Below are 57,671 nucleotides of genomic sequence, written 5' to 3'. Positions count from 1 at the left end.
AATAGCATCTGCTGTTCCTGCACGCTCTACTGCTTCGTGTACCCAAACTTTATCTCCTGACATCCAAGTTGGATATGCAAAGAATAAGAAAGCACGTATTGTTAATGCTGGGTTTAGAATATTCATTCCTGTACCACCAAATACTTCTTTACCAATCACAACACCAAAAATTACTGCAACAGACAACATCCATAAAGGAATATCAACTGGTACAATTAATGGCACTAACATCCCGGTAACTAAATAACCTTCTTCTACTTCGTGACCTTTAATTACTGCAAAAATAAATTCTACAATAAGACCAACTCCATAGGATACAATTACCAATGGTAATACTGTCCATGCCCCAACAACAAAGTTATCCCAAGTCAAGAAGTTTGCAAATAAAGATGCTTCTCTTGTTAAACCTGCTGCAGCGTCAATAGCTGCATAATGTTGGTAACCTGCATTAAAAATACCAAAAATCAAACATGGCACTAAAGCCATAATTACGATGTTCATGGTACGTTTTAAATCATCTGCTGCCTTAATGTGCGTTCCACCATGAGTGGTTTCATTTGGCAAGTATAAAAAAGTATGAATCGCGTTAAACGCAGGAGCCATCTTGGTTCCTTTATACTTTTCTTTTAAATTATGTAAATTACTTTTTAAGCCCATTATCCTATCTCTTTAAGCATTAAGTCTAATCCTTCTCTAATTATCTTCTGGTGTGGTTGTTTAGAAACACAAACAAATTCTGTCAAAGCAAAATCTTCTGGTGCAACTTCATACATACCTAAAGCTTCCATTTCGTCTAAATCCTTATACATACAAGATTTTAAAATCTGCATTGGAAAGATATCTAAAGGAAATACTTCTTCATAATTACCTGTAATAACAAAAGCACGGTGCTCTCCATTAGTATTAGTATTTAAGTCAAACTTTTTGTTTGGTGTTAACCAAGAAAAAGTTAGTGCTCTTGAAGTTGATACTTTATTAAAAACTGGTTTATTCCATCCAAAAAACTCATAATCGTCTCCTTCAGGAATTACAGTAATTGTGTTACTATAATAATCTAAATAACCATCTGGCTTAACTTGTTTTCCTGATAATACATTACCAGAAATTACACGGTCGTTACCATCTTTGTCTACACCGTTATCATAAATCATGGTTGCTATTTCGCTTCCTAATTTAGTTTTAAAATAACGAGGCTTTTTAACTGAAGACCCAACTAAAGCAACTGTACGCTCTGCATTAAACTTACCAGTTAACAACAATTCTCCAATAATAACAAGGTCTTGAGCATTTATAGTCCAAACTACCTCACCTTTATTTACTGGATTAATTTTGTTAATCTGTGTTCCTACATTTCCTGATGGATGCGGTCCAGAAACTTTGTGTAAAGAAATATTTGAAAGTCCTGCTAATGGCGAATTACCATTTTTTGCAACACTAACATGTACTTTACCGTCTGTTAATTTACTTAAAGCAGTAACTGCAGCTTGTAACTCGGCTTCTTTACCTTGTAACACATAATCTAAATCTGCTACTAAAGGCGCACTAGCGTAAGCTGATATAAATATAGCTTTAGGCTGGTTTGCTGGATTTGCAATAACATCATACGGACGTTGTTTTACAAATGCCCAACATCCTGACTCTAATAAACGTGATTTAATATCTTCCGCTTTCGCTGAATTTAAATCTAACTTACCATAGTCATGAAACGATTGTTCCTTGTCTGCTTTGATTTTTACTGAAAGTATTTTTCTTTTTTCACCACGAGCTATCTCAATAATCTCTCCTGAAACAGGAGACACAAATTTTACAGCTTCATTTGACTTGTCGTAAAAAACAGGCTCGCCCGCTTTTACTTTTGCGCCTTCTTTAGCTGCTAATTTTGGTGTAACTTGATGAAAATCTTCCGGTCTTATTGAATAGAAATTGCTAACAATAGCATTTTCGGTAGCCTTTTCGGCTGCTCCGACTAATTTAATATCCAGACCTTTTTTAATCTTAATGTCGTTTGACATATTATAAATCTATTGGTTAATAGTTATACTGATTGTGATTTTTATAGGCTTAAAAATCCGTGCAAAAATACAAATTAATAACAAAATTTCTTTGAGTAGAAGACTGTAGTTGCTTTATTTATAATTATTCTAAATAACAAAAATAACTTAGGCATAGATTTTGTTTATCTTTGTTATTCAAAATAGCCTATAAATGCCTATAAATATTAAACACTTTGTCATTGCGTTTCTAATTTTTACAACGGGGTTTTCTCAAGTTGAAGAAATCATACCTCCCGACTATATCAAAACTATTTATTTTAACGGAGGCACTTCAGAAAGTCAACTACCAATAATACAATTAGGAGAGACATTACTATTAGAATTTGATGCGTTAAACGGAGACGAAGAAGATTATTATTATAAAATAGAACATTATAATTTTGATTGGACACCCTCTATTTTAGTAGAATCAGAGTACATTGATGGCTTTGATGAGCAACGCATCAGAGACTACGACAACTCATTTAATACGCTACAAACGTTTTCGCATTACAAATTATCTATTCCTAATCAATTTACTAAAAGCATAAAAATTACAGGTAACTACCTGCTTACTATTTATGACGATTATGACGATGTTATTTTTACTAGAAAATTCATGGTTTATCAATCTCAAGCCAATGTTGGTTTAGAAATTAAGCGCTCTAGAGATGTTTCTACCATTGCCGAAAAACAATCGGTAGACATTTCAATAAGCTCGGGACAATTACAATTTGTCAACCCAAAAGAAACCGTAAAAACGGTAATAATTCAGAATAACAACCTAACATCTGCTATTACAGACTTAAAACCGCAATACATACTTGGTAATGAATTAAGCTACAGATATAATGAAGCCTCAAGTTTTTTGGGTGGTAATGAGTTTTTAAGCTTTGAAAATAAAGAAATTAGAGCTGCAAATACTGGTGTACAATACATTAGATTAGAAGATTTATATCAAACCTATCTTTACACCAACACATCTCGTGCTGACTTAGAATACACTTATAATCCAGACCTTAACGGAAACTTTTTTATAAATGCTTTAAATTCTGATCAACCAGAAACTGAAGCAGATTATGCTTGGGTACACTTTGCTTTACAATACCCAAAACTAGAAGAAGGCCAAACCATACATGTCTATGGTAATTTTAATAATTATGCTATAGAACCTCAAACAGCTTTAGAATATTATGAGGGGGAAGACATTTACGCAACCGCTATACAATTAAAACAAGGGTATTACAATTACAAATATATAATAGTAGACCAAGACGGAACACTGCAAGAACATACTATTGGTGGCAGTTTTTGGCAAACCGAAAACAATTACAAAGTATTAGTCTATTACAGAGCACTAGGCGCTAGATATGACAAAATTATTGGCTTAGGCGAAGCTAACTCTGTTGGAATCACTAATTAATTGTTAAAAACAGCCTTACCTCTATAAATTATTACATTGTAACAAATAATTCATTATTTTTACAATAAGCAAATTGCTTAACACTATGGTTCAACAAGTTACAAGCGGGATTAAAATTACGGTAGAAACTAACTTTGAAGGCACATTTTATAAAAATTATAAAATCAACTTCGCTTTTGGTTACGTTGTTACTATCGAAAATCAAAGCAAAGACTCTGTGCAACTAAACGCTAGACACTGGATTATTTCTGATGCCTTAAATGATGAAGAAATAGTTTCTGGAGAAGGTGTTATTGGCCTAAAACCAGTATTACAACCTGGAGAATCCCACACCTATACGTCTGGATGCTTATTAACCTCTCCTTTTGGAGCAATGAAAGGATATTACAGTATGGTAAACTTTACTACTACCAAAAAGTTTAATGTTGCTATTCCTAGTTTTAAATTAAGTGCTCCTTTTGCACTCAATTAATAGCACGGATTACTCCTCTTATTAATCTACTCTGTTATACTAAAAATGTAAATATTAAATTCTAATATTTTACAATTTTGCTAACACATATAACCCAACAAAAAATCGTAACTTTGTGCTTTAAATTTTCAAACTAAAAACACAACACTTATCATGGGAAAAGGATTTTTCAATGTACCAATTGCTGTTAACGAACCAGTAAGAGAATATGCTCCAGGCTGTCAATATCGTGAAGCAATAGCTAAGACATACAAAACAATGTACAATAGCAACTTAGACGTGCCAATGTATATTAACGGAAAAGATGTAACAACTGGAAACACTAGAACAATGTCTCCTCCGCATGATCATAAACATGTTGTTGGTCAATATCATTTAGCTGAGAAATCTCACGTAGACGAAGCTATTTCTACTGCTTTAGAAGCAAGAAAAAGCTGGTCTCAAGTGCCTTGGCAAGATCGTGCTGCTATCTTTTTAAAAGCTGCCGAATTAATTGCAGGTCCTTACAGAGCTAAGATTAATGCGGCAACTATGATTGCACAATCAAAAACCATTCATCAAGCAGAAATTGATGCATCATGTGAGTTGATAGACTTTTTACGATTTAACGTACAGTTTATGACAGAAATGTATCATGAGCAACCACAAAGTACAAGTGGTGCTTGGAATAAAATAGAATACAGACCACTAGAAGGTTTTGTATACGCTGTATCTCCATTTAACTTTACTGCTATTGCTGGTAATTTACCTGCTTGTATGGCAATGATGGGGAATGTTGTTGTATGGAAGCCAAGTGATTCTCAAATATACTCTGCAAAAATAATTATGGATGTATTTGAAGAAGCTGGTGTACCTGCAGGTGTTATTAATGTTGTATTTGGTGACCCAGTAATGATTACAGATACTGTATTAGCTAGCCCTGATTTTTCTGGTTTACACTTTACAGGTTCTACTTATGTATTTAAAGAATTATGGAAACAAATTGGAAACAATATCCATAACTACAAAACATATCCAAAAATTGTTGGAGAAACAGGTGGTAAGGATTTTATCGTTGCACACAAAACTGCTAATCCAAAACAAGTAGCAACCGCTATTACAAGAGGTGCTTTTGAATTTCAAGGTCAAAAATGTAGTGCTGCTTCTCGTGCTTACGTTTCAAAAAGTATTTGGAACGAAGTAAAAGAGCAAGTAATTGCAGATGTCAAGTCATTTAAAATGGGATCTCCAGAAGATATGGGTAACTTCATTACTGCTGTAATCCATGAAGGATCATTTGACAAATTAGCTAAATACATAGATCAAGCAAAAGCAGACAAAGGTGCTGACATTATTGTTGGTGGTGGACACGACAAAAGCAAGGGTTACTTTATAGAGCCTACTGTTATTGTTGCAGAAGACCCTAAATACACAACAATGTGTGATGAGTTATTTGGTCCTGTTATTACTATTTATGTGTTTGAAGATGACAACTATTCTGAAACATTAAAATTAGTAGACGAGACTAGTGATTATGCATTAACTGGTGCTATTTTAGCAAAAGACAGATATGCTGTTATCGAAGCAACTAAAGCTTTAGAAAACTGTGCTGGAAACTTCTATATTAACGATAAGCCAACCGGTGCTGTTGTAGGACAACAACCATTTGGAGGCGCAAGAGGCTCTGGAACAAATGACAAAGCAGGAAGTATCTTAAACTTACAACGTTGGGTATCTCCAAGAATGATTAAAGAAACATTTGTAACTCCAGTAGATTACAGATATCCTTTCTTAGGAGAATAGTATAACAACTATTTATAAACTAAAAAACGCGAACCAATGGTTCGCGTTTTTTTTGCTTTATTGTAAACTATAAAAAATAAGTTTCTTACTTTTTAAGTTCTAATTTTTCGGCAAAATAGTCGCAAAAATCTTTCATTGTTGCCGTCATTTTCTCGTCTTGAGTTGCTCTATTAAAAGTATCACTCATCGCTACTAGGGTTTGATGAAAAAACACTTTCATTTCATCCACAGGCATATCTTTAGTCCATAAATCTATTCTTAAAGATTCTTGTGCTACATTATCCCAAACGGATAACATCATTGCTTTAGCTTCAGCATTTTTAATGCCTCCATCTTGTGCTGTCCAATTTAATTTTTCCGGCACTCTGTTTTCGTCTAACTCTACTTTTAAAGTTATTTCTGAGGTAATTTTAGCCATTACTGTCTTGGTTTATATTTAGATTTATTAAATACTGTTTGCGCTGGTGCATTAAGCAATTCTGCTAATGTCACACCGTTATTTTCCATGTATGCTTTTACAATTTGCCAACCTACAAACTGCCCTACTTTCCCCGGAGATTCGTTATCTATTTCTGCTAAGTAAAACTTAGAAAATGGTGCTGCATTAATAAAGCGATTAGGTAATTTAGAGTCCGTACTGTATAACAATTCTTTTTGTATAAAGTATTGCCACATTTGCTCTTGGTTAGCCGTAACCCAATCTACTTGAGCTTGTGTGTATCCTATTTTCTCTGCATCCGATTTAAAAGGAATAAGCTTGTCTTTGATATATAAAAGCTTTCCTGAGTACACCATTTCGTCTAATAGATTTTTTCTTTTTGCGTTGGACACATACTTTTTAGCATAAGCATCTGCTAAATCCACCACAATCTGTTCTGGTCGCATGTTAGCTACAATGTAATTTTGAAGTCCTTCGTAAAAAAAATGATCACTCCCTAAATAGGTGTCCAACTCAATAACAGCAATAGTATCTGTAACTATAACTTTGTTTCTGTAATCAACATCCGATGTTGTTGTTATTACGCGAGGGGTTTTAAATGTTGGGAAGTAATATTTTAAAGATTGAAATAATTGCTTAATTTCCTCTTCTTCTTTTTTTAAATCAGGAAACTGTTTTATAGTTTCTTCATTTAATTGAAGCTGTAAAGTATCGCTCATTTTTCCTACCCAAAAGGCATCATCAAACTGACTAGGAAACATAAATGGAAATTCTGTCTTTAACTGATCTAAATCACCAGGCCTTGCTTCCGCGAAAGCGACATCAAAACGCGCAATATTAAGATTTACATCAATATTTGCGATTTGATCTGCATCCTTGTTATTATCTTGACAAGAAAACACTAAGAAAAATAATGATATAATTAAAATGGATACTCTCATAAAACTTAAGCGCTCTTAATTTTTATTACTAAAGGGTTTACTTTATTTTTGTTAGGCAAAGGTACTATTCTTTGTTTAAAATTCTTTGATTATGCAAACAGAAAAAGTTGTTAAACATATTGTAAAATGGTTAAAAGATTATGCTACTAACGCAAAAGTTAATGGTTTTGTTGTTGGAATTTCTGGCGGAATTGATAGCGCAGTTACCTCAACGCTTTGCGCAGAAACAGGTTTAAAGGTTTTATGTGTAGAAATGCCTATACATCAGCCAGCTAGTCATGTCTCTAGAGGCCAAGAACATATTGAGCAACTTAAAAAACGATACCCTAACGTTAGCGGTATTATATCTGACCTAACACCTGTTTTTGAAGAGTTTAAAACCGAAGTGTCTTTAGACGGGAAACAAGAAATTGTAGATATGGCTCTTGCCAATACACGCGCACGTTTACGTATGACAACCCTTTATTACCATGCTGGATTACTAGGCTTACTAGTGGCAGGTACAGGGAACAAAGTAGAAGATTTTGGTGTTGGTTTTTACACAAAATATGGTGATGGCGGTGTGGATTTAAGTCCGATTGCAGATCTACTTAAAAGTGAAGTTTATACCCTTGCCGATTATTTAAAAGTACCAAGTTCTATAATCAATGCGGCACCTAGTGATGGGCTTTTTGGTGATGCTAGAAGTGACGAAGATCAAATTGGTGCATCTTACCCAGAATTAGAGTGGGCAATGAAAATGAAAGAAGCAGGCAAGTCCGAAACAGACTTTTCTGGAAGAGAAAAAGAAGTATTTAAAATTTTTAAAAGATACAATACCAACAACTTACATAAAATGAACCCAATTCCGGTTTGCGAGATACCTAAAGATTTAATCTAAAAGTCTAAGCTAATAAAATTTTACATACCTTTACCATGCTATTATTATTTCTATAACTCGTGCTTTCTTTGTTTAAAAGGAGCACCTTAAAAACTAATTGACCATGGTTAAACTAATGGTTGCGGATCAACACCCTATTGTCACAAAAGGGTTAGAATTGGTCTTCGCAAGTTCGCGTGATATAAAATTTATTGAAGCTGTTCCTGACGGCGAAGCTATTTTTGGCGCTCTAAAACAATACACTACAGATATTTTACTTTGTGAAATAGATTTACCAAAGCTTAATGGTATTAGTGTTTTAAGACGTATTAAAAAAGAACATCCCGAAGTAAAAGTTATTATCTACAGCGCACAACAAGAAGAAGTGTATGCGGTAAGTGCGATAAAAGCTGGTGCAGATGGTTATGTTCAAAAATCTACCGACTTATTAACACTAAAAGATGCCATCATGAAAGTACATTTGGGTGGCGTTTATATAAGCCCAAGTCTATCTAGAAAGATTGCACTTGATAAAAATTCTGGAAAAAGTAATTACTATAAAAAACTATCTACTAGAGAGGTTGAAGTCTTAAAACTTTTATCTAACGGAAGAAGAAATAAAGAAATTGCTGAAGAATTACAAATCAACGAGAAAACGGTAAGTACATACAGAGCGCGTTTAATGAAAAAACTAAACGTAACTAACTTAATAGATCTTGTAAATCAAGCAAAAAGCATAGATTTATAACGCTCGGTTTAATTTTCTAGCTAACAACATTTTCAAACCAGAGTAGTCCTTGACTTCTTCTAAGATGTCTCTATTTACTTCTGCTCTGTTTTGAAGCGTTTGTTGCTGGTAATTAAGTACTTTTTGATCAATTAAAAAGCATCTTAACGTTAAAATCGTTTCGCTTACTAACTGTGGCACAGAGTCTACTTTAGTTTTCGGAAATATATTGTTACGTTCCCAATCGGACAATTCATAACGCTCATCTTCCATTAATATAGACGTAATCTCTGAAGCTAAATCAGGATGAATTGTATTTATAATACTCTCTATTTTAAATTCAGGATTTTGATTTAAGGTCTCAATTATTGCAAAATAAATATCTTTAAACATTGGATTTAAAAACTCCATTTCGTCTTCTTGCAAATCTAAAAACACTTTTTCAAACACTTTAGATTGCTGCACAACTGGTTCTAACTCCAACTGTCCTTTTTCGTTTTCTTTTAAAATTAAATCTTCAAAATCCTCTGTTCTATCTCCATAAAGCAATAAAATTTCAATAATTTTTCGTTCTAATGTATATTGTACATCTACTTTTTTAACTGTCGGTGTGTTTTTAACAACCTCAAAAGCTTTAGGTGTTTCTGGACCTTTTGATCCACTATTTTGATCTTTGTTTGTAATTTGTGCCAAAGTAGAAAACAATACTTCCTCACTAATATCCATTATTCTAGCACACTCTTGAATATAGATTTCAGTTTTAATTCTATCCGGAATTTTAGCAATACTGTTTACAATATCTCTAATAGTTTCCGCCTTTTTTATTGGGTCATTTTTTGCGCCTTCGTATAACACAGAAGCTTTAAACTGTATAAAATCCTGAGCATTATCTTGTAAATACTTAGTTAACTCTTCTAAGGTATTAGATTTAGCAAAACTATCCGGATCTTCCCCTTCAGGAAATGTACAAACCTTAACATTCATACCTTGTTCAAGGATTAAATCAATTCCTCTTAAAGAGGCACGCATACCCGCAGCATCACCATCAAATAATACAGTAATATTTTTAGTTAAACGGTTAATTAATCTAATCTGATCACTTGTTAAAGCTGTTCCAGAACTGGATACAACATTTTTTATTCCTGTTTGATAAAATTGAATAACATCTGTATACCCTTCTACCAAATAGCAATTATCTTCTTTAGCTATACTTTGCTTGGCATTATAAATACCATACAACACTTTACTTTTATGGTACAGATCACTTTCTGGGCTGTTTAGATATTTAGCAGCTTTTTTATCGTTGGTTAAAATACGTCCTCCAAAACCTAAAACACGACCACTCATACTTTGTATAGGAAACAACACACGCCCTTTAAAACGGTCAAAACGTTTACTCTCCTTTACAATTGTTAATCCTGTAGCTTCTAAAAACTCTAATTTATATCCTTTTTTTAAAGCTTCGTCTGTAAATCCACTCCACTGATCTAAACTATATCCTAAATCAAATTTCTTTATGGTTTCTAGTGTAAAACCACGCTCTTTAAAATAGCTTAAACCAATTGCCTTTCCTTGATCTGTATTATGCAGTATATTTTGAAAATACTTACTTGCAAACTCGCTAACTAAGTATAAACTTTCACGTTTATCCTGTTCTTGTTTCTGCTCGTCAGATTGTATTGTTTCTTCAATTTCAATATTATACTTTTTAGCCAAATATTTAATAGCTTCTGGATAAGTAAAATGCTCATGCTCCATTAAAAAAGCAACGACATTACCCCCTTTACCACTAGAAAAATCTTTCCATATTTGTTTAACAGGAGACACCACAAAACTTGGCGATCTCTCGTCAGAAAAAGGACTTAAACCCTTAAAATTACTACCTGCTTTTTTAAGCTGAACAAAGTCACCAATAACCTCTTCAAGTCTGGAGACTTCATATACTTGGTCTATGGAAGATTTTGAAATCAAGATTTTTTTATTTTGAAGGATTAGACTGTAAAAGTAATATAAATAAGACGGTTTTCAATTACTAAACATATAGTTTTAAAACACACAAAACCCCTTTATATTGTAATAACCTATTCTCTAATAAGTAGTAAATAAAAAAAATGTTAAACAAGATAAATCGTAGTTCATGTCTTTTATCTCAAATTTGACTAATTTTGCAGCATGGTAAAAGATATTCAACTTCGTGTTTCGTTAAAAGAAGAAGAGATTCCAGATATTTTAATTAAAAAATCTGCGATATCCCTTTCCATGTCAAGAGATGACATTACAGGAATTAAGGTTTTAAGAAAATCTATTGATGCCAGAAAACCAAAAATCATCTTTAATTATAAGGTTTCGGTTTTTATTAAGGAACCTATGCCTGACACATCTGACTACACCTTTGACTATAAAGATGTATCAAAAGCAAAACCTATACATATTATAGGATTTGGTCCCGCTGGTATGTGGGCAGCCTTACGTTGTATAGAATTAGGGTTTAAACCTATAGTTTTAGAACGTGGGGCAAATGTAAAAGATAGACGACGCGATTTAAAAGCCATCAATCAAGACCATTTTGTAAACGAAGACTCTAATTACTGCTTCGGAGAAGGAGGTGCTGGAACTTATAGTGATGGTAAATTATACACCCGTAGTTTAAAACGTGGTGATGTACGTCGTATTTTTGAAAACCTTGTTTATCACGGCGCTACGGATCAAATTTTGGTTGATGCGCATCCACATATTGGAACCAACAAGCTACCAAAAGTTGTACAAAATATTAGAGAGAATATCCTTAAATATGGTGGAGAAGTCCATTTTAATACCCGTGTCACAGATTTTACAATTAAAAATAATAAGATCGAAGCTATCCAACTTAAAAATGGAGACGAATTAATAACCGATAAAGTGATACTAGCAACGGGACACTCTGCTAGAGATATTTTTAATCTACTACATAACAAAAATATTTCACTAGAAGCAAAGTCTTTTGCAATGGGTGTTAGAGCAGAACATCCACAATATATTATTGATAGCATTCAATACCATTGTGAAGGACCAAGACCTGAGTTATTACCCGCAGCCTCTTACAGCTTAGTGCAACAAGTCAATGGACGTGGTGTATACAGTTTTTGCATGTGTCCAGGTGGATTTATTGTTCCTGCAGCAACTGCTAATGGAGAAGTTGTTGTTAATGGAATGTCGCCTTCAAGGCGAAATAACAAATTTGCTAACTCAGGAATTGTTGTAGAAATTGATGCCAATCGCGATCTTAAAAAATACGAACATTTTGGCGCTTTAAAAGCATTAGAATTTCAGAAAGACTTAGAGAAGTTAGCATTTAATGCAGGTGGACGCAGCCAAGTAGCGCCCGCACAAAGAATGACTGATTTTGTTGAAGGTAAATTATCAAGTAGTTTAAATGAAACCTCTTACCAACCCGGTCTAAACAGTGCCCCTTTACATAGTTTATTTCCTAAATTAATAGGAGCCTCTTTAAGAAAAGGGTTTAAAGCATTTGGAGATAAAATGAAAGGATACTATACTGAAGAAGCTAATATTATTGGGGTTGAATCTCGTACTTCATCTCCGGTTAGTATTCCAAGAGGCGAAACGTTAGCGCATCCAGAAATCACAAACTTATATCCTTGCGGTGAAGGTGGTGGATATGCTGGTGGAATTATTAGCGCTGCCATGGATGGTGAACGTTGTGCAGAAGCTGCAACAGGCAAACTATAATAGGTCCTTTTAAAAGCGCTATTAATATAGACATAAATCCATTAAGACTTAACCTTTACGGTTATAAGTCTTAATATTAGTCGTGCTTCAAATAAAGATATTATTCTTATTTTTGCCTCTTAAATTAGAAATCAATGAAAGCATATATATTTCCAGGTCAAGGTGCCCAATTTACAGGAATGGGTCTTGATTTATACGAAAACTCACCAGAAGCACAGCATTTATTTGAAGATGCAAATGAAATTTTAGGTTTCAATATTACAGACATTATGTTTGAAGGTACTGCTGAGCAATTAAAAGAAACAAAGGTTACACAACCTGCTATTTTTTTACACTCCGTTATTTTAGCAAAAACTTTAAGAGACACTTTTAAACCTGAAATGGTTGCAGGACATAGTTTAGGTGAATTTTCTGCTTTAGTAGCAGCAGGCGCACTAAGCTTTGAAGATGGACTTAAATTAGTATCTCAGCGTGCACAAGCCATGCAAAAAGCTTGCGAAATACAACCAAGTACAATGGCTGCAGTATTAGGTCTTGAAGACAAAGTTGTTGAAGATATTTGTGCTAATATAGATGGTGTTGTTGTTGCAGCAAATTACAATTGTCCTGGACAATTAGTAATCTCTGGAGAAGTTAGTGCAGTAGAAAAAGCTTGTGAAGCAATGAAAGAAGCAGGAGCAAGACGTGCATTAATGCTTCCTGTTGGAGGCGCATTTCACTCGCCAATGATGGAGCCTGCAAGAGAAGAATTAGCAGCAGCTATTGAAAACACAACATTTAGCACACCACATTGCCCAATTTATCAAAATGTAACTGCAACTGCAATTACTGATGAAAACGAAATAAAAGCAAACTTAATCTCTCAATTAACTGCACCTGTGCGTTGGACACAATCTGTGCAACAAATGATAACAGATGGGGCAACTTTATTTACTGAAGTTGGACCTGGAAAAGTATTACAAGGGTTGGTAAAAAAGATTAACAGAGACGCACAGACAGCATCTGCAACCTTAGATCTAAAAAATGATGAGTAGTAGAAATATACTTATTCTAGGCTTAATTGTTTTAAATATAATTTTGGATCAAGTCTCTAAAATCATTGTTAGAGTTGATGTTATTGCAGGTACTGAAACTGAAATTTTTGGACAATATTTTACACTTCATAATGTAGAGAATAAAGGTGCCTTTTTAGGTATGGGTAGTGACTTTAGTCCTGCGCTGCGTATTGGGTTACTTTTAGTATTACCTATAATAGTTTTAGCTTTAGTTTTAAGACATATTATTAAAGACAAAACGATGAATACAATGACCTTAGTTGGGTTTTGTTGTATAATAGGTGGTGGAATAGCCAATGTATACGATCGTATTGTATATGGCTCTGTAACCGACTTTTTACACATTGATTTAGGTGGTGTATTTAGAACCGGAATTTTTAATCTAGCAGATGTCTCTGTAATGGTTGGAATGGGCTGCTTAATAGTAGGCAGTTTTAATACTAAAAAAGCATAAAAAAAAGCCTCGATATTTATCGAGGCTTTTTTTATTTATCTAGCTAAATTACATGCACTGCAATCTTTAACTTCTCCGTAATACGTTTCGCGATACTTGTGAAGCGTTTTAATTGGTATGCCAAGCACTTGTTTTTTAATGTACGTTACTTTGGCACTAAGTCTCCCCATTTTGGGAGCAAATCTGTTTTCCTGTCTTGTCTGACGTTTTACTGTGATCAATTTCATTGTTTTATCATTTGCATTAGTTGCAAAGGAATAAAGAATAATGACCAACAACGAATTTAAAAAACTAAAATAGTGTTAATCAGCTAATTAATACAAATGTGTTAACTATGTTCCGTTATAATTATAAGATTGACAACTAGAATAAGATCTGGCACCTAATATGTTAATTAGAGTGTAACACTTTTTGCCATTTCCAAGCAGATAGCATAGCATCTTCCAATGTATGCTCTGATTTCCATCCTAATTCTGCGTTAGCTTTTGACGTATCTGCATAAGCAGAAATAACATCACCTTGACGTCTGTCTACTATCTTATAATTAAGTTTTGTGTCTGAAACTTTTTCGAATGCTTTAATGACTTCTAAAACTGTACTACCTGTTCCTGTCCCTAAATTAAAGACCTCAAAATTAGTTTGATTATTCTTATTTAATAAGCGTTGTAATGCCACAACATGCGCTTTTGCTAAATCTACAACATGAATATAATCTCTAACACAAGTGCCGTCCGAAGTTGGGTAATCATCTCCAAACACAGATAATTGTGCTCTTTGTCCTATGGCAGTTTGCGTTATATATGGTATTAAATTTTGAGGCACACCAATTGGTAACTCGCCTATTTTTGCAGAATAGTGTGCGCCAATTGGATTAAAATAACGCAAAGCAATACTGTTTAATTTAGCATTGATATTACATGTGTCTTTTATTATTTCTTCTCCAATTTGTTTTGTGTTTCCGTAAGGCGATTCTGCTGGTTTTACTGGTGCAGTTTCTGCTATTGGCATTACGTCTGCCTGTCCATAAACGGTGCACGAAGAACTAAAGATAAAATTAGATACTTCTAATTTTGTTAGTTCTTGTAGTACATAAACTAAGGTATTGATATTATTCTCATAATACATTAAAGGATTGGTTACACTCTCTCCTACTGCTTTACTTGCTGCAAAATGGATAACTCCTTGAATGTCTTGATGTGCTTTAAAAAAGTTTTGAACTGCTGACTTATCTTTTAAATCTAGCTTTTCAAAAATAGGCGCCTGATTTGTAATTGAAACAATACCCTCCAAAACGTCTAATGAGGCATTGGAGAGATTATCTATTATTACAACTTGGTATCCTTTATTTTGAAGCTCGACAACGGTGTGTGACCCTATAAACCCTAAACCGCCTGTTACTAGTATTTTCATATGTGGTTATATGCGTTAGGGATAGAAGCGGTATCCTTTTTTTGCTGCCATATATGGCAAAAAAAGATTTTAGCGGATAGCCCGACCCTTGTGGTAACGCCCTAATGGTTTAGGCTAAAAAATTTTTAATTGTTGTTGTTATAAATTCGATTTGCTGGTCATCCAACTCGGTATGCATTGGTAATGATATTACTTGCTTAACTAATTGGTTTGTAACAGGAAAATCAGATTCGTTATAACGCTCATCTTTGTATGCTTTTTGTAAATGTAACGGGATTGGGTAGTACACACCACATGGAATTCCGTTATCATTTAAGTGCTTGACTAAGGCATCTCTGTCTGCGTTTTGGATTTTTAAAGTATATTGATGAAACACGTGACAGTCGCACGTATCACAAATACCTTCGCAATTATTTACCGTCTTTGGAGTTGTTATTTGCGGTACGCCTGCCAATGCTGCACTATATTTTCTTGCGGCATTACGACGTGCATTATTATAACTATCTAACTTAGGTAATTTTGCATCTAAAACTGCTGCTTGGATAGAATCTAATCGCGAGTTTACCCCGACCACATCATGGTGATAACGCTCGTACATTCCGTGATTTACTATTCCTCTTATAATATGTGCTAACGCATCATCGTTTGTAAAAATAGCGCCTCCATCTCCATAACATCCTAAATTTTTAGAAGGAAAGAAGGATGTAGAAGCCACATGACCTATGGTACCCGCTTTTGCTTTTGTCCCATTGCTATACTTATAGTTTGCGCCAATTGCTTGTGCATTATCTTCTATAACATACAAATTATGCTCTTCTGCTATTTGCATGATTGCTTCCATATTGGCACATTGCCCAAATAAATGTACAGGTACAATCGCTTTGGTTTTTGGTGTAATTGCCTTTTTAATGGCTTCAATACTGATATTAAAATCGTCAGGGTTTACATCTACTAAAACAGGTGTAAGTTTTAATAATGCGATAACCTCTACAGTTGCAGCAAAGGTAAAATCGGCTGTGATCACTTCATCTCCTTGCTCCAGACCTAATCCCATCATTGCAATTTGCAATGCATCTGTACCATTAGCACAAGGGATTACGTGTTTTACATCTAAGTAATCTTCAAGATTTTTTTGAAACTCATGCACCTTAGGCCCATTTACAAAACTGGTGTTGTCTATAATTTCTTGAATTGAAGAATCTACAACATTTTTTATAGCTGCGTATTGACCTTTAAGATCAACCATTTGTATTTTTTTCATCGCTGTATATGTGGTAAACTAATGTTAGAAACTTAGTTTTACTTTTAATTTATAATTATCGAATTTACAAAAATACCAAACGCTAAGCAATGAATTGTTTATTTTAGCAAAAATAGATACGTGAAAACACTTTATAACATAACCATTATAGTAGCTAATTTAGCTTTAAAAGGTCTAAGTTTATTTAATAACAAGCTTAAATTAGGGGTTATTGGGCGTGCTGAAACTTTTAAAAAACTACAACAAGCGTTAAATACTGGTGATAAAACACTATGGTTTCATTGTGCGTCTTTGGGAGAGTACGAGCAGGGTTTGCCAATTTTTAACCAATTACGCACAAACTATCCCGATCATAAAATTGTGTTATCGTTTTTCTCTCCTTCTGGTTTTGAAATAAGAAAAAACGCCCCTTTTGCAGATATCGTTGTTTACTTGCCTTTAGATAGTAAACAAAATGCAAAACATTTTATAACTATGATTAACCCAGAGTTAACTGTTTTTGTTAAATATGAAATTTGGCCTAATTACTTAAATGAAATAAAAAACAGAGGGCTGAAAGCTATATTAATATCAGCAGCTTTTAGAGAAGACCAATCCTTTTTTAAATGGTATGGTAAGGAAACTAAAAAAGCGCTATTTGCTTTTGACCATATTTTTACACAAAACGAAACTTCAAAAACACTTTTAGAAACTATTGGTTATAAGCATGCAACCATATCTGGAGATACTAGATTTGATCGCGTTTCTAACCAATTACTAATTGATAACAACTTACCATTTATAAAAGCCTTTAAAGACGACAAACTATGTATTGTAGTTGGTAGTTCTTGGCCGGAAGACGAATTGCTTTTAATTGATTTTATCAACAATTATGTAGGCCTACCAGTTAAGTTTATAATTGCACCACATAATATTAAATCCAAACAGATTGAAAACATACAGTCTGGATTAATTAAATCTTCCGTACTATTTTCAAAAAAAGAAGGACAGAATTTACAAGATTTTGATGTGTTTATTTTAGATACTATTGGGCTATTAAATAAAGCATATAGCTATGCAGATATTGCTTATGTTGGTGGCGCTATGGGTAACACTGGTCTGCACAACATTTTAGAGCCTGCTGTATTTGGTGTACCAATACTGATTGGAAAAAACTATAGTAAATTTCCTGAAGCTTTTGACATGATTGACAATGGTGGTGTGTTTTCTATTGCTAACATAGATTTACTTACCACTAATTTAAACCGTCTTATTAATGATACAGATTTTAGAAAAACGACGGGATTAAAAAACTTAGATTTTATAGCAAAAAACAAAGGTGCTACAACTACCGTGATGACCTATTTACAGCAATAAAAACAGTACTATTTTTTAGCAGCATACAAGGTGTTACTTATTAAAGCCGCTATTATTATAGCTATTCCTAATAATACCATAGCACTATAGGATTCTAAAAACCAGAATGTACTTACTATAATTGTAAAAATTACTTCAACGTATTTAAACGGTGCGACAACACTAGTTTTTCCTGTTTGAAAAGCTTTGGTCATATAGAGTTGTCCAACATAGCCAAAAACACCTAAACTAAGCAGTATTAGCCACTCTATTTGATTTGGCGTCTTCCAGTCTCCAATACTCATTACACCTCCAAATATTAAGGCTGTAAGCATAAAGTAATTGATTATAACCAATGGGCTTTCATCCTTTCCAATTTTTCTAATTAAAACAAAAACTAATCCATTAGAAAAAGCCGAAACAAAGATTAAAACTAATCCTAATGTATTTATATCCTGACCAAACCCTTTGATAATTAAAACTCCTGAAAAGGCTAACGCAAACAGAAACCATTGCAATAATTTGATTTTTTCTTTAAGTAAAAACACAGCTAAAATTGCTGCAAAAATTGGCGCTGTATACCGTAAAGACACAGCAGTACCAACAGCAATATAATTTAAAGATTGAAAGAAACAGGTCAAAGATATCACACCTACTATGGCTCTTATTATCATTAATTGCTTCTTTTTACCAAAGTAAGGAATCTTATTTTTTAAGATTAATGGCGTTGTAAAAGCTAATGTACCGATGGCTCTAAAAAAAACAATTTGATACACACCAAACCCATTTAGATATTTGACTAACAAATTCATAAGTGCAAAAGCTAATGCACTTACAACCATAAATATGATGGACTTATTATAATTCATTTTCAAGTAAAAAATCCCTTCAATAAAAAATATTGAAGGGATATATTTAATAGCGCTAAATAACGTATTATTTTAACGAATCTATAATTTTTAAAGTACTTTCTGTTGTAGATTTTATTTTATCTAAATCATAACTACCATCAGCACCCTTTGCGATAAGCTTAGAACCTATCCCTACACAAGTTACACCTGCCTTAAACCAAGCTTCTAAACTATCTCTAGTTGGAGAGACACCACCTGTAGGCATTATACTTGTCCATGGTTGCGGACCTTTAATAGCTTTTACAAAATCAGCACCGTATGTTCCACCCGGAAACAGTTTTACTATCTCACAACCTAACTCTTCAGCACGACAAATCTCAGTCAAAGTTCCACAACCCGGAGACCACATCACTTTACGTCTATTACAAACCAATGCTATGTCTTCTCTTAAAACTGGGGTAACAATAAAATTAGCTCCTAAAGCCATATATCTAGATGCTGAAGCAGCGTCTGTAACAGACCCAACTCCCATTATCATTCCTGGTAATTCTTTTGCTACATACTTACTTAAAGCGTCAAAAACTTCGTGAGCAAAATCGCCACGAGCTGTAAACTCTAATAAACGTGCACCACCATCATAAACAGCTTTTACGACTGATTTACTAATTTCTATATCGTCATTATAAAACAAAGGAACTAATCCTGTTTGCTTCATAACTTCTGCTACTTGTATTCTTGTAAAATTTGCCATTTTGTATTTTTTATCTGGAAACTTTCCCTGAGGAATCTCCACTTAATAATTTTTCGATATCAGCTAGTGTTATTAAATTACAATCACCAGAAATGGTGTGTTTTAAGCAGCAAGCTGCTACTGCAATATTTAAAGCACGCTGTTTATCGTTATCATTGTTTACTAATCCGTAAATTAATCCTCCCATAAAAGCATCTCCACTACCAACTCTATCCACTACCGGTGTCACTTCTTTAACATCTGCATTATACACAGATTTTCCGTCATACAAGATACCACCAATACGCTGGTGAGATGCACTAACAGAATACCTTAAGGTTGTTGCTACTGTTTTTAAATTAGGACACAATTTAAATATTTGATCGTATAAGTTGGGTAATGATTTTTCATTTTGGTAATTAGGATTAACCTTATCTTTACCTAGCATGAAAAATGCTGTATCAATATCTCCTAAAATAATATTACTATATTTTAAAAGCTCTGGCATTATTTGATTTGGTTCTTTACCATATTGCCATAATTTAGATCTATAATTTAAATCTGAAGAAATAGTAATCCCTAATTTATGAGCAACTTTTATAGCCTCTAGACATTCGTCAGCAGCAGATTGAGAAATTGCAGGGGTAATCCCACTCCAATGAAACCATGTTGCATCTTTTAAGACGTCTTCCCAGTTTATAGCGCCTTTAGTAATGGTTGACATAGAACTATGTGCTCTATCATAAACTACATTACTACCACGTGTACCAGCTCCCGTTTCTAGATAATAAATACCTAATCGGTCACCACCATAAATCACGTTTTTGGACTCTACATTAAATTTACGCATTTCTTTTAACGCGCAAGCGCCAATTTCGTTATCAGGTAACCTGGTAACAAACTCGGCAGGAATACCATAATTTGCTAATGATACTGCTACATTAAACTCTCCACCACCATAGGAAGCAGCGAATTTATTTGCTTGAGAAAATCTTAAGTGACGCTCTGTCGAGAGCCTTAACATAATTTCTCCGAATGTGACAATTTTACTCATTTTATAAATTTGATTACTATTCTATTTAAAAAAACCAAATAGTTTTATTTTTTAAAACCTTTTTTTAACAATCAATAGACGTTAAAAAAAAATTGTACAAAAAATAAAACTATCCAGTTTACTATAACTTATAACATTAGTTAGTTAAATCTATTATCTCATTACTTGTTATAATGAACTAAGTCTGATTTATTTCTAACTAAGATACTTAAAATTAAATTCCTAAAGCTTGACCACCACCAATTTGGATCGTTTCAGCTGTAATGAAAGACGCATCCTTACTTGCTAAGAATGAGATTACTCCAGCAACATCTTCTGGCTGACCTAATCTACCTAACATAATATTATTTGCCCATGAAGCAAAAACTTCTGGCTTAGTTGATTTAATCTGTGCGTGGAAAGGCGTATCAATAGTCCCTGGAGACACTGCATTTACTCTAATACCATATTCAGCTAAATCTTTAGCTAAAGCTCTAGTAATTGCATTTACACCTGCTTTAGATGTTCCGTATATACCTGCTCCTGGACCACCAGCAGTCCAAGCTGCATTAGAGGTATAATTAATTATTGAAGGGTGCTCTCCTTTTTTAAGGAAAGGGATAGCTGCTCTTGAAGCAAAAAATACTGAATCCAAGTTTAAAGCCATTACATTTCTGTAAAACTCAGTTGTCATTTCTTCAAATCTAGATCGACCACCTAATCCACCTGCATTGTTTACAAGCACATCAATTCTACCATATTTCTCACCAATCTTAACGATGTTAGCTGTTACTTGCTCTTCGCTAGTTACATCAAAACCGTAATATTCTGCAGTGATCCCATCAGCTTTTAATTGCGCTAATTTTTCAGCTCCAGCTTTATCATCAATACCGTTTAAAACTACAGTATATCCATCTTTTCCTAATCTTTTTGCTACTTCAAAACCGATTCCTCCTGTGGCACCTGTTACTATAGCTACTTTTCCGTTTGTATTACTCATTTTTATATGTGTTTAATTTTTATTTATTCTTGTTTTAATATTGAAATAGATTAACTATTCTTAATTAATCTCTAGGTTTTAATGGTTCAATTTTAGGACATAATATCCAAACCGATAATAATGCTATTATTGCTAATGCTCCTCCTATTAAAAATGCAGGTGTGTAATTACCTCCTGTAGTAATAAACGTCACTAAAAGAGTTAATCCAGCTGCACCAAGCTTAGCTGCCATACCTGCAAAACCAGATAGCGTACCAACTATTTTTCCTCCAAAAAGATCACTAGGTAGTGTCTGTATGTTACCAATAGCAATTTGGAAACCAAAAAGTAATACTGCCATAATAATAACTGCTGTTGTTGCAGATCCAGGTGCTTTTAATAAAAAGAAACAAGGAATCATAATTAAACACCCTAAAGTAATAACCATTTTTCTTGTCTTATCTACTGACCAACCAGCCGTAAGTCTATTTTGTGCAATAAGCCCTCCTGCCCATGCACCAATCATAGCTCCAACATAAGGTAACCATGCAGAAAATGCAATCTCTTTAACATTTAAACCAAATACTTCAGACAAGTAGATTGGTATCCAAACTATAAATAACCACCAAATAGGATCTAGTGCTGCGGAAGCAATAATAACTCCCCAACTTTCTTTATGTTTTAATAACTCAGATGTAGTAGGTACATATCCGTCGTCATAATTACCATCTTCATCAATATCTTGATTTTTTTGTCCAGAAAGGATATATTTTTTCTCTTCATCTGATAACCAAGGATGTGTTTTTGGTCCAGATTTCACAATATATAACCAAGGTAACAACCATAATAATCCAAGTGCACCAACGACTATAAAAATAGACTTCCATTCTAAATAAGCAGATAGTAATCCAATAACTGGATACGCTACTATACCACCAATTGCTGCTCCAGAATTAAAAACACCTTGTGCAAGTGCTCTTTCTTTTGTTGGAAACCACTCTGCATTAGCTTTAGCAGCTCCAGGCCAATTACCTGCCTCAGCTAAACCTAATATTGATCTGAAAATTGAAAAACTCAACATTCCCTGAGCAAAGGCATGCAACATCGTTGCAATAGACCACACACCAATAGAAAGTGCAAAACCCATTCTTGTACCAATCCAATCAAATATTTTTCCAAATAGCGCTTGACCACCAGCATACGATAGTATAAAAACTGTAGATATGGTTCCAAAAATAACTTTATGTCCATCTTTATCCATCTCTGGAAATAAGTCATTTGCAATGTCAGGCCATAGTGCTCCAAAAGCTTGTCTGTCTATGTAATTAACAACCGCAGCCAAAGCCACTAGTCCTACTACCCACCATCTTAATCCTTTTGTTTTCATATCCTTTTTTTAAAAATTTTAAAATAGAAATTCTAAGCCTATAGATAGTAAAATACTAACTATAAGTCTAATAGACTATTTTTCTAAAATTTTGATTTATTGTAATTTAAGTCCTTATATCTTAAATTATTATTTATTTTCTATAAATTATAACAGTATTTGTATAATTCGTTAAAATGGTTTTTCATTGCTTTTTTAGCTTCAACTGGATCTTGTTTTTTTATAGCCTCAAAAATTAATTGATGCTCAGTAATTGCACTTGCTGATAACCCTTTATGACAAACATGATACTTTTCAAAATTTGTTATAATTTCAGGCGTAATAATTAACATGAACGTATTCATAGAACTATTACCACTTGCTCTTGCTATTGCCAGATGAAATAATAAATCTTCTTGAACAGCATCCTCTTTGTTTTTTACTTTATTACTGTAAGCATCTAAAGCTTCTTTCAATTTAATTAAATCTTCTTCTGTACGTCTTAAAGCAGCTAACTTTACTGTTTTAAGTTCTAAAAGAATTCTAGTTTCTACTAACGATTTAAATTCAGGATCTTCTAATCTTAAAATATCTTCGATCATTCCATTTAATGCAATAACCCCAATATTTGCGACAAACGTCCCACTTTGAGGAATAGACTTTAATAACCCATAAAATTCTAATTTTTGAATTGCTTCCCTTACACTACTTCTAGAAACTTCAAATTTTTCTGACAGTACACGTTCCGCTGGTAATTTATCCCCTGGCTCAAGATTCTTAACATTTATTAAATCTCTTATCTTGGCAATAATCTGCTTCTGTATACTAAAATTTTCGTTTTTTGTAAGGACCTCTAACTTCATATAAATTATATATTTTAAGTATCATTTATCATTGGTAAATTTACTAAAAACTTAACAATATTATTTTAATAATTATTAAGCTAAACTTCAAGGTCTATTAAAGACCTCTAAAGCTTAACTTAATTAAAAAGACTAATCAAAATATTATTAATGTTTTACTTCTAGATCGTAATATCTAACCTTAGCAAACGCACCTTCATCTCTGGTTTGTAAATAGTTTCCTGCTTTAAAATAGTTTTCAAAAATGCCCCACTTTTTCATATGGATATTATCATATACTTTAAACTCATTTTTATTTAAAATAACAACCATTTTACCATCCGAAACTTCTACTTCTAATGTAAATTTCCTAAAACCAACTTCCTGTTCAAAATTAAAACCTTCATCATCTCCCCATGCGTCTTCATGTAACATTTGTTCTGGCGTAGCATTTAGATTTTTAAGCACCTTAGTTTTAACTCTAATTTTACCTTTATCCCAATAAATTTTAAGCATTGGAGGTGCATTATTATCTTTTTCACCTATTAAATCTCGCTGTTCATTGGTTAATCTACCATGAATTTGCATGATTATGACACGGTGATATTTACCTTTACTATCTTTTGATATATCATCAATAGCTAGTTTTCCTTTCATGTAACCACCTTCTTTAAAGGTCCAATTAACATTATTCTCCCCAGAAACCATTTGTTCTCTAAGCTCTGATCTAGAATATTTTGTATTGGCAGTAGTTGCTTTACTAGGAAAAGCATAAAAAACTATAGCTCCTCTTGTAGAATCATTATACATATAAGGCTTTAAAGCTTCATTAGTGGCATAATCCATTATCTCTGGAGGAGAAACCTCCTGAGGTTTTTTTCCATCACCCGCAGGTGTCGTTACTTTCCAATGTGTTAAATCTATTTCCGGAAGTTTAAACTTCTTCTTTTTCTTCTTCTTCTTTTTAGTTTTAGTTTCTGTATTATCTTCTGTAACAACCTTACTAGATTGACAGTTAGCATTTAAAACTGAAACAAATACAAACAAGACAATTAACTTAAGTTTTATACGCATATGTTTCAGTCTTTAAATGTTTTATTAAATTATTAGTTTGCCATGATAGCAAAATTATCAATTCTAGCTTCTTCTCCTTGATTTGTTACAAGAATTGAAATTGTAGAATTTGCTCCTGAATTAAACATAACATTCGCAGCAACATAGTCATTAGAACTTGTTTGATCTGAACCTTCGAAATCTTCAATAGTTGCAGCTAATGCAGTTGTTAAATCTGTATGACCACCTCCTGCTAAAACTGAAACAGTTATAGAACCAGGGTTATTAGTCTTTAAAGTATAAAAATACGTTAAAGTGTAATCTGAATTAGGTGACACAGTTAACTCTTGGTAAGCAACACGATCTCCTGCTGAAGGAAACTTAGCTGCTTGAGAACCTTCGTGAACAGGGCTTGAAGTAATCTGAATAACACCTCCTAAATCACTATTTCTCCAACAATCACGTCCGTCTGCAGCAGTACCACAAGCGTCACTTCCATCTTCGAATCCTTGTTCCCCGATAGTAGGTACTAGAGCTAAAGGCACTTCTGGTTCAACTACTTCAATTGTTTCTGTAAATGTACTTGTAACTCCTAAATCATCTGAAGCAGTTAAAGTAACAGTATACATACCTTCTGTTGGATAAACTGTTGTTGGTTCAAACTCTGTTGATGTTGTTCCGTTTCCTAAATCCCAACTGTATGTTGTTGAACTAGCAGATAAATTTCCGAAAGAATAATTCATCCATTCATCTCCATTTGTACCTTCTCCTTGCGAATAAGAAAAACTAGCTGTAGGAGGTGTAGCATCTGCAATAGAGTTAGCACCTATAGGTTCAAATTTTTCAAATTCGTCACATGATTGGATTGACGCAGCCATTACTATAGAGGTTGCAATCCAAATTATTTTTTTTACTTGTTTTTTCATCTTACAATATTTTTAAAATTAATAACCAGGATTTTGCCCTAAAGCACCTTGACTTAAGTTTATTTCTCTTTGTGGGATTGGTAACAACAAATCTGAAACACTAAAATTATAACCGTTATTATCTGAAAAAGCAGATAATACATCTTGAGCTACATTAAAACGAACTAAGTCGAAAAAACGTTGATTTTCAAAAGCTAACTCTACACGTCTTTCATCTAGTAATTCTTGTTTAGTAATTGTACCATCCGCATCACCAACTAATCCTGCACGTAATCTTACTTCTTCAAAAGAATCTAAAGCTGCTTGTGCTGATGTTGATTGCTGTCCAGCCATAATAGCTTCAACATGCATAAGCAAAACATCTGCATACCTAAGTACTATTAAATCATTACCTGCTAACGTTGGATTACTTGAAGTCGCTGCAATACCTAATGTATCATCTCCATTTGGTATAAATTTAGCTACCTGAAATTGAGATAATAATAAAGGATCTTGTCTATAAGAATATAATGTTCTGTCTCCTCCTAAAGCATCTAATGCATCTCTAACTTCTTGAGTTGTATAATTAACACCTGCTGTTCTACCTACTGCATTTAACCATTCTGCAGAAAAGTTTTGACTATCTGCTGAAGAATCACCTACATAATCTATAGCGAAAATAATCTCGTTATTTAATTCAGAATAAAACACATCTTTAAAATTTGGTTCTAAAACAAACCCTGCACCCATTACAGACTCACATAATGTTTGTGCTAAACCATAATTAGTACCCGTTGTTAAATACACTTTAGCTAATAAAGCTTGCGCTGCAGCTTTAGACGCTCTAGTTTTATACGTATTATCTAAACCAGCAACTGCTGTTGTTAAGTCATCAATAATTACATCGTAAATTAAATCAGAATCTACTCTTGTAAATTGGATTGCTGTATCAGCAATACCAATTACACTTGTTACTAAAGGCACATCTCCAAATGAACGTACTAAATTAAAGTAAGCATATGCTCTAACAAATTTAGCTTCTGCTTCAAATCTAGAAGCAGCACTACCAGCTACACTTAAGTTTTCTAAAACAACATTAGCTCTATAAATAGTTTGATAATTACTTCTATAATAATCATCTACAATACCATTTGTTGCTTCTACAGTAAAGCTTTCAAATTGAGCAGACTCTCCTTCTCCTCCTACATTCTTTGATCTTGTATTATCGCTTAACATTTCTTGAACGTAAAAATCAACCTGCGCACCGTGATTGTCATTTGTTGATGTAGAGTTTACTCCTTGCATAGCATCATACATTGCTATTGCTGCCAGTTCTAAATCAGCTTCAGACTCAAAAAATGTTTCTGCATTTGATACAGATGTTGGTTCTGGTGATAAAAAATCTTCACAAGAAGAGGCTAATAAAACGACCAATAAAACCGTCGATATTTTTATATATTTTTTCATTTTATCTTTTTTTAAAATTAAAATTCTAGGTTTAATCCAACAGAAATTGTTCTTTGAATAGGAGAACCTCCTCTTTGATACCCGTAAGTAGTAGCCGACGTATTATCTACAGACTCTGGGTTAAAACCTGTATAATCACTTGCTGTTACATACAATAAGTTTTGCCCTGTAGCATAAACTCTTGCTTTAGAAAATAATGTTTTATCTAATAATTTATCAGTAAAATTATACCCAATACTTACAGTTCTTAAAGCTACGTATGAAGCGTCTTGAATAATATCATCAGTAAATATTTTCTGCTTTATAAATTGTTGGTTTGGTGTTGAAGAAATAAAATCTTGAGAAGAATTAAAATGGTTAAATAAATATTGATCTCCCATATTTCTCACCTCTGCACCATGACTACCTTGAAACATAAAGCTTAAATCCACATCTCCAAATTGGAAATCGTTTGTAAAACTCCATACAATATCCGGGTAAGGATCTCCTAATTTAGTTTTATCATCATCATCAATTACACCATCACCATTTAAATCTTTTACATAAACATCTTGTGCTTCCCCTCCGATTGGATGGTATGGATTAGCGATATACTCTAATGGAATATCAGACTCAACTACCCAACCGTAAAATGAAGATATTGGCTGACCAACTTGATTTATCCATTCTGCAGCTCTTTTAGAATCTACATTTAAAATTTGACCATTAGAATCTGCAAAGTCAATTAACTCATTTTTATTTCTAGAAGCCAACATTGTTGATGTCCATTTAAAATCTTGAGTATTAACATTCTTAGTTCTAAGTTCTAATTCAATACCTCTGTTTTCCACTTTACCAATATTTACTAAAGCTTCACTAAATCCAGTTGTGTTAGATATAGGGTTAGATAATAATAATTGATCACTTGTACGCTTGTACACATCTACAGAACCTGTAATTCTATTATTAAAAAGACCAAAATCAATACCTGGATTTATTTCGACAGAACGTTCCCATTTCAAATCAGGGTTAGCAATATTAATTGCACTTATAGCCGAATCTCCTGCATAACTAAAATTAGACGCTAAAGATAATGATGGGTAATAGTTAATTAATGCATTGTTATCTAACACAGAGTTAGAAGCTATTCTTAGTGCATTGTTACCTGTAACACCATAACTTACTCTAAATTTAAGATTATTAACTACTTCGCTTTCAGACAAAAAGTCTTCTTTAGAAATATTCCAACCTAAAGATGCTGCTGGAAATGTTCCATATTTATTGTCTTCTCCAAAAACAGAACTTCCATCACGTCTTAAACTGATTGATGCTAAATACTTATCATCATATGCGTAGTTTACTCTTAAAAAATAAGAAAACAAAGCTTGCTTATATTCAAATTGGTTACCAGCTCCAACAGTGGTAGTACCACCTAAAGTACCTTCTAACTCAGAGTTGTAACCTGTTAATCTAGTTGCTTTATACTCTCCTTTTTGTAATTCTGAAGACGCCCCTAATACTGCAGAAACATCATGATTACCAAATCCTTTATTATATGATAAGAAATTATCAGAAACTAATCTAGATACGTTAAGTACTTCTTCATCATATTGAACTGCAGACTCACCATTACGACTAGCTAAAGGACCTTGGTCTCTTTCTCTAACTGTATTTTGGTAATCTCCACCAATTGTACTTTTAAATGATAAGTTATCATTAAAATCATACTTACCATATAAACTAGCTCTTAATTTAAGCTTGTACTCGTTTCTTTGACGCTCTAAAACTTTTGCAGCTGGATTTGTATTAGACGTATTACTAATATCTACTAATGTACTACCGTCTCCATATAAATCATAATTATCAAAATGACGTTGTGTTGCGTAATCACCAACTTGAACATCAGGATAAGTCCCTCTGTCTACAAATCTAATTGTGTTTGCATCATGATAAACAGGTAACCAAGAGGTCTGTCTTAAAATATCATGAGTTGATCCATCAAAACGTCTTTTATCATTAAAAGAAGGGTTAAGATTAATCCCCATAGAAAGCTTATCTGTTAACTTAGTATCTAATCTTAATTTGTAACTATAGTTTTTAACTTCATCAGTTAATAATACACCTTCATCATGAATATACCCTAAAGATGTACTAAATTTAGTTTTATCATCTCCACCTCTAGCACTAAATGAGTGTGTAGTAATAACTCCACCATCAAAAATAATATTTTGCCAGTCGTTATCAATACCTATTAACTGCTTGTACTTTGTTCTATCAGACAATGTTCCAGTTGCAGCTAATTCTGCAGCAGCAGTTTCTGCTACTGAAAAATAGTAATCTTCACTTTGTCTAGCTTCTTTAAAACCTGTTAACGTATTATATGTGAATTTTGTTTTTCCTGATTTACCTTCTTTAGTTGTAATCATGATAACTCCATTACCTCCACGAGAACCATAAATAGCAGCAGAAGCTGCATCTTTAAGCACCTCAAAAGAAGCAACATCATTCATATTTAACGACCCTAAGTAATCATTATCAACAACAAGACCATCAACAACAATTAATGGATCAGAACTACCAGATACAGAACCTGTACCTCTAATTCTAATCGTAGGAGCAGAACCCGCTTCCCCTTGTGTTGCTGCGATATTTACACCAGAAACTTGCCCTACTAAAGCATCATCTACTCTAGAAACAGCAATCTGATCTAAATCTTCGTTTGTTACTTTAGATATAGAACCTGTTAAATGACTTTTCTTTTGTGTTCCGTACCCAACAATTACTACTTCTTCCAAAGTATTAGCATCTACACCTAGAGCTACATTAACGGTTGTTTGAGCACCAACAATAACGGTCTTTGCAGTATATCCAATATATGAGAATTGTATAACATCTCCTTTTTTGGCTTGTATTTGATAGTTACCATCAAAATCTGTACTTGCCCCAGTACTAGTTCCTACAATAATAACATTTACATTAGGTAATGGCATGCTGTACTCTGCATCAACCACTGCTCCTTTTATTGTTACACTGTCTTGCGCAAAAGCAGCAATACACATGAAGAGCATTGCAAATAGTGCCGATTTAGCTTTTAAATTCATAATTAATTTTTAAGTTATTAGTTAATTAATTTGTTTTACTAAAAACACAATTATTAGGCAAGTATCAATATGTTTGCTACTTTTGTAATGTTATGTTTTTAACATAATTACTTCCCGTCGAAGAAGTATTTTTATTAAAAGGGTAGGCTTTAAAACCTATCCTTTTTTTTGTGGTTAAACACCTGATAGGAATTGGTTTACCAATCTGGTTTACCAAATATATATAAAATTTTGTTAATTACAACGTTTTCGTAATTTTTAAATGTTAAAATAGAGGATATTGGTGTTAAAATAGCAAACATTAGTGCGTTGTATTGCTGATTTACTAGTATTTAGTAACATCTAGACTAGAAAACAATAAAACAACTAAATGCTTTATTTATTTATCTGCAAAATAAGATGGACCAACGCCAGTTAAAAAGTCTTCTCTTACAGGACTAAATGTATCTATTAACTGTCCTTCTTCTAAACAAACCGCACTATGTAGTAAATTAGGCTCAATATAAACACCATCTCCGGCTTCTACGATTTGCTTTACACCATCAATTTCAAATTCAAATTTACCTGACACGCAATAAGTAGCTTGCGTATGAAAATGTTGATGTGGCGCTCCTAAAGCTCCTTTATCAAATTTAACACTCACCATCATTATTTGATTATCGTAACCTAAAAATTTTCTTGATACTCCTCCACCAAGTACTTCCCATTCCATGTCTTTTGTTACTATGTACTTTTCGCTAAATCTTTTCATAATATTTATATTTAATTTTTTGAGCACTTCAACTGCACTCAGTCTGACATTTATTTTATTTATTCAAAATAATAAGAACCTGACCACTCATAATTCTTATCATTAATTTTTACATTATGTTTTACTTTTTTAGAATCTTCTTCATTTGAAGTTATAAACAGTTTTACGTTACCTTTTATAGTAGTAATCTGCACTGCCGTATAATCTGCAGAATCTAAAACCACTTTTAATTCTTTTATGTTACTGTTTGAATTTATTGCAGATTCTGTAACTGGACTATAACTTCCGTGCGCTTCAATAGTAGATACAAAAATTGTGTTTTTAGAATCTTTGCGTCTCAACATTAATGCTGCCTCTCTTCTTAAATTAAATTCTGGATCATTTGCTCCAATTCTAGTAAAAAGCAATTGATCTTTATCATTAGTTACAGATGTTAAAGTGTAAAACTTACCTTTATTTAACCATGATAATTTACTATTATCGCTAGATGCTTTAGCAGTCCCTTCTACAAATAGATGTTGATATCCGTTTTTATCCCCCAAAGCAGTTAACACCTTAGGTACGCTATACTTAAAATTTGTTTGCACTACTTGTCCTAAAAAGTAATATGGAAAATCATACTTATTAGCTTTATCCGAAGTCACTTTCATAATATCTAACACATATGGTTTTTCAAAATCTTCGTCTTTAATAATTGCCATAGTACGCAGCATTTCCGTCCCTGGATAAGCATTAACTTCTTTAGCACTTGCAACTTGCACACTTTGATTTTCTGAAGAAAAATAGTTTAACACCGAGTGATGCTTGCTACCTATTTCATATTTGGCATTAAAATGAGATGTTTCATTTTGTGTTACCGTATTGTGTGCAATAGTTTGTTTTGCCCAAGTCTTGTTTTCCTTTAGGTAATTACCTCCTCCTTTTTGTTCGATATTAACAAAACGGGCTAAACCATAATCTTGAATAACTTCCTCTCCTTTTTCGTATAAAGAATACGACAACTTATCATAATGCCCATGACTTGACCCTTGAGCAGCGTACTTAAACACCAACTCTACATCGTCGTTTCTCAAAATAGCAACACCTCCTTGTGTCCCTTTTGGCCCATCAGACAGGTTAATAGATTTTTTATTGAAAGGTTCCGATTGACCATTCTTAATACCTAATGCAACTGCCAACCCTGAATCGTCTAATAATACACGATCTTGTTTAGAGGCTATTGATAATAATCCTGCATCTTGAGTTCCAAAATGATACGAAATATCAACTGCTGTAACTAAAGCGCTTGTATAATAAGACATTCCCTTTTGACCATCATTAAGTGGAAAAAAATCTCCATCTGCATCAGACAAATTCAATAATGCATTTATAGATTTAAGTAAAACCCCTTCTTTATATTCAAATATTTTCAATTCTGGTTTAACGTTATGCAAACCTTCAGCAAAAATTAAAAAAGGATACATCGCGTAGCGTTGGTAATATGGCCCTTCATTATAATAACCGTCTGGAGAAAAAGGCTCCTCGATATTTGCTAAGAATCCTGCTTTACCATCTTTATTTAAAAAACCACCATCATCATCTTTTTCTTTTGTATCTAATTTTAAATCTTTAATACCGTACAAAGCGCGGTCTATCAACTCTTCATCACCCATAACTAAACCAATCATTCCAACCGCAGCATTACCCCAAGTACTATGATTGTGTACTCTTTGATAAAACTGAGGACTATCTATTGAAATATGATCTGCAAATGGTTTGAATAAATTAGTTTCTAATTTGATACGTTCGTCTTCAGACAAATAATTGTAAACACAATCATAAGCCTGACTCACATACACTAACCAATTAGAATCATTTAAACATTGCCAGAATAGTTTACCTCTAGCGTAAGATCTTGTTTTAGGGTGTAATGGTAATGTTTTGTACAACGCCTCATATTGCATCAACATGTCTTTTACATATTTAGCATATTTTTCGTCGTCTAAAATTTGGTATAACACTCCAGCCTTTTGCATAACTATCATATTACGCTTATGGCGCACATGCGTATATCCACCAGAATAATCTACAGGTATTGGCGTATCAATTCCTAGTGCAATTTCAGCATCTATTTCTTCTTTAACAGCTTCTAAAGTGGCATCAAAAATTGGAATATTACCCAATTGCGCTCTAATATCTTTAACACCTTGCGCTGTTAAAATAAGCTTAGGATGTGCTTGATCTGTTTGTGTAGTAGCATTATTTTTGGATACAGTACTGGTTTCTTTTTTACATGAATACATCGTAAAAACAAGTGCAACTGTAGCAAACTTTAAAATAATATTTTGTGTTAACTTCATAATTAGTTATTAGTAATAATTCCTATTTATTAATTGTTGACTTAGCTTAAAGCAATGTCATTAAAATTATAATTGTAAATACTCTTAACATCATTCTAGAGAAACCCTTGTGTTTTAGCTTAGTTATTATGATAAATCACATCACTAATTAAAATTGGTTTACCAAATTGGTTTACCAATATACGAGGTTTTTACTGTTAACCAAAAAAAACATATTCACATTTAACTCTAATCTATACTATTTTGATAATAACCCAAAAGACTGGTTATCTTAAAAGTACTCTGTTAGTGCAACAATTCCGTTATAAGAAATCACTAAAGAAAAAAGTAAAGCCGCAAACAAACCAATGTTTACAAAAAGACTTGTCTTATAAGACTTCATGATTTTTTTGTTGTTTACCATCATTATAATCCCAACAATTACTAGAGGTAATACAAACACATTAAAGACTTGAGACAGTATTTGAATCTCAATAGGATTAGCTCCAAAAGCTGGACCTATTAAAGCTACCAAACATGCTACAGCAGTAATTATTCTAAACTGACGGGAATTGGTATCTAATTCTCCAGACTGATAATCTGCAACTAATAATGGTGCAATTAACAAACATGGAAAAATAGAAGATAAACCTGCACTTAAAGCCCCAAAAAAGAAGATTGTCACAGCCCATTTACCTGCAACTGGCTCTAAAGTATTTGCCATATCTAAGACATGTGTTACTTCTCTACCTTGATAAAACAAAGCACCTGCAGCAACAGCCATTATCACACCACTAATTATAAAAATTAAAATTGCAGCAGTAATAGCATCCTTTTTTTGTTGATCTAAATTTTTAATTGTCCATCCTTTACCTTTCACAAAAAGAGGGCGCGATAAAAATGTAGCCGAAGCCATAGTTGTACCAACAAAAGCAGCAACCAACATTTTACCACCAACAACATCTGGTATTGTAGGTATTAACCCTTTTACAACATCCAATGGAAGCGGTTGTACAAAGCATAAAGATAACACAAAAGATAGCCCCATTAAGGTTACAAAAATCACAAGTATTTTTTCAAAGAAAGTATACTTACCAACTAACATTAATAGGTAAAAGGTAACGATAATCACTATAGCTGTAATTAAAACGGTTTCATATTTATAAGCAGCCAAGCCTTCAAAGTTTACGGATAAAATTTCAAAAATAATATTAGAAGAAATTCCCAAGATCCCCATTAAGGAGTTCCATTGCCCAAACGTAATACCTACAATAATTAGAATCGCTAATATTTTACCATATTTAAAATGTTTTTTAAATCCGTAAAGTGCAGTTTCGCCTGTTAACAAAGCATAATTACCATATGCAAACATTAAAATACCCGAAAACAAGCAACTTAATAATAACACCCAAAGTAATTGCATATTAAACTTACTTCCCGCAACAATCATAGAGGTAACACTACCTGTTCCAATAGTGTAACCTATTGCAAAAATTCCAGGACCAAAGCCCAATACTAGTGCTATGATTTTTTTGATTAGTGATTTATTTGGCGTTGTTGCATCCATAATATGTAGTTAGTTTAAGGGTTGGTTAGTTTGTTTTTTAATTCCAATTGGTATGATGGCTCTTGACTCCATCATCATCAATTCTTTTGTAAGTATGCGCTCCAAAATAATCGCGCTGTGCTTGGATTATATTTGCTGAAGAATTTACAGTAGTTATTCCGTTTAAAAATTGAATAGATTCACATAAACAAGATGCCGTAACATCATTTAGTACACATTGCGAAACCACTTTTTTAGCAGAAGCCTTGTACTTTTTTATTGAAGTAATAACTTCTGGATTGGTTAAAATGTTTGTTGTTTCTTTAAAGACCTCAACTAATGTTTCCATTAGCGTTGATCTAATAATGCAACCATTTGTCCAGATTCTAGCAATTTCACTTAAATTTAAATCCCATGAGAATTTATTTGAAGCTTCATTAATTAGCTTAAATCCCTGGTAATGATTTATAATCCTAGCAAATTGATATGCTTCTAAAATTTCGGTTGTAGACAGATTTAAATCTGAAGTAGTTTCAGTTTTAAAATTATTATTTAACTGAATACGTTCGTCTTTATAAAACGACGTATATCTAGCAAATAAAGCTGAAGCAATTAATGTACTTGGTACACCAAGTTCCGCGGAAGCTATAGTTGTCCAGTTTCCTGTACCTTTATTACCTGCTTTATCTAATATCTTTTTTACTAACCAATCGTTGCCTTCTTTTTTTCTAAGAATATCTATAGTGATTTCTAACAAATAGCTATCTGCAGTAGCTTTCCAAGTGTCTAAAACATCCGCTATCTGATCTAAATTTTGACCAGATGCTTCTAAAATGGTAACAACCTCTGCCAATAATTGCATTTCTACATACTCCACACCATTGTGCACCATTTTTATAAAATGACCACTACCTTCTGTCCCAACATACGTGCAACATGGCAAATTATTTTTATCCTTTGCCGAAATTTTTTCTAGAAAAGGCTTCACATTATTGTATGCATCTAAATCGCCACTTGGCATTATCGATGGTCCTATTAAAGCCCCTTCTTCGCCTCCTGAAACTCCGGTACCAATAAAATGAATGCCTTTCGTTTTTAAATAATCACAACGTTCTTTCGTTTTTAAATAATTAGAATTTCCGCCATCAATTAAAATATCGTTTTTTGATAAATGAGGTAACAAATCTTCAATAACAAAGTCTATTGTTTTTCCTGCATTCACCATCAACATTATTTTTCTAGGTGTTTGTAAAGATGCTACAAAAGCAGAAATATCATCAAAAGCAGACGCTTCAGATAATTCCGGATAGTTAGTTTTAAAATTTTTAGCTACATCAACTTCAACACCATCAACATGCCTATTAAACATTGCTATTTTAAATCCATTGTTAGCTAAATTTCGGCATAGGCTTTTACCCATGACACCTAAACCAAATAATCCAAATTCCGAAGTATTCATTAATTCGTGTTTTATCGTTTTTATAATGTTTTCTGGAGTCAAGCCAATATCCACTCTTAAAGCATCTTCTGGTTCTTCCAATGTATCAAACTGTGACTTTAATAACTCTGATGGCATAAAATGGTTATCACGACTATTTAATCTTTCAAATATCTGATCAAAAGACCCTGATAAATACACCCATTTTGTTTCGGTTTTAATATGTAAACTTAAAGTATCTCTGTATTTCTGCTTTAAAGCAGAACATACAATTACGCAGCTATTTTTAGTTAATTGCTGTTTAGCTAAATCATTTAGTGTTTCTAACCAACCTTGTCTGTCATCATCATTTAAAGGTTGTCCGTTAGACATTTTTTTTATGTTAGTTTCTGGATGAAAATCGTCTCCATCAAAAAAAGGAATATCTAATTCTTGAGCCAATAATTTCCCGACTGTGCTTTTTCCACACCCCGAGACTCCCATTATGAATATAACTTTTTTCATCAGCTTATACTTATTGTTTTTAATTTTCAGATGTAACACCTTTACAAACACTGCATTGTCCGACTAATTTACAATTATAGACATGTCAATATTTTATTACCAAATTTGCGATTCAAAAAGTGCTGCTTCAACCGCACCCAACCAGACATTTATTATGCTAAATTGTGCAATGCAGTTTCTATTTAGGCTCTGTAGATGCGCCTACTGTTGCTTCTTTAAACCAAACCTCAGCATAACTTCCGTTTGCGTACTGTTTTACAATGTCTCCACCATAAGTTTCAGACTTTGTAGATTTTCCGTTTGCCTGATTATAAGCGCCTTGTTTAAAATAGTTGATCTCGCCAGCATAAGCAATTTCTCGTTCCACGCCAACCGCTCTTCTTGATGCATATACATCAATAATTTGTTGCGGAATTTGCGCTTTGGTTGCAAATTCTGATTTAATTAAGCTTTTTGTAAATTTTATAGTTTCGTGCCCTTTACTTGTAAACGTTAAATACATGATACCTTTATGCACGTTTACTTCGTAGCTAAACTCTTCACCTAAAGCAATACCATCTTTTGGTTCTGCCGGACTAGTTGTTTCATCAGATCCTTTAACTGAAAAATCATAACCCCAAACTGGCGTTGAGTAATCAAATCTTCCAGAGTTATCACCTTCTGTATTGATTTCGTAATTCCAAAACACAGAGCCTTTTGTATGACCAGGGAATTTTTTATAAAAGATCTTTAAAGGTTCATTCTCATGACCTTCGTCGCTATGAATTTGCCCAACAACTACCGAGTAAGACGATGCAACATTGGCGTGCCCTGTTGTAGACACATGCTGCACTTTTAATGTTCCAGTTAGCTTACCTCCTTCTTCAGGAATCCAATGTTTTTTTTCACCTAACTCTGTCCTAGTATTACTAGATGTTCTTGATGTAATACCAGAATTTGGTGTTTTATACACTACCCAATCCGTTTTACCATCGTTTTCCACATAAAAAAAATCGTCTTTCTGGAAGCCTACTAAGTTATCTTGATAGGTTCCGTCACCTAAAAGGATTTTCCACTGATCCATAAATGGAATAACGTCACTTGGATATTTTACTGGTGCATCAGTTTCAACTTGAGCTTTTGTTTCTGTCTTTTTTGCTTCGTCTTTACAAGATATGAGCGTTAAAAGTATAACGAAGGTGTATAGCGATTTCTTCATCTAATAATAAATTTAAAGTGATTGAATTAATACATTAATGTCATAACTAAATTTTCTTCAGTCTTAATCTGTCCTGAATTAGCTACTGTGTTTTCTGATTCTACATTATTTTTTGCTCCCCAAAGAATAGAAACAAACTTTACATTATTGTTTTTAAATGTGTTATTGTTAATGTTCACATTTACAATTCCGTTATGGTTTAGTAATCTTTTGTTTTTCTCTTTTGCACCACAATTAGTAAAAGTGCTATTTGTGATTAAAAGATTCCCTCCAATGGTAGACTCGTCATAACCACCTCTATAATAATCGACAACATTTTGTTTTACATTATCAAAATTACAGTTATTAATAGTTAAATACTCTGTATTGTAATCTCCTCTGTCGTTGGTTTCTTCAGATAATTCGATACCATTTTCACAGTTTGAAATAGCTGTGTTTTTGAAAGTGATTTCTTCAGAATAGGCTTGCTTATAAACCCTTAAAGCATAATTAAAATTGCTGATTTCAGAATCCATAACTTCTAAACCAAAATGATTAGACATGTTTTCTTTTAAACTAGCAAACGCATAATTAGAACCATTACCTTTTAATTTGATGTTTTTTACAGTTAATTTCCCGTAAGGATTTAAAGAGAATGCTGGTGTATTAGCTGCTCCTTCAAATATAATTTCTGAATTTCCTTTAGATTGAATTGTGATTGTTTTGTCAACAACTAAAGATTCTGAAATATTAAAAACACCATCAGTTAAAGCTATAATATCACCACTTTCTGCAGCTTTAAGTTTGGCTACTAATTCTGAAGTATTAGTCACCGTATGTGTCGCAGGATCTTTAGCCTCAACTACATTTGAATACCAATCCGTACCATATTTTGATTTATCCAAAAGGTCTAAACTAACACTTCCTGAATTTACTATTGCTCCAATTTGATTTGATTTACTTCTTGAATTTCCTAATAAATCTTCCGTTATTGTTTTAAAATCAAAACCATTATAAATTTCTACATCATCATATCCAGACGTTGGAACAGAAAGATCTGTACCGATATCTGTTAACGTTAATTCTTTAGAAATTAAACCATGGCTGTTTTCAATTTTAACGCCGTTATTGTAAATAATATTACTTTTAAAAGTAACACCATCTGCTTTATCATGCTCTATAATTGGATTTGCATCACCAACAGAATTATAAATTACATTATTTACAACCTCTGTTCTTAACGGTCTTGCAGATCTAATTTCTGACTTTGGCAATACATCTGCTTGCGCGATATTAGTACCAACTCCAAATTGCCAAGGCGAATCTGAATCTACAAACGTATTGTAAGCAACTACAACATCTGTAACTTGGTTGTATCTGTTTAATGGTGATTTTGGAATCCCATTCATTATAGCAATTGGACTTCTAAAGTTTTTCCCTTTGATTTTATAAAACAAGTTGTTTATTACCCAATGTCCTGTGTTAATAATTCTAATACCACCATATTGGTCGTTTACACCATCTCCAATAAAATAATTACCATCAACAGTAACGTAGTTTCCGTGACGTGTAACTACAGACCCTTCACTTTTATAAAACACATTGTTTTTAATAATATTGAAATTAGTTTTACTAGAAATAATTTCGACTTCACCATTACACTCTTCAAATAAGTTGTTAGCAATAGTCGTATTACTTGGGCTCATAGATGTAAAACTACTTCCTAATTGAATAGTTTCTCCTCTAGCACCACCTTTACGTGGTCTTGGTCCGAAGTGGTTATTTACAATTTTATGAAAGTTTCTTATACTTTGATTTCCTTTTAAATCTACTCTAACCGTTGGACCACCATTTGTTTTTCCAGCGATATAACAATTACTTAACTCGTTATGTTTTCCATAAAACTGCACCCAAAGGTTGTCTTGATCGCGCTCTAAGTTATTAAAATCTAAAATCACACAATTTGTAACTTTACTGTAATTTGCAACGTCCTTCGCACTTGTTCTAAATGCGATTACATTAGTTTTAGGAGAATGTCCGTTTCTAAAAAACAAACCACTAACCTCTAAATAATCTCCACTAATTTCTAAACTAGATTCTCCTTCTATAAACACTTTTCCAGCAGTTTCAGCTTTTAGCGTTATAGGCTTATCCTCTGTTCCTTCTCCTGTAAACTTAATCTCAAAATCTTTGTATGTTCCGTTTGCTAAAACAATATTATCTCCTGGCTTAGCATCTTTTATAGCTGTGTTTAGCTCTTCTATATTAGAGACGGTGTTTAAACTAGCAATTTCTGTTTTACCACAAGCAACTAGTAACAGGGATAAGATTACAATGGATACTATTTTTTTCATAAAAGAATAATTAATGCGTTGTTATTTATTTTTAATACAAAAAAGCCTTTTGTTTTAAAAGGCCTTAAATTTTTATAGCTTAATGTGTGACATTTAAATTGTAGTATTTAACATAAGAAAATGCATCTGCATCTGTAGTTGTTAAATAATTACCTGCTTTAAAGTAGTTTTGATAAGGCCATTTGTCTAAACTAATATCTTCATAGATATGAGGTGTATTTGTATTTAATTGAACCTCAATTTTAGCATCACTTGCTGTAATTCTAAAATCAAAAGCATCATTACCCACGTAACCTAAATTCACCTTAATATCTGCCCACGTATTATTTGATGTTTCTAACAAATCATCACCAGAAGTGGCTTCATCTATTAGTGATTTTTTATGAGACCAAACATAACCATCTTTCCAATAAATTTTAATTAAAGGCGGGCCATTATTGGATGAAAAACCATGAACACTCATATCTTCCGGAGAAATAATACCATGAATTTGCATGACTATTACTTTATGATAATCATCACTAGATTGTGTGTTTTCTGATACAGACGTGACTTTTAAACGCCCTACCATTTCTCCTCCTTCTAGCAACGTCCAATTATCACTAGAACTATCAGGATTAATAAGCTCTCTTAATTCGGTTCTTGAAAAAGAGCTATTTGATGTTGAAATATCTGGAAATGTATAAAACATTAATGACGCATCAGATTCGTCATCATACATATAAGGCATTACAGGTGCTAAAGTTTGGTATCCAAAATTGACTAATTGAGACGGTTGGTATTCATCCGGGCTCCCATTATTGTTTTCATCTATAGGTAAGGTTACTTTCCAGTTAGTAAAATTGATGTCTGCATAGGTTGTAGCGTCCACGTCTGAATCAGTATCTTCAGGCTCATTATCATTAACTAATGTTGGCTGCGACATCGTATCAGTAGACAGTGATTGCTCATCACTGCTACAGGCGCAAAAAACTAACATTAACAACAAATGAATCTGTAATTTCTTCATAATATAGTAATTGGTTTACCAATCTGGTTTACCAAATATAGGGTATTTTATAACACCAATAAAACAATAAACTCAATAAATAGTATACAAAACTAATTATTCCTCAATAAGTCGCTTGAAAAAGATGTCAAAACCTCACTTTTAAGTAAAAATCAGTAGTAGTTCTTTAATCGTTATTAGATTGAACTAATTAGGCTGTTGGAACGTTTTTACTTGACATAAAGATTCACTAAAGCCATGTATTTAACAACAGATAACGGAACAAAGCCAAACTATCCATTCTAAAAGCCACCTAAACACCTCTAAAACGGGCATTAAATGACCAAATGTTAAAATTTTGTTATAAATAGAATAGTATTTTACAATTAACTTGTTAATTTTGACACATTATAACACTAAAATAGGAAACAATGAAAAAAGTATTATTAAGTGCAGTTCTTGTTACTGCTGTATTATTCACTTCTTGTAGAGAAGTAAAAGAGAATGCTGAGAAAGCAGGAAACACATTAGAAAACGCTGCTAACGCAACTGGTGACGCTGTAAAAGACGCTGCTAATGCAACAGGTGATGCTTTAGGTGATGCTGCTAACGCTACTGGAGACGCTGTAAAAGATGCGGCTAACGCAACAGGTGATGCTTTAAACGACGCTGCTAACGCAACAGGAGACGCTGTAAAGGATGCTGCTAACGCAACAGGTGATGCAGTAAAGAACACAGCTGAAGGTGCTAAAAAATTAGCTACTGATGCAGTTGATGGTGCAAAACAAATGGGTACTGACGCTGTAGACGGTGCTAAAAAAATGGGTACTGATGCTGCCAATGCAACAAAAGAAGCTGCTGCTAAAACAGGAAGCGCTGTTGAACAAGCAGGAAAAGACCTAAAAAAGAAAATGAACTAAGACCGTTTTAAATAACAGTCTTATTTTTCAAGCAAAAAAAACCTTATCAAATATTTGATAAGGTTTTTTTTATGGCTTTACTTAAAATATATAAGCAACTATATCACGCCTATTAAAAGGTTAAGTTTATTGCATAAAAAAACCTCTTGAAAATCTATGATTAACAAGAGGTCTAGTACTGAAGACGGGACTTGAACCCGTACGTCCTAATGGACATTGGATTTTAAGTCCAACGTGTCTACCAATTCCACCACTTCAGCATTGGTATATTATAAAGAAAGTCTCAGAGCGAAAGACGGGATTTGAACCCGCGACCCCCACCTTGGCAAGGTGATGCTCTACCCCTGAGCTACTTTCGCAGTCTTTGTATGAACGTGCAATATCGTATTGCGGTTGCAAATTTAGAACTTTTATACGAAGTACAAAGCTTTTTTTGAAAAAATTTTAAAATAATTTATACTTGCTTCTTTTTCACCAACATACGTTTGATCTCATTTAGCTTCATCAAGGCTTCAACCGGTGTTAAGGTGTCAATATCGATATGTAAGATCTCTTCTTTTATGTTTTCAAGTAATGGATCGTCCAAATTAAAGAAACTTAATTGCATTTCATCTTGCATAGATTTTACTTTATCTGTCAATTCTTCGCTTGAATGACTTTTCTCAAGTTTTTTAAGGATCTGATTTGCGCGTCTTAATACCTGTTGTGGCATTCCTGCCATTTTTGCGACATGTATACCAAAACTATGTTCGCTACCTCCTTCGACAAGCTTACGTAAAAACAGCACATTATCTTTTAACTCTTTTACGGACACATTAAAGTTTTTAATACGCTCAAAGGTCTCCGTCATTTCATTTAACTCATGATAGTGTGTTGCAAATAACGTTTTAGGCTTTGCTGGGTGCTCATGAAGATACTCGCTAATAGCCCAAGCAATAGATATTCCGTCATAAGTACTTGTCCCTCTTCCAATTTCATCTAACAAGACTAAACTACGGTCTGAGATGTTATTTAAGATCGATGCGGTTTCATTCATCTCTACCATAAACGTAGACTCTCCCATCGATATGTTATCACTAGCACCAACACGTGTAAATATTTTATCTACCACACCTATTCTAGCTGCTTTTGCGGGCACAAAACTTCCTATTTGAGCCAACAGTACTATTAAAGCTGTTTGACGCAAAATAGCTGACTTACCAGACATGTTTGGCCCCGTAATCATAATCACTTGTTGCGCTTCTCTATCCAAAAACACATTATTAGCAATATATGGCTCGCCTATTGGTAATTGCTTTTCAATTACCGGGTGACGTCCGTCCACAATATCTAAATCGTGAGACTCATCTAAAGTAGGATACACATAATTATTATCTGATGCTAATTGTGCAAAACCACATAAGCAATCTACTTTAGCAATTAAATATGCGTTTTGTTGTACGGGCTTTATGTACTGATTCATCCATTGTACCAAATCAGCAAATAACTTTTGCTCGATTGCCATGATACGCTCTTCTGCTCCTAAAATCTTAGCTTCGTATTCTTTTAACTCTTCCGTAATATAACGCTCTGCGTTTACTAAGGTCTGTTTACGGATCCACTCTTCCGGAACTTTATCTTTATGTGTATTTCTTACTTCTATATAATACCCAAAAACATTATTAGATGCAATTTTTAAGGACGTAATCCCTGTACGTTCACTTTCGCGTTGTAGCATTTTATCTAAATAATCTTTTCCTGAGGTAGACAATGCTCTAAGCTCATCCAACTCTGCAGAAAAGCCTGCAGCAATAGAACTTCCTTTTAAAATATTTACAGGAGCTTCCTCGTTTAAAGTTTCTTTAATTTTTTCGCGAAGCACATTACAGCTCTGTAAATTATCCCCAATAACTTTAAGCGACTCGTTATCGCAATTAGACGATAATTCCTTTATAGGAATTATCGCTTCTAAAGAATTCTTAAGCTGAATTACTTCTCTTGGACTAACTTTTTGCGTTGCTATTTTAGAAATCAAACGTTCTAAATCGCCTATTAATTTAATATGATGCTGAATCTTATCCAATACGACACCATCCGTTTTTAAATATGACACCACCTCATGACGCTGTTTGATTTGATCAATTTGCTTTAAAGGTAGCGCCAACCAACGTTTTAAAAGACGCCCTCCCATTGGAGAAATAGTCTTATCTATAATATTTAACAATGTTACTGCATTGTTATTAGTAGAATTATATAGCTCTAAGTTTCGGATAGTAAAACGGTCCATCCAAACATAATCGTCCTCTGCAATACGAGAAATTGATGATATATGTTCTAGTTTGTTATGCTGTGTTTCGCCTAAATAATGAAGTATAGAGCCCGAAGCAATAACACCTTCTTTTAAATTTTCTATCCCAAATCCTTTTAAAGACTTAGTATCAAAATGTTTTAACAACGTCTCATTAGCATAATCCGTTTGATATACCCAATCTTCTAAATTAAAGGTATGAAAATCAGCTCCAAAATAATCTGTAAATGTGTTACGTTTTGGTTTTGCTACTAAAACTTCACTTGGACTAAAATTTTGAAGCAGCTTATCTATATACTCTTGATTTCCTTGTGAGGTTAAAAACTCTCCTGTTGAAATATCTAAAAACGAAATCCCAATATTGACTTTACCAAAGTATACAGAACATAAAAAGTTATTGGTTTTAGAGTGCAGCACTTCGTCATTTAAAGCTACTCCTGGTGTTACCAATTCTGTCACACCACGTTTTACAATAGTTTTGGTCTGCTTTGGATCTTCTAGCTGGTCACAGATTGCAACACGCTCTCCAGCCTTAACTAACTTAGGTAGATACGTGTTTATAGAATGATGCGGAAAACCTGCTAGTTCTATTTCGCTTTCACTACCTGCGCCTCTTTTAGTAAGTGTTATTCCTAAAATTCCAGCTGCTTTTATAGCATCTTTACCAAAGGTCTCATAAAAATCCCCTACTCTAAATAATAACATTGCATCAGGATACTTAGCCTTGATGGCATTGTATTGCTTCATTAACGGAGTGACTTTTTTGCTTTTTGTTGCCAAAGGATATACGTTTTTATTAAGTTTGCAATGTAACTAAATATTGATTTTTTAAGAAGTCTATTTAAGTTTAGTTATTGATAATTATTCACAATTATTTTGATGAGAAAACTAAAAAACAGCGAATTAGACCGATTAAGTGTTGATGACTTTAAATCTGCCGAAAAAACACCAATAATTATTGTTTTAGACAACATTAGAAGTTTAAATAATATTGGGAGTGTCTTTAGGACTAGTGATGCTTTTTTAGTTGAAAAAATTTATCTCTGCGGAATTACTGCTACGCCGCCACATAAAGACATACACAAAACAGCTTTAGGCAGCACTGATACCGTAGCTTGGGAATATATTGAAAACACGATGGATTTAGTCGAAAAACTAAAATCTGAGAATGTCACTATTTGCGCTATTGAGCAAGCTGAAAACGCAACAATGTTAGACGATTTTAAAGTTGAAGACAATACAAAATACGCTTTAGTTTTTGGTAATGAAGTAAAAGGTGTAGCTCAAGATGTTGTTACAGCAAGCGATGTTGTTATTGAAATCCCTCAATTTGGAACTAAACACTCACTAAACATAAGTGTTAGTTGTGGTGTTGTTACTTGGGATTTGTTTAGTAAACTGAAAGCTAAAGCATAAAAAGCCGCCTACCTAATCAATCCCTTATCCTTATTTGTGATAGATTACAAATCCGAAACAACCTTAACCTTCTAAAAACTAGTCTTTAATTGGCACCCAAATTTCCTCTTTTACAAAAGCATTAGAGGGATGATAATCTTCTGGGAGTTTTTCAAAATGAGGTTTATCGTCTAATTTATATCCTGAATTTGGTAACCAATTAATATGTATACCCTGCCAAGTCTTTAGAAACTCTTCTGGCTTTCCTTCAAAATTAAAAACAGCATACTTAGCTGCATTTATAGTCAATGTTTCCAAACCCTCTGGAATAGTTTTAAAATCAGACACCGCTACTCCCACCCACTTTTCGTAAACCGTATTTGGAGACATTGTCTTTAAATCAAATTGATTGTAAATCTGAATTGAAAACTTATCAGTCCCAACACGATTTAAAATCTGATTACGTTTAGGCATAAATTGTCTAGCCAAATTACCTGTACCTTGAGCATTAGTCATAAAAGACAAGTCTGCTTTTAAACCAACAATCAAAATAGCTTCGGATGCAATTATTTTAGGCGTCATCACTACAAATTTGATCTAATAACCATAAATAATCCGCTCTATATTTCACAAAATCTTTGTCAGAAATATCAATTATTTTGACGTTAAAATCGGTTTGACTTTTAAGAAAATCTAAGTAACCCGCATTAATTTTATCTAAATACTCGTCCTCGATATCACTTTCGTATTTACGTCCACGTTTTTTAATATTAGCCTGCAAACGCTCTGTGTTTTGATATAAATACACATATAAATCTGGCTTTGCAATGTCTTTATACATTAAATAAAACAGCTTACGATACAACTTAAACTCGTCTGGCTGCAGTGTTATTTTAGAAAAAATCAAGGATTTAAACACATCATAATCACTGACAATAAAATCCTTAAACAAATCCAACTGCCCTAAGTCGTCAGTAATTTGCTGATATCGATCTGCAAGAAAAGACATCTCTAAAGTAAACGCGTATCGTTGCGGCTCCTTATAAAATTTTGGCAAAAACGGATTATCTGCAAAACGCTCTAACACAAGTTTAGCATTAAAGTCTTTAGATATCTGAGTAGTTAAACTTGTTTTTCCTGCACCAATATTACCTTCGATAGCAATATAATTATGTTTAGAAAAATCAAATTGCTTATTAGGGTTCTTTAACCAAATCTTAATCTGCTCTAATGCAACTGTATCCTCACAATTAGCTAACAGATCAGAAACTGATAACTCTAATTCTGGATGCATAACATCTCCTGCAATTAATTGAAGAGGCTCTAAAACAAAACGTCTTTTATGCGCTTCAGGATGTGGAATAATTAGATTTTTTTCTGCTATAATTTCATCTTCAAAAAAGATAATATCAAGATCTATTACTCTAGACTCATACCCTTCGGACTGTTTTGGAGTTCGTCCTAATTTTTTTTCAATTTGCAACAATACACTCAGTACTTTTTTAGGTTTTAGTAAAGTGCTTACCGCAATACATGTATTTAAAAAATCATCACCTTCAAAACCACTAGCTTTGCTTTGATACACTTTAGCAATACTAACTATGTTACCTATTTCCGCAAATATAGCATCCACAGCGTTTTGCAAGTTTTTAAACTTATCGCCTTTATTACTTCCTAGTGCTATGTGTACGGTTTTGATCTCTTGCATAATTTCTTCAGCAAAATAACTAAAAGAAATTCACTTAGTTCTTATCTTTATCAAATCTGTTAATAAGTTTTTATGACATTAAAAGACAAATTACTTGCTCAAAAAATCTATCTGCTTCTAGGTGCGCTTTTTATAACCTCTCTAGTCGTTTCTAACCTTATATTTCAAAAGTTTTTTTATTGGTACCCATTGGATATTAACATTTTTGGCGCTAAACTATTTGAGATTTCCGTTGGAATACTACCTTACCCAATCACTTTTTTAATTACCGATTTAATAAGCGAGATTTATGGTAAAAAACGCGCCAACCAAATTGTAATTGGTGGCATATTTGCTTCTATTTTTTCTCTTTTAATTGTGTACACCGCCAATGCCGTATCCGCTACAAGCTGGTCTCCCGTTGCCGACAATTTATTCTCAACTGTTTTTGGAAACACCATGATTGCTGTTTTTGCTAGCATGATGGCGTATCTCCTTGCACAATTAGTAGACATTCAGATATATCATTTTTGGAAACGGATCACTAAAGGCAAACACCTTTGGCTACGTAATAACTTCTCAACCTTTTTATCTCAATTTGTAGACACGTTCTCTGTACTATTTTTACTGTGTTCGTTTGGAGAGATTAGTTGGGACAGATTTGCCGGCTTACTAATTAGCGGTTTTATTTTTAAAGTACTAATAGCCATATTAGATACTCCGTTTTTATATTTAGGTGTTCACCTTTTTAGAAAACGTTTCAAACTTAAAACAAACGAAGAAATACAACTGGTTTAACAAATGCTAAACTTTTATTAAATACTTTTGTTTGGGCAACTATTTAGCTAGATTAAGCGTAAATAAATTGTAAACAAACAGATAATTTGATGAAGAAAAAACTTAAAATAGTAGGTATATCATTACTAATACTAATAGCATTATTAATTGCAAGTCCATTTATTTTCCAAAACCAAATCAAGGATATGGTGCGCACTTACATTAATCAAAATGTTAATGCTACCGTCACTTTTGACGATGTAAATTTAAGTTTTATTAGTAGCTTTCCGCAAGCTAACGTCACATTAGACAACCTTACTATAACGACTTTCGAGCCTTTTAAAAATGATACTTTAGCAAAAATCGATTTTTTATCTTTAGACATGTCCATTAAGGAATTGTTTAAAAAAATGGATGAAGAACCATTAATTGTAAACGCCATAGCTATTGACAATGCACTTGTAAATCTAAAAACAAATGCAGTTGGCGCTGTAAATTGGGACATAGCTAAACCAAACAACACCAACACTAGCGCTACAAATACAGATAGCACTGGTTTTGCTTTTGACATCGAAAGCTATAAGATTACTAATAGCGCTTTTAATTATTTAGACGAAAGCACTACAACTATTTTCAAAATCGCAAATTTAAACCACTCTGGAAAAGGAATCTTTTCAGGAAATTTATCAGAACTAGATACAAATACAGAAGCCAACGTTTCTTTTAGCATGGATGGCACAGAGTACTTAAGCAATAATAGCTTAAAACTAGATGCTTTAATTGACTTAGATCTAGCAAACAGCAAATATACTTTTAAAGAAAATAAAGCCTTAATTAATGACCTGCCTTTAGAATTTAAAGGATTTGTTCAATTAATAGAAGCTGGTCAAAATATTGATATTTCTTTTGAAAACCCAGGCTCTACTTTCAAAGACTTTTTGGCAGTTATACCTAAAAGTTATGCTAAAAACTTAGACAATGTAGATACTACCGGAAATTTTAAAATCAATGGAGTAATTAAAGGAGAAGTTACAGAAACTAAAATACCAACCTTAGATATCAATATCCTTTCTAATAATGCGTCTTTCAAGTTTGACGACCTTCCAAAACGTGTCGAGAATATTAGTATTAATGTTGAAATTAAAAACGAAACAGGTATTACGGATGATACGTACGTTAAAATAAATACTTTAAATTTTAAAATAGATGAAGACGAATTCAAAAGTTCTGCAACTATTAAAAATTTAACCAAAAACATGTTAGTAGACGCGCATTTAGATGGTGTTTTAAATCTAGGTAACTTGACAAAAGCATACCCTATAGAGTTAACCAATAAACTAGAAGGTATTTTAAAAGCAGATCTTAATACTAATTTTGATATGAATGCAATCGAAACAAATGCATACACACGTATTAAAAACAATGGTGCTATAAGTGTTTCTGATTTTGTGTTTTCATCACCAGATATCGTTAACCCAATAAACATAACAAAAGCAGCAGTAAATTTTAATCCGGGCACGATTACTTTAGACCAATTTATAGCTACAACAGGAGATACTGACCTAAATGCAACTGGGACTATAAATAACTTACTAGGATTTTTATTAAGTGATAAAAAACTACAAGGAGACTTTAACGTAAAATCTAATGTATTTAAAATAAGTGATTTTATGGTAGAAGGTGGTAGCGACGCCCCAGTAAATCAAAGTACAGAACCTGCAACTGCATTAAAAATACCCGCTTTTTTAGACTGCAGCATAACAGCAGATGCAAAAACAGTTTATTATGATAATCTAATATTAAAAGATGTCAAAGGAGATCTTAAAATAGCAGACGAAAAAGCACAACTAAAAAACGTTACCTCTAGCATATTTAACGGGAACCTAACCCTAGAAGGACTTGTGGATACTAAAAGCACAAAACCAACTTTTAATATGAATGTTGGTGCTAAAAACTTTGATATCGCTCAATCGTTTAATGACTTAAATTTACTAAAAGCATTAGCTCCGATAACCAAAATATTAGAAGGTAAATTAAACAGTACGATTAATTTATCAGGAAGCTTAGGTGATGATTTCACACCGTTATTAAACAGTATAACAGGTGACGCTTTCGCGGAATTACTTACAACTAAAATTGAGCCTAAAAATGAACAACTATTTTCTATGTTAGAAAGTAAGCTTAACTTTTTAGATTTTAGCAAACTGGATTTAAAAGACCTGCAAACCAAATTATCATTTGATAACGGACAAGTAACAGTTAAGCCATTTGATATAAAATATAAAGATATTAAAATGACGGTTGGCGGATCACATACGTTTAGCAACACCATGAATTACCAAATAGTACTTGATGTTCCTGCAAAATATTTAGGTAGCGATGTAAACAACCTGATAAATAAAATTAATGACCCTGCTGTAAATACCTTAACCATCCCCGTAACTGCATCTATTTCTGGTAATACATTAAAACCACAGGTAACTACAGATTTAACTAGCGGGGTTAAAAATTTAACCACGCAATTAATAGAAATTGAAAAACAAAAATTAATTAATAAAGGCCAAGACAAACTCACAGATGTTGTTGGAGGCATACTTGGAGGAAACACACCAAAAGACAGCACAAGCACTCAAACCAACACTGTAGTTAACGATGTTTTAGGAGGAATTCTAAATAACAACAAACCTAAAGATAGTACATCAACAGATTCCATTAAACCAAAAACACAAGTAAAAGACGTTATAAAAGGACTATTTGGTAAAAAGAAAGAGTAAAACGTTAGATTTTGAAATTTTAACAATTATTTATCGTTACTATGTCTTTTTTTTCAGAATTTTAATCGTTTGAGCTTTTATTTCAAAAGAATATGTTAATTATTTGGAAATGTCAATAAAAGCATTACATTGTACCTATAACATTAAATAATCCGGACTGAATGAGGCAATTAAAAATTACCAAGCAAGTTACCAACCGTGAGTCAAAATCACTAGATAAATACCTACAAGATATAAGCAAACTTCCCATGATTACCGCTGAGGAGGAAGTTGAATTGGCACAGAAGATTAGAGAAGGCTGTCAAAAATCTTTGGATTTATTAACCACTGCTAACTTACGTTTCGTAGTCTCTGTTGCAAAGCAATACCAAAACCAGGGTTTAACATTACCAGATTTAATTAACGAAGGTAATGCTGGATTAGTAAAAGCAGCAAAGCGATTTGACGAAACCAGAGGTTTTAAATTTATATCCTATGCAGTATGGTGGATTAGACAAGCAATTTTATCTGCTTTAGCAGAACAATCTAGAATTGTAAGACTTCCATTAAACAAAATTGGATCAATAAACAAAATAAGAAAAGTAACCTCTCACTTAGAGCAAGTCAATCAAAGACCTCCAAGTGCATCTGAGATTGCAAAAGAATTAGATTTAACAATTAGTGATGTTAAGCAATCTATGAAAATCTCTAGTAGACACGTCTCTATGGATGCGCCTTTAAAAGAAGGTGAAGATTATAGCTTATATGACTTAGTTAGCTCTAACGAGTCTCCAAACCCTGATAACAACTTAATGCGCGAATCTTTAAACACTGAGATTGATAGAGCATTAGAAACACTAACTCCTAGAGAAAGTGATGTTATTAGACTTAACTTTGGATTGAGCGATCAACCAGCAATGACATTAGACGAAATAGGTCGTACTTTTGACTTAACACGTGAGCGTGTAAGACAAATTAGAGAAAAAGGAATCAGACGTTTACGTCAAACTTCTAAGAGTAAAATACTAAAAACGTATTTAGGATAAACCTAAATAACGCTTTAGTCTATTAAATAACAAAAAAAGTGCATTATTAATTTGAATTATATTTTAATTTAATTGATATTTGCACCAGATTTAAAATTTAGATATGTTAAGAATTGAAATTAAAGAAGGTGAAAACATAGAACGTGCTCTAAAACGTTACAAACGTAAGCACAGAAATGTAAAAGTTATGCAAAACTTAAGAGACAAGCAATACTTTACAAAACCATCTGTAAAGAACAGACGTCAGATTCAAAAAGCTAGTTATATTCAAGGTCTTAGAGACGCAGAGAATATATAAATAACTTTTCTTTTATATAAAAAAACCACGCATTTTAATATGTCGTGGTTTTTTTGTTGTTTAAAACATATCACATTAATTGTTTTCTTAACTAGTCATTGTAACATAAAGTTACCTCAGGCGATTATTAAAAACAACTGATATAAATAAGTTGTGCCTAAAATTTAGAATTAACAATCAAAACATACAGTCACATTTTGATTGGATTTTAAAACTTAAGATAGTCTACTTTGTATGGATCTCCCAATAAACTCTCCATTACTAATGGATTACCATTAGAGTAAAACTGTAACACAGACTTGCTATCACTTAAATTTAATAAGTTATGTTGCTCTAAAACTGCTTTTGTTTGTTTTGCTACAGCTTCTCCTGAATCGATGATTTTTACATGAGAAGGCAATAATGACAATAGTTGCCTAATTAGATATGGATAATGCGTACAGCCCAGGACTAGATAATCTATATTAGCAGCTAACATTGGTTTTAAATAGGTTTTAAGAAGCATTGTCATTTGATCAGAGTCAATGTGACCACTTTCTATCAACTGTACAATGCCTTCTCCTTCTTGCTCTATAATCTTAATACCATTACTATACAACTGTGCTGTATCACAAAACAATTGACTAGTTAGCGTCCCTCTTGTAGCTAAGACGCCTATCGCTTTTGTTTTAGTTTGTAAAGCAGCTGGTTTTATAGCAGGCTCTATGCCAATAAAAGGCACATCATACTTTTGCCTTAAGTAGCTAATAGCATTAGTTGTAGCCGTATTACAAGCCACTACAATCAACTTACAGTTCTGATTAAGTAAATACTCAGTATTTTTTTCAGAGAGCGCTAAAATAGCCTCCTTACCTTTTGGCCCATAAGGCGCATTTGCACTGTCTGCTAAATAGATTGTATTCTCCTTTGAAAGCAATGCATGTATCGCCTTCCATATAGAAGTCCCTCCTACTCCAGAATCAAAAATACCTATAGGTTGTTTATTCATATAATTAAGCATAAAAAAAGCTGCCTAAATTTAGGCAGCTTAATTTTAATTTAAAAGGAATTTTAATTAAAATCCTAATTCTTTTTGTACATCAGATAATAAATCTTTACCAGAAGCCATAATTACACCTGAACTTTCAGAAGAATCTAAAACATAGTTAAAACCTTGTGCTGTTCCAACTTTTAAAATAGCTGCTTTCGCTTTTTCAGTAATTGGCTTTAATAAGTCAAATTCTTTTTTCTGTAATTGTGTTTGTGCGTCTGCTTGATACTGACGGATGCTTTGTTGCATTCCTTGTAACTCTTCACCACGAGCTTGATTTTGCTCGTTAGTTTTTGTAGCTGCTTCTGCTTCGTATAATTTTGCTTTAGCTTGATATTCTTTTACCATTTCTTGGATATCTGCTTCAAATGTCTTTCCCATTTTGTCCATTTCTGCTTTAGCAGCTGTCATTGCTGGCATAGACGCAACAAGTTTTTGTGTGTCAACGTGTGCTACTTTAGTCTGAGCGTTAGTAAAACTTGTCGCTCCAATAAATAAGGCTGCTGCAAATAAAAGTGTCTTGAATTGTTTCATTTTTAAAATAGTATTTGTGTGTTATAAATTATTTGTATTAGTCTTAGTTGTCTTCGTCTTCTCCGCTCTGATTTTCTTCTTTAGCTTTCTTACGGTCCTCTAAGATTTTTTGTTTTCTAGCTTCTAATTCAGCTTTTCTTGCTTCTCTATCCGCTAGTCTTTTTAATCTTTTTTCTTCAAGAATATCAGCACTTGACTTAACTGCTGCTTCTTGGTTATCGTTTTGGGTATCATCAGCAACACTTGGCTTATCTGTTTCTGTTTGATCACCACTTCTTTCTTTTAACTTATCTTCTCTTGCTTTTGCACGTTCTTCTAAAATCTTAGCTCTTCTATCAGCAGCTTCTTTTTTCTTAGCTTCTCTAGCATCTAAAATCTCTTTCTTTCTTAATTCAGCTGCAGTTGCACGCTCTGCATTCTTCTCGTCTATTGCTTTTTGACGTGATTCCTTTTCTTCGTTAATCTCAACTACTACATCTTCAGCCTTTGCATTTTTACGTTCCGCCTTATTTTTAGCCTGGGTACGTTTTGATGCTCTAGAGATTGTTCTAATAATTAACTCACTCATATCAAAACGTTCTGCAGAATATAACATAACCACGTCTGCTGACTTATCAAAAACAAAATCATATTTCTTTGCTTTTGCAATATCTTGAACTGCCTGAAAAATCTGATCTTGCACAGGTTGCATTAATTGTCTTTTCTGAAGCATTAAATCTCCATTAGGACCAAAACGTTTTTGCTGATAATCTAAGATTTCTTTTTCTTCAAAAACAATATCTTCTTCACGTTCTTCAATTAACTCTTTTGTCAATAATGCTTTTTCATTATTTAAAGACTCACGTTTTAATTTTACTTCGTTAAGCTTTGTTTCAATTTCAGCTTTCCACTTCTGAACTTTGTTCTCTAATTGACCTGTAGCTTCTGTATATTCTGGAATGTTTTCTAAAATATACTCAGTATCTATATAACCAATTCTAACTCCACGTTGAGCATTAACAGAAAAACCTGCTGCTAACATAACCAATACAATAAGAACTTTTAATTTCATTTTGGATGTTGTTTAAATATTTCTTTAGTATAAACTCAAATTAATTACAAACATTATAATACCAATGTCATTTTTTGAGTTAATTTTTTCAAAATAACGAATTTAATTCTAAAAAAAATTAATTCTTTAATCAAATCCTTGTAATGTTATTAGAAAATATCGTGCCAAAAATAAAAAAATAAAGAAACGATGTTTGTAATTTACTGGTTTTATTGGGCTAAACTATAATTAATTAAAATTGTTGACCAATTATAAAGTGTGTTTCCCATCCATGTTTAGAAGTCTCTCCTGGCTGTGGATCAAACCCATGACCAAAGTCGATACCTAATAAACCAAATGCTGGCATGAAGATTCTTAAACCTAAACCTGCAGATCTTTTAAGTGCAAATGGATCGTAATCATTAAAATTATCATAAGATCCCCCTGCTTCTAAAAACCCTAGCGCATAAATCTTAGCAGATTGCTTTAAGGTAATAGGGTAACGTAACTCTAAAGAAAATTTATTATAAATAGTACCACCATCAGCAGATGATAATGCTTGATTTGAATATCCACGTAAGGCAACAGCTTCTCTACCATCTAAACTATAACTTCCTAGACCATCCCCTCCAACAAAGAAACGCTCAAAAGGAATAACACCTCTATCTTGGTTGTATGCACCTAAGAAACCAAATTCTATACTAGGACGTAATACTAATTTACCAACTAGTCTAGTGTACCAATCTCCTTTAAATTTGATTTTATAAAACTCCAACCACTTATAACGCTCTTGATCAATTTCACTTACCCTATTAGCTGCTGCTGTTCTTAAAATAGTATTAGCATCTGCATCATTAGCTATAGCTTCATTAGTATCTCTTTCTGATTTTAAAGCACTATAATCTGTACTATTAAATATTGAATATGGTAACGAGAACTTTGCTGTTGCAGAAAAACTAGACCCTCCCATTGGGAAAATTGGATCGTTAAACGTATTATTTCTACTTAACCCTAACGTATAAGACAAGTTATTTGAATACCCATCTCCAAAAGTAAATAGTCCTGTATTATAGTTTTTTAAATTGTAATGCTGAAAACTTATCGCTTGAGACAATGTAAAGAAATCATCCGGAATTGATAAACGCTTAGCTAAACCAAATGTTATACCAGTAATATTAAAACGACTGTCCTTATCTGCATTACCAGTTGTTGCATCATATAAAAATTGCTTTGTTTGAGAAATAGATGTAGAAAACTGTACTGGTTTTTTACCTCCTAACCATGGCTCTGAAAATGAGAAGCTATATGTTTGGAAAAATCTACTTGCTTGTAAACGTAATGCTAATTTTTGACCATCTCCTGTTGGTATTGGCTTATAAGCATCTTTTTTAAAGATATCTTTAATTGAAAAGTTATTAAAAGACAATCCTAAAGTACCAATAAAACCACCTCCACCGTAACCTCCTTGAAGTTCGATCTGACTAGATCCAGCTTCTACAACAGCATACTCCATGTCTATTGTACCTTCTTCTGGATTTGGGTTTTTAAAATTTGGTGTTAATTGCTCTGCATCAAAGAATCCTAATTGACTTAATTCTCTAATTGTTCTTACAACATTTTCTTTACTATATAAATCACCTGGTCTTGTTCTAATTTCTCTATAGATAACATGATCGTTAGTTTTTTGGTTACCAACAACTGTTACTCTGTCAAAATACACTGGCTTACCTTCAGAAATTCTAATTTCCATATCAATAACATTACCATCTGCATTAATTTCTACTGGGTTAATAGTAGAAAATAAATACCCGTTGTTTTGATATAAGTTAGTTAAATCATCTCCGTCAGGTTTAGTTTCATCAGCAATACGCTTTTGAAGTTCTACACCATTATATGTATCTCCTTTTACAATTCTTAACTTTCGTCTTAAAGCCTCATCCGAATAAACAGTGTTACCAATAAAAGTCATGTCTCCAAAAGTGTACTTCTCACCTTCTTCAACCTTAATTTTTAGAGATACTGTTTTATCGTTGTTGTCAATTAGAGAATCAGAAATTACTCTTGCATCTCTATATCCTATTTCTTTATACTTATTTACTACACTGGTAAGATCTTCTTTAAAATCTGCTTCAATAAATTTTGAACGCTTTAAAACTCTAATTGGATTTTTCTTCTTAGTGTTTTTCATAGCTTTTCTAAGGTTTTTATCACTTAAAACGCTATTCCCTTCAAAATCTATGTTTTTAATTTTTACCTTATCACCTTTGTTAATAGCAACAATCATGTTAACTATAGGCTTTTCTATAGAGTCATTTACAACTTCGATAGTATTTACATTAACCTTAGCATTAAGAAAACCATTTTTCTTGTACTTGCTTTCTAAATAGTTTTCTGTAGTTGTAATTAAGTTTTCAGTAACCTTTGTTCCTCTTAAAAGTTTATTTTCTTTTAAAATAGTTTCGTGTTTACCTTTTTTAACACCAGTAATAACAATCTCTTTAAGCTCTGGCAAATCTGACAATCTTATTTCTAAAAAAGCACTATCACCTTCTACCTTTAGTAAATACATTTCTATATCACTAAATAAATTAGATTTCCATAATTTTTTTATG

The 57,671-nt window shown here is 33.0% G+C and carries 47 protein-coding genes and 2 tRNA genes (2 of these 49 only partly in view); 15 read left to right on the top strand and 34 right to left on the bottom strand.

Annotated features, from left to right (window positions below; translation table 11 throughout):
* Both ACZ2G2_RS08285 and ACZ2G2_RS08280 read right to left on the bottom strand, forming a co-directional pair.
* Positions 1-657: the 5' portion of an NADH:ubiquinone reductase (Na(+)-transporting) subunit B gene (locus ACZ2G2_RS08285; RefSeq protein ID WP_090841926.1), read on the bottom strand. It extends 558 nt beyond the left edge of the window; the window shows 657 of its 1,215 coding nt (coding positions 1-657); its start codon is at positions 655-657; its stop codon lies beyond the left edge, outside the window.
* Complete coding sequence (locus ACZ2G2_RS08280; RefSeq protein ID WP_470391798.1) at positions 657-2,012, bottom strand: Na(+)-translocating NADH-quinone reductase subunit A; 1,356 nt, start codon at positions 2,010-2,012, stop codon at positions 657-659. The genes ACZ2G2_RS08285 and ACZ2G2_RS08280 overlap by 1 nt, the downstream gene beginning before the upstream one ends.
* 193 nt (positions 2,013-2,205) lie before the next feature.
* Here ACZ2G2_RS08280 and ACZ2G2_RS08275 point away from each other — a divergent pair, with 193 nt between their 5' ends.
* The 3 genes from ACZ2G2_RS08275 (at position 2,206) to pruA (ending at position 5,710) form a co-directional block, all read left to right on the top strand.
* Positions 2,206-3,456: a type IX secretion system plug protein gene (locus ACZ2G2_RS08275; RefSeq protein WP_470391797.1), complete on the top strand. Its 1,251-nt coding sequence runs from the start codon at positions 2,206-2,208 to the stop codon at positions 3,454-3,456.
* 85 nt (positions 3,457-3,541) lie between these two features.
* Positions 3,542-3,928 (top strand): Co2+/Mg2+ efflux protein ApaG, encoded by a 387-nt coding sequence (apaG, locus tag ACZ2G2_RS08270; protein WP_090841920.1) that lies wholly within the window; start codon positions 3,542-3,544, stop codon positions 3,926-3,928.
* Positions 3,929-4,081: 153 nt separating this feature from the next.
* Positions 4,082-5,710: an L-glutamate gamma-semialdehyde dehydrogenase gene (pruA, locus tag ACZ2G2_RS08265; protein WP_470391796.1), complete on the top strand. Its 1,629-nt coding sequence runs from the start codon at positions 4,082-4,084 to the stop codon at positions 5,708-5,710.
* An 85-nt stretch (positions 5,711-5,795) separates the two neighbouring features.
* Here pruA and gldC read toward each other — a convergent pair whose 3' ends face one another.
* Both gldC and gldB read right to left on the bottom strand, forming a co-directional pair.
* Positions 5,796-6,128, bottom strand: a complete 333-nt coding sequence (gldC, locus tag ACZ2G2_RS08260; protein WP_090841916.1) for a gliding motility protein GldC — start codon at positions 6,126-6,128, stop codon at positions 5,796-5,798.
* On the bottom strand, positions 6,128-7,090 hold the full coding sequence (gene gldB / locus ACZ2G2_RS08255; RefSeq protein ID WP_470391795.1) for a gliding motility lipoprotein GldB: 963 nt from the start codon (positions 7,088-7,090) through the stop codon (positions 6,128-6,130). Before gldB ends, gldC begins: the two co-directional genes overlap by 1 nt.
* 91 nt (positions 7,091-7,181) lie before the next feature.
* Here gldB and nadE point away from each other — a divergent pair, with 91 nt between their 5' ends.
* Positions 7,182-7,970, top strand: coding sequence for an NAD(+) synthase (nadE, locus tag ACZ2G2_RS08250; RefSeq protein WP_272023772.1), 789 nt, complete (start codon positions 7,182-7,184; stop codon positions 7,968-7,970).
* Between the two features lie 103 nt (positions 7,971-8,073).
* Positions 8,074-8,697, top strand: coding sequence for a response regulator (locus ACZ2G2_RS08245; protein ID WP_470391794.1), 624 nt, complete (start codon positions 8,074-8,076; stop codon positions 8,695-8,697).
* Here ACZ2G2_RS08245 and dnaG read toward each other — a convergent pair.
* Positions 8,692-10,647, bottom strand: coding sequence for a DNA primase (gene dnaG, locus ACZ2G2_RS08240; RefSeq protein WP_470391793.1), 1,956 nt, complete (start codon positions 10,645-10,647; stop codon positions 8,692-8,694). The two genes, ACZ2G2_RS08245 and dnaG, sit on opposite strands and share 6 nt — an antisense overlap.
* A gap of 201 nt (positions 10,648-10,848) precedes the next feature.
* On the opposite strand from dnaG, the gene ACZ2G2_RS08235 reads away from it, so the two are divergent.
* From ACZ2G2_RS08235 to lspA, 3 genes are all read left to right on the top strand, one after another.
* Complete coding sequence (locus tag ACZ2G2_RS08235; RefSeq protein ID WP_470391792.1) at positions 10,849-12,405, top strand: NAD(P)/FAD-dependent oxidoreductase; 1,557 nt, start codon at positions 10,849-10,851, stop codon at positions 12,403-12,405.
* Positions 12,406-12,539: 134 nt separating this feature from the next.
* Positions 12,540-13,439 (top strand): ACP S-malonyltransferase, encoded by a 900-nt coding sequence (gene fabD, locus ACZ2G2_RS08230; protein ID WP_470391791.1) that lies wholly within the window; start codon positions 12,540-12,542, stop codon positions 13,437-13,439.
* Positions 13,429-13,914, top strand: a complete 486-nt coding sequence (gene lspA / locus ACZ2G2_RS08225) for a signal peptidase II (protein ID WP_090841901.1) — start codon at positions 13,429-13,431, stop codon at positions 13,912-13,914. Before fabD ends, lspA begins: the two co-directional genes overlap by 11 nt.
* Positions 13,915-13,949: 35 nt before the next feature.
* Here the strand turns inward: lspA and ACZ2G2_RS08220 are convergent, their stop codons facing one another.
* The 3 genes from ACZ2G2_RS08220 to ACZ2G2_RS08210 form a co-directional block, all read right to left on the bottom strand.
* Positions 13,950-14,141 carry a hypothetical protein gene (locus ACZ2G2_RS08220; RefSeq protein ID WP_090841898.1) on the bottom strand — a complete coding sequence of 64 codons (192 nt, stop codon included), beginning with the start codon at positions 14,139-14,141 and terminating at the stop codon, positions 13,950-13,952.
* A 163-nt stretch (positions 14,142-14,304) separates the two neighbouring features.
* A complete protein-coding gene (galE, locus tag ACZ2G2_RS08215; protein ID WP_470391790.1) occupies positions 14,305-15,324 on the bottom strand; it encodes a UDP-glucose 4-epimerase GalE in 1,020 nt (339 codons plus the stop codon).
* 109 nt (positions 15,325-15,433) lie between these two features.
* Positions 15,434-16,585, bottom strand: coding sequence for a DegT/DnrJ/EryC1/StrS family aminotransferase (locus tag ACZ2G2_RS08210; protein WP_470391789.1), 1,152 nt, complete (start codon positions 16,583-16,585; stop codon positions 15,434-15,436).
* A gap of 120 nt (positions 16,586-16,705) precedes the next feature.
* Here ACZ2G2_RS08210 and ACZ2G2_RS08205 point away from each other — a divergent pair, with 120 nt between their 5' ends.
* A complete protein-coding gene (locus tag ACZ2G2_RS08205; RefSeq protein ID WP_470391788.1) occupies positions 16,706-17,941 on the top strand; it encodes a 3-deoxy-D-manno-octulosonic acid transferase in 1,236 nt (411 codons plus the stop codon).
* Between the two features lie 8 nt (positions 17,942-17,949).
* Here ACZ2G2_RS08205 and ACZ2G2_RS08200 read toward each other — a convergent pair whose 3' ends face one another.
* The 17 genes from ACZ2G2_RS08200 to ACZ2G2_RS08120 form a co-directional block, all read right to left on the bottom strand.
* Positions 17,950-18,789, bottom strand: coding sequence for a DMT family transporter (locus ACZ2G2_RS08200; protein ID WP_245741153.1), 840 nt, complete (start codon positions 18,787-18,789; stop codon positions 17,950-17,952).
* Between the two features lie 67 nt (positions 18,790-18,856).
* Complete coding sequence (locus ACZ2G2_RS08195) at positions 18,857-19,522, bottom strand: bifunctional 4-hydroxy-2-oxoglutarate aldolase/2-dehydro-3-deoxy-phosphogluconate aldolase (RefSeq protein WP_090841888.1); 666 nt, start codon at positions 19,520-19,522, stop codon at positions 18,857-18,859.
* A 10-nt stretch (positions 19,523-19,532) separates the two neighbouring features.
* Positions 19,533-20,555: a sugar kinase gene (locus tag ACZ2G2_RS08190; protein ID WP_281847804.1), complete on the bottom strand. Its 1,023-nt coding sequence runs from the start codon at positions 20,553-20,555 to the stop codon at positions 19,533-19,535.
* Between the two features lie 214 nt (positions 20,556-20,769).
* On the bottom strand, positions 20,770-21,534 hold the full coding sequence (locus tag ACZ2G2_RS08185; RefSeq protein WP_470391787.1) for an SDR family NAD(P)-dependent oxidoreductase: 765 nt from the start codon (positions 21,532-21,534) through the stop codon (positions 20,770-20,772).
* A gap of 64 nt (positions 21,535-21,598) precedes the next feature.
* Positions 21,599-22,900, bottom strand: a complete 1,302-nt coding sequence (locus ACZ2G2_RS08180; RefSeq protein WP_470391786.1) for an MFS transporter — start codon at positions 22,898-22,900, stop codon at positions 21,599-21,601.
* 140 nt (positions 22,901-23,040) lie between these two features.
* Positions 23,041-23,742, bottom strand: coding sequence for a FadR/GntR family transcriptional regulator (locus ACZ2G2_RS08175; protein WP_101203681.1), 702 nt, complete (start codon positions 23,740-23,742; stop codon positions 23,041-23,043).
* 147 nt (positions 23,743-23,889) lie between these two features.
* Positions 23,890-24,795, bottom strand: a complete 906-nt coding sequence (locus ACZ2G2_RS08170) for a polysaccharide lyase family 7 protein (RefSeq protein ID WP_282069333.1) — start codon at positions 24,793-24,795, stop codon at positions 23,890-23,892.
* 32 nt (positions 24,796-24,827) lie between these two features.
* Positions 24,828-25,700 carry a PKD domain-containing protein gene (locus ACZ2G2_RS08165; protein ID WP_470391785.1) on the bottom strand — a complete coding sequence of 291 codons (873 nt, stop codon included), beginning with the start codon at positions 25,698-25,700 and terminating at the stop codon, positions 24,828-24,830.
* 18 nt (positions 25,701-25,718) lie between these two features.
* A complete protein-coding gene (locus ACZ2G2_RS08160) occupies positions 25,719-27,146 on the bottom strand; it encodes a RagB/SusD family nutrient uptake outer membrane protein (protein WP_282069335.1) in 1,428 nt (475 codons plus the stop codon).
* A 17-nt stretch (positions 27,147-27,163) separates the two neighbouring features.
* Complete coding sequence (locus ACZ2G2_RS08155) at positions 27,164-30,226, bottom strand: SusC/RagA family TonB-linked outer membrane protein (RefSeq protein WP_470391784.1); 3,063 nt, start codon at positions 30,224-30,226, stop codon at positions 27,164-27,166.
* A 379-nt stretch (positions 30,227-30,605) separates the two neighbouring features.
* Complete coding sequence (locus ACZ2G2_RS08150) at positions 30,606-30,977, bottom strand: cupin domain-containing protein (protein WP_090841869.1); 372 nt, start codon at positions 30,975-30,977, stop codon at positions 30,606-30,608.
* Between the two features lie 59 nt (positions 30,978-31,036).
* Positions 31,037-33,316, bottom strand: a complete 2,280-nt coding sequence (locus ACZ2G2_RS08145; RefSeq protein WP_470391783.1) for an alginate lyase family protein — start codon at positions 33,314-33,316, stop codon at positions 31,037-31,039.
* Positions 33,317-33,587: 271 nt separating this feature from the next.
* Positions 33,588-34,862, bottom strand: a complete 1,275-nt coding sequence (locus tag ACZ2G2_RS08140; RefSeq protein WP_101203675.1) for an Nramp family divalent metal transporter — start codon at positions 34,860-34,862, stop codon at positions 33,588-33,590.
* 37 nt (positions 34,863-34,899) lie between these two features.
* Positions 34,900-36,783: an NADP-dependent phosphogluconate dehydrogenase gene (gene gndA, locus ACZ2G2_RS08135; RefSeq protein ID WP_470391782.1), complete on the bottom strand. Its 1,884-nt coding sequence runs from the start codon at positions 36,781-36,783 to the stop codon at positions 34,900-34,902.
* 178 nt (positions 36,784-36,961) lie between these two features.
* Positions 36,962-37,981: a polysaccharide lyase family 7 protein gene (locus ACZ2G2_RS08130; protein WP_090841861.1), complete on the bottom strand. Its 1,020-nt coding sequence runs from the start codon at positions 37,979-37,981 to the stop codon at positions 36,962-36,964.
* 26 nt (positions 37,982-38,007) lie between these two features.
* Positions 38,008-40,314 carry a chondroitinase-B domain-containing protein gene (locus ACZ2G2_RS08125; protein WP_470391781.1) on the bottom strand — a complete coding sequence of 769 codons (2,307 nt, stop codon included), beginning with the start codon at positions 40,312-40,314 and terminating at the stop codon, positions 38,008-38,010.
* A 79-nt stretch (positions 40,315-40,393) separates the two neighbouring features.
* Positions 40,394-41,323, bottom strand: coding sequence for a polysaccharide lyase family 7 protein (locus ACZ2G2_RS08120; protein ID WP_101203671.1), 930 nt, complete (start codon positions 41,321-41,323; stop codon positions 40,394-40,396).
* 410 nt (positions 41,324-41,733) lie between these two features.
* Between ACZ2G2_RS08120 and ACZ2G2_RS08115 the strand changes: the two genes are divergently transcribed.
* Positions 41,734-42,222 (top strand): hypothetical protein, encoded by a 489-nt coding sequence (locus ACZ2G2_RS08115; RefSeq protein WP_177183546.1) that lies wholly within the window; start codon positions 41,734-41,736, stop codon positions 42,220-42,222.
* 176 nt (positions 42,223-42,398) lie between these two features.
* Here the strand turns inward: ACZ2G2_RS08115 and ACZ2G2_RS08110 are convergent.
* The 3 genes from ACZ2G2_RS08110 to mutS all read right to left on the bottom strand — a co-directional run bounded on the left by ACZ2G2_RS08110 (position 42,399) and on the right by mutS (position 45,289).
* Positions 42,399-42,482, bottom strand: a tRNA-Leu gene (locus tag ACZ2G2_RS08110).
* 27 nt (positions 42,483-42,509) lie between these two features.
* Positions 42,510-42,581, bottom strand: a tRNA-Gly gene (locus ACZ2G2_RS08105).
* A gap of 95 nt (positions 42,582-42,676) precedes the next feature.
* A complete protein-coding gene (gene mutS / locus ACZ2G2_RS08100; RefSeq protein WP_470391780.1) occupies positions 42,677-45,289 on the bottom strand; it encodes a DNA mismatch repair protein MutS in 2,613 nt (870 codons plus the stop codon).
* 99 nt (positions 45,290-45,388) lie between these two features.
* Between mutS and ACZ2G2_RS08095 the strand changes: the two genes are divergently transcribed.
* Positions 45,389-45,925: an RNA methyltransferase gene (locus tag ACZ2G2_RS08095; protein WP_470391779.1), complete on the top strand. Its 537-nt coding sequence runs from the start codon at positions 45,389-45,391 to the stop codon at positions 45,923-45,925.
* A gap of 78 nt (positions 45,926-46,003) precedes the next feature.
* Here the strand turns inward: ACZ2G2_RS08095 and ACZ2G2_RS08090 are convergent, their stop codons facing one another.
* Together ACZ2G2_RS08090 and folK are read right to left on the bottom strand one after the other, a co-directional pair.
* Positions 46,004-46,486 (bottom strand): GyrI-like domain-containing protein, encoded by a 483-nt coding sequence (locus tag ACZ2G2_RS08090; protein WP_470391778.1) that lies wholly within the window; start codon positions 46,484-46,486, stop codon positions 46,004-46,006.
* Positions 46,476-47,612, bottom strand: coding sequence for a 2-amino-4-hydroxy-6-hydroxymethyldihydropteridine diphosphokinase (gene folK, locus ACZ2G2_RS08085; RefSeq protein ID WP_090841849.1), 1,137 nt, complete (start codon positions 47,610-47,612; stop codon positions 46,476-46,478). The genes ACZ2G2_RS08090 and folK overlap by 11 nt, the downstream gene beginning before the upstream one ends.
* A 72-nt stretch (positions 47,613-47,684) precedes the next feature.
* Here folK and ACZ2G2_RS08080 point away from each other — a divergent pair, with 72 nt between their 5' ends.
* From ACZ2G2_RS08080 to rpsU, 4 genes are all read left to right on the top strand, one after another.
* Entirely contained in the window at positions 47,685-48,389 is a 705-nt protein-coding gene (locus ACZ2G2_RS08080) for a queuosine precursor transporter (protein WP_470391777.1), read from the top strand.
* Positions 48,390-48,478: 89 nt separating this feature from the next.
* Entirely contained in the window at positions 48,479-51,142 is a 2,664-nt protein-coding gene (locus ACZ2G2_RS08075; protein ID WP_470391776.1) for an AsmA family protein, read from the top strand.
* A 161-nt stretch (positions 51,143-51,303) separates the two neighbouring features.
* Positions 51,304-52,167 (top strand): sigma-70 family RNA polymerase sigma factor, encoded by an 864-nt coding sequence (locus ACZ2G2_RS08070; protein WP_090841843.1) that lies wholly within the window; start codon positions 51,304-51,306, stop codon positions 52,165-52,167.
* 103 nt (positions 52,168-52,270) lie between these two features.
* Positions 52,271-52,465, top strand: coding sequence for a 30S ribosomal protein S21 (gene rpsU / locus ACZ2G2_RS08065; RefSeq protein WP_090841842.1), 195 nt, complete (start codon positions 52,271-52,273; stop codon positions 52,463-52,465).
* A 208-nt stretch (positions 52,466-52,673) separates the two neighbouring features.
* Here the strand turns inward: rpsU and murI are convergent, their stop codons facing one another.
* The 4 genes from murI to ACZ2G2_RS08045 all read right to left on the bottom strand — a co-directional run.
* Positions 52,674-53,453: a glutamate racemase gene (gene murI / locus ACZ2G2_RS08060; protein ID WP_090841840.1), complete on the bottom strand. Its 780-nt coding sequence runs from the start codon at positions 53,451-53,453 to the stop codon at positions 52,674-52,676.
* 66 nt (positions 53,454-53,519) lie between these two features.
* Positions 53,520-54,029, bottom strand: a complete 510-nt coding sequence (locus tag ACZ2G2_RS08055; protein WP_101203665.1) for an OmpH/Skp family outer membrane protein — start codon at positions 54,027-54,029, stop codon at positions 53,520-53,522.
* 43 nt (positions 54,030-54,072) lie between these two features.
* Complete coding sequence (locus ACZ2G2_RS08050) at positions 54,073-55,080, bottom strand: OmpH/Skp family outer membrane protein (RefSeq protein ID WP_470391775.1); 1,008 nt, start codon at positions 55,078-55,080, stop codon at positions 54,073-54,075.
* Between the two features lie 232 nt (positions 55,081-55,312).
* A protein-coding gene (locus ACZ2G2_RS08045; RefSeq protein ID WP_470391774.1) for a BamA/OMP85 family outer membrane protein crosses the window boundary here: on the bottom strand, positions 55,313-57,671 show its 3' portion. The gene runs 296 nt beyond the window's last position; 2,359 of the gene's 2,655 nt are visible here — the last part of the coding sequence; its start codon lies beyond the right edge, outside the window — the gene reads right to left on this strand; its stop codon occupies positions 55,313-55,315.

The sequence above is a fragment of the Olleya sp. KKT75 genome, assembly GCF_055635485.1.
Note: the sequence above shows the minus strand (reverse complement) of the source record. Positions and strands in the feature narration are given on the sequence as shown.

Bases quoted from the DNA above. Each gene is read 5' to 3' on its own strand.
- fabD (WP_470391791.1), top strand. From the start codon at position 12,540: ATGAAAGCATATATATTTCCAGGTCAAGGTGCCCAATTTACAGGAATG.
- gldB (WP_470391795.1), bottom strand. From the start codon at position 7,090: ATGAGAGTATCCATTTTAATTATATCATTATTTTTCTTAGTGTTTTCT.
- ACZ2G2_RS08150 (WP_090841869.1), bottom strand. From the start codon at position 30,977: ATGAAAAGATTTAGCGAAAAGTACATAGTAACAAAAGACATGGAATGG.
- ACZ2G2_RS08075 (WP_470391776.1), top strand. From the start codon at position 48,479: ATGAAGAAAAAACTTAAAATAGTAGGTATATCATTACTAATACTAATA.
- ACZ2G2_RS08275 (WP_470391797.1), top strand. From the start codon at position 2,206: ATGCCTATAAATATTAAACACTTTGTCATTGCGTTTCTAATTTTTACA.
- ACZ2G2_RS08155 (WP_470391784.1), bottom strand. From the start codon at position 30,226: ATGAATTTAAAAGCTAAATCGGCACTATTTGCAATGCTCTTCATGTGT.
- ACZ2G2_RS08125 (WP_470391781.1), bottom strand. From the start codon at position 40,314: ATGAAAAAAATAGTATCCATTGTAATCTTATCCCTGTTACTAGTTGCT.
- ACZ2G2_RS08220 (WP_090841898.1), bottom strand. From the start codon at position 14,141: ATGAAATTGATCACAGTAAAACGTCAGACAAGACAGGAAAACAGATTT.
- murI (WP_090841840.1), bottom strand. From the start codon at position 53,453: ATGAATAAACAACCTATAGGTATTTTTGATTCTGGAGTAGGAGGGACT.
- nadE (WP_272023772.1), top strand. From the start codon at position 7,182: ATGCAAACAGAAAAAGTTGTTAAACATATTGTAAAATGGTTAAAAGAT.
- rpsU (WP_090841842.1), top strand. From the start codon at position 52,271: ATGTTAAGAATTGAAATTAAAGAAGGTGAAAACATAGAACGTGCTCTA.
- gndA (WP_470391782.1), bottom strand. From the start codon at position 36,783: ATGAAAAAAGTTATATTCATAATGGGAGTCTCGGGGTGTGGAAAAAGC.
- lspA (WP_090841901.1), top strand. From the start codon at position 13,429: ATGATGAGTAGTAGAAATATACTTATTCTAGGCTTAATTGTTTTAAAT.
- ACZ2G2_RS08080 (WP_470391777.1), top strand. From the start codon at position 47,685: ATGACATTAAAAGACAAATTACTTGCTCAAAAAATCTATCTGCTTCTA.
- ACZ2G2_RS08170 (WP_282069333.1), bottom strand. From the start codon at position 24,795: ATGCGTATAAAACTTAAGTTAATTGTCTTGTTTGTATTTGTTTCAGTT.
- ACZ2G2_RS08115 (WP_177183546.1), top strand. From the start codon at position 41,734: ATGAAAAAAGTATTATTAAGTGCAGTTCTTGTTACTGCTGTATTATTC.
- ACZ2G2_RS08165 (WP_470391785.1), bottom strand. From the start codon at position 25,700: ATGAAAAAACAAGTAAAAAAAATAATTTGGATTGCAACCTCTATAGTA.
- ACZ2G2_RS08130 (WP_090841861.1), bottom strand. From the start codon at position 37,981: ATGAAGAAATCGCTATACACCTTCGTTATACTTTTAACGCTCATATCT.
- ACZ2G2_RS08190 (WP_281847804.1), bottom strand. From the start codon at position 20,555: ATGAGTAAAATTGTCACATTCGGAGAAATTATGTTAAGGCTCTCGACA.
- ACZ2G2_RS08095 (WP_470391779.1), top strand. From the start codon at position 45,389: ATGAGAAAACTAAAAAACAGCGAATTAGACCGATTAAGTGTTGATGAC.
- ACZ2G2_RS08070 (WP_090841843.1), top strand. From the start codon at position 51,304: ATGAGGCAATTAAAAATTACCAAGCAAGTTACCAACCGTGAGTCAAAA.
- ACZ2G2_RS08280 (WP_470391798.1), bottom strand. From the start codon at position 2,012: ATGTCAAACGACATTAAGATTAAAAAAGGTCTGGATATTAAATTAGTC.
- galE (WP_470391790.1), bottom strand. From the start codon at position 15,324: ATGAAAATACTAGTAACAGGCGGTTTAGGGTTTATAGGGTCACACACC.
- ACZ2G2_RS08050 (WP_470391775.1), bottom strand. From the start codon at position 55,080: ATGAAATTAAAAGTTCTTATTGTATTGGTTATGTTAGCAGCAGGTTTT.
- ACZ2G2_RS08140 (WP_101203675.1), bottom strand. From the start codon at position 34,862: ATGGATGCAACAACGCCAAATAAATCACTAATCAAAAAAATCATAGCA.
- ACZ2G2_RS08090 (WP_470391778.1), bottom strand. From the start codon at position 46,486: ATGACGCCTAAAATAATTGCATCCGAAGCTATTTTGATTGTTGGTTTA.
- ACZ2G2_RS08175 (WP_101203681.1), bottom strand. From the start codon at position 23,742: ATGAAGTTAGAGGTCCTTACAAAAAACGAAAATTTTAGTATACAGAAG.
- ACZ2G2_RS08055 (WP_101203665.1), bottom strand. From the start codon at position 54,029: ATGAAACAATTCAAGACACTTTTATTTGCAGCAGCCTTATTTATTGGA.
- ACZ2G2_RS08235 (WP_470391792.1), top strand. From the start codon at position 10,849: ATGGTAAAAGATATTCAACTTCGTGTTTCGTTAAAAGAAGAAGAGATT.
- ACZ2G2_RS08210 (WP_470391789.1), bottom strand. From the start codon at position 16,585: ATGAAAAAAATACAAATGGTTGATCTTAAAGGTCAATACGCAGCTATA.
- pruA (WP_470391796.1), top strand. From the start codon at position 4,082: ATGGGAAAAGGATTTTTCAATGTACCAATTGCTGTTAACGAACCAGTA.
- ACZ2G2_RS08245 (WP_470391794.1), top strand. From the start codon at position 8,074: ATGGTTAAACTAATGGTTGCGGATCAACACCCTATTGTCACAAAAGGG.
- folK (WP_090841849.1), bottom strand. From the start codon at position 47,612: ATGCAAGAGATCAAAACCGTACACATAGCACTAGGAAGTAATAAAGGC.
- ACZ2G2_RS08160 (WP_282069335.1), bottom strand. From the start codon at position 27,146: ATGAAAAAATATATAAAAATATCGACGGTTTTATTGGTCGTTTTATTA.
- ACZ2G2_RS08195 (WP_090841888.1), bottom strand. From the start codon at position 19,522: ATGGCAAATTTTACAAGAATACAAGTAGCAGAAGTTATGAAGCAAACA.
- ACZ2G2_RS08120 (WP_101203671.1), bottom strand. From the start codon at position 41,323: ATGAAGAAATTACAGATTCATTTGTTGTTAATGTTAGTTTTTTGCGCC.
- ACZ2G2_RS08185 (WP_470391787.1), bottom strand. From the start codon at position 21,534: ATGAGTAATACAAACGGAAAAGTAGCTATAGTAACAGGTGCCACAGGA.
- gldC (WP_090841916.1), bottom strand. From the start codon at position 6,128: ATGGCTAAAATTACCTCAGAAATAACTTTAAAAGTAGAGTTAGACGAA.
- ACZ2G2_RS08180 (WP_470391786.1), bottom strand. From the start codon at position 22,900: ATGAAAACAAAAGGATTAAGATGGTGGGTAGTAGGACTAGTGGCTTTG.
- apaG (WP_090841920.1), top strand. From the start codon at position 3,542: ATGGTTCAACAAGTTACAAGCGGGATTAAAATTACGGTAGAAACTAAC.
- ACZ2G2_RS08200 (WP_245741153.1), bottom strand. From the start codon at position 18,789: ATGAATTATAATAAGTCCATCATATTTATGGTTGTAAGTGCATTAGCT.
- ACZ2G2_RS08145 (WP_470391783.1), bottom strand. From the start codon at position 33,316: ATGAAGTTAACACAAAATATTATTTTAAAGTTTGCTACAGTTGCACTT.